At 59.1% G+C, this 57671-nt stretch carries 45 protein-coding genes and 16 pseudogenes (2 of these 61 running past the window's edge); 16 read left to right on the top strand and 45 right to left on the bottom strand.

Translation table 11 applies throughout. The features are described from left to right. Both ACVI1L_RS24130 and ACVI1L_RS24125 read left to right on the top strand, forming a co-directional pair. Nucleotides 1-237: the 3' portion of a 1-deoxy-D-xylulose-5-phosphate synthase N-terminal domain-containing protein gene (locus ACVI1L_RS24130; RefSeq protein WP_456783984.1), read on the top strand. 648 nt of this gene lie to the left of the window's left edge; the window shows 237 of its 885 coding nt (coding positions 649-885); the start codon falls outside the window, past its left edge; its stop codon occupies nucleotides 235-237. A gap of 22 nt (nucleotides 238-259) precedes the next feature. Then, entirely contained in the window at nucleotides 260-1198 is a 939-nt protein-coding gene (locus ACVI1L_RS24125; protein WP_456783983.1) for a transketolase family protein, read from the top strand. A gap of 965 nt (nucleotides 1199-2163) precedes the next feature. On the opposite strand, the gene ACVI1L_RS24120 is transcribed toward ACVI1L_RS24125, so the two are convergent. The 5 genes and pseudogenes from ACVI1L_RS24120 to ACVI1L_RS24100 form a co-directional block, all read right to left on the bottom strand. After that, a complete protein-coding gene (locus ACVI1L_RS24120; protein ID WP_456783982.1) occupies nucleotides 2164-2856 on the bottom strand; it encodes an IS66 family transposase in 693 nt (230 codons plus the stop codon). A gap of 49 nt (nucleotides 2857-2905) precedes the next feature. Continuing rightward, a pseudogene (locus tag ACVI1L_RS24115) lies at nucleotides 2906-2959 on the bottom strand (hypothetical protein); the annotation flags it as partial. Nucleotides 2960-3071: 112 nt separating this feature from the next. Continuing rightward, a pseudogene (locus ACVI1L_RS24110) lies at nucleotides 3072-3365 on the bottom strand (IS66 family transposase); the annotation flags it as partial. A 164-nt stretch (nucleotides 3366-3529) separates the two neighbouring features. Beyond that, entirely contained in the window at nucleotides 3530-3880 is a 351-nt protein-coding gene (gene tnpB / locus ACVI1L_RS24105) for an IS66 family insertion sequence element accessory protein TnpB (protein WP_456783981.1), read from the bottom strand. After that, nucleotides 3881-4339, bottom strand: coding sequence for a hypothetical protein (locus ACVI1L_RS24100; protein ID WP_456783980.1), 459 nt, complete (start codon nucleotides 4337-4339; stop codon nucleotides 3881-3883). It abuts the gene before it with no gap. Between the two features lie 309 nt (nucleotides 4340-4648). Here ACVI1L_RS24100 and ACVI1L_RS24095 point away from each other — a divergent pair. From ACVI1L_RS24095 to ACVI1L_RS24075, 5 genes and pseudogenes are all read left to right on the top strand, one after another. Further along, nucleotides 4649-5112: pseudogene (locus ACVI1L_RS24095) on the top strand (IS66 family transposase); the annotation flags it as partial. A 56-nt stretch (nucleotides 5113-5168) separates the two neighbouring features. Further along, a pseudogene (locus ACVI1L_RS24090) lies at nucleotides 5169-5392 on the top strand (transposase); the annotation flags it as partial. 15 nt (nucleotides 5393-5407) lie between these two features. Continuing rightward, nucleotides 5408-5680 (top strand): annotated as a pseudogene (locus ACVI1L_RS24085) (hypothetical protein); the annotation flags it as partial. A 479-nt stretch (nucleotides 5681-6159) separates the two neighbouring features. Further along, entirely contained in the window at nucleotides 6160-7389 is a 1230-nt protein-coding gene (locus ACVI1L_RS24080; protein WP_456783979.1) for an acyl-CoA dehydrogenase family protein, read from the top strand. A gap of 195 nt (nucleotides 7390-7584) precedes the next feature. Then, nucleotides 7585-8436: an aldo/keto reductase gene (locus tag ACVI1L_RS24075; RefSeq protein WP_456783978.1), complete on the top strand. Its 852-nt coding sequence runs from the start codon at nucleotides 7585-7587 to the stop codon at nucleotides 8434-8436. Nucleotides 8437-9239: 803 nt separating this feature from the next. Here the strand turns inward: ACVI1L_RS24075 and ACVI1L_RS24070 are convergent. The 8 genes and pseudogenes from ACVI1L_RS24070 to ACVI1L_RS24035 form a co-directional block, all read right to left on the bottom strand. Next, nucleotides 9240-10184, bottom strand: a complete 945-nt coding sequence (locus ACVI1L_RS24070) for a TauD/TfdA dioxygenase family protein (RefSeq protein ID WP_456783977.1) — start codon at nucleotides 10182-10184, stop codon at nucleotides 9240-9242. Nucleotides 10185-11475: 1291 nt separating this feature from the next. Further along, nucleotides 11476-12211, bottom strand: a pseudogene (locus ACVI1L_RS24065) (DEAD/DEAH box helicase family protein); the annotation flags it as partial. A gap of 129 nt (nucleotides 12212-12340) precedes the next feature. Continuing rightward, nucleotides 12341-12760 carry a hypothetical protein gene (locus ACVI1L_RS24060; RefSeq protein ID WP_456783976.1) on the bottom strand — a complete coding sequence of 140 codons (420 nt, stop codon included), beginning with the start codon at nucleotides 12758-12760 and terminating at the stop codon, nucleotides 12341-12343. A 303-nt stretch (nucleotides 12761-13063) separates the two neighbouring features. Continuing rightward, complete coding sequence (locus tag ACVI1L_RS24055) at nucleotides 13064-13459, bottom strand: hypothetical protein (RefSeq protein WP_456783975.1); 396 nt, start codon at nucleotides 13457-13459, stop codon at nucleotides 13064-13066. Continuing rightward, nucleotides 13456-14055 (bottom strand): annotated as a pseudogene (locus ACVI1L_RS24050) (AAA family ATPase). Before ACVI1L_RS24050 ends, ACVI1L_RS24055 begins: the two are co-directional and overlap by 4 nt. A gap of 48 nt (nucleotides 14056-14103) precedes the next feature. Beyond that, nucleotides 14104-14682 carry a WbuC family cupin fold metalloprotein gene (locus ACVI1L_RS24045; protein WP_456783974.1) on the bottom strand — a complete coding sequence of 193 codons (579 nt, stop codon included), beginning with the start codon at nucleotides 14680-14682 and terminating at the stop codon, nucleotides 14104-14106. A 154-nt stretch (nucleotides 14683-14836) separates the two neighbouring features. Beyond that, nucleotides 14837-16549, bottom strand: a complete 1713-nt coding sequence (locus ACVI1L_RS24040; RefSeq protein WP_456783973.1) for an FAD-dependent oxidoreductase — start codon at nucleotides 16547-16549, stop codon at nucleotides 14837-14839. Between the two features lie 42 nt (nucleotides 16550-16591). Beyond that, on the bottom strand, nucleotides 16592-17338 hold the full coding sequence (locus tag ACVI1L_RS24035; RefSeq protein ID WP_456783972.1) for an SDR family NAD(P)-dependent oxidoreductase: 747 nt from the start codon (nucleotides 17336-17338) through the stop codon (nucleotides 16592-16594). A gap of 794 nt (nucleotides 17339-18132) precedes the next feature. Between ACVI1L_RS24035 and ACVI1L_RS24030 the strand changes: the two are divergent. Both ACVI1L_RS24030 and ACVI1L_RS24025 read left to right on the top strand, forming a co-directional pair. Beyond that, a pseudogene (locus tag ACVI1L_RS24030) lies at nucleotides 18133-18486 on the top strand (integrase); the annotation flags it as partial. Between the two features lie 159 nt (nucleotides 18487-18645). Further along, nucleotides 18646-19179: pseudogene (locus tag ACVI1L_RS24025) on the top strand (IS66 family transposase zinc-finger binding domain-containing protein); the annotation flags it as partial. Nucleotides 19180-19253: 74 nt separating this feature from the next. Here the strand turns inward: ACVI1L_RS24025 and tnpC (ACVI1L_RS24020) are convergent. The 3 genes and pseudogenes from tnpC (ACVI1L_RS24020) to tnpA (ACVI1L_RS24010) form a co-directional block, all read right to left on the bottom strand. After that, nucleotides 19254-20806 (bottom strand): annotated as a pseudogene (gene tnpC, locus ACVI1L_RS24020) (IS66 family transposase). A gap of 52 nt (nucleotides 20807-20858) precedes the next feature. Next, nucleotides 20859-21212, bottom strand: coding sequence for an IS66 family insertion sequence element accessory protein TnpB (gene tnpB / locus ACVI1L_RS24015; protein WP_137483046.1), 354 nt, complete (start codon nucleotides 21210-21212; stop codon nucleotides 20859-20861). Beyond that, a complete protein-coding gene (tnpA, locus tag ACVI1L_RS24010) occupies nucleotides 21193-21666 on the bottom strand; it encodes an IS66-like element accessory protein TnpA (RefSeq protein ID WP_456783971.1) in 474 nt (157 codons plus the stop codon). Before tnpA (ACVI1L_RS24010) ends, tnpB (ACVI1L_RS24015) begins: the two co-directional genes overlap by 20 nt. Before the next feature lie 81 nt (nucleotides 21667-21747). On the opposite strand from tnpA (ACVI1L_RS24010), the pseudogene tnpC (ACVI1L_RS24005) reads away from it, so the two are divergent. After that, nucleotides 21748-22738 (top strand): annotated as a pseudogene (gene tnpC / locus ACVI1L_RS24005) (IS66 family transposase); the annotation flags it as partial. A gap of 32 nt (nucleotides 22739-22770) precedes the next feature. After that, complete coding sequence (locus ACVI1L_RS24000) at nucleotides 22771-22941, top strand: hypothetical protein (protein ID WP_456785688.1); 171 nt, start codon at nucleotides 22771-22773, stop codon at nucleotides 22939-22941. A 277-nt stretch (nucleotides 22942-23218) separates the two neighbouring features. Here the strand turns inward: ACVI1L_RS24000 and ACVI1L_RS23995 are convergent, their stop codons facing one another. The 5 genes from ACVI1L_RS23995 to tnpC (ACVI1L_RS23975) form a co-directional block, all read right to left on the bottom strand. Next, nucleotides 23219-24754 (bottom strand): porin, encoded by a 1536-nt coding sequence (locus tag ACVI1L_RS23995; protein WP_456783970.1) that lies wholly within the window; start codon nucleotides 24752-24754, stop codon nucleotides 23219-23221. 884 nt (nucleotides 24755-25638) lie between these two features. Beyond that, nucleotides 25639-26298 carry a Crp/Fnr family transcriptional regulator gene (locus tag ACVI1L_RS23990; protein ID WP_456783969.1) on the bottom strand — a complete coding sequence of 220 codons (660 nt, stop codon included), beginning with the start codon at nucleotides 26296-26298 and terminating at the stop codon, nucleotides 25639-25641. Between the two features lie 999 nt (nucleotides 26299-27297). After that, nucleotides 27298-27549 carry a hypothetical protein gene (locus tag ACVI1L_RS23985; protein ID WP_456783968.1) on the bottom strand — a complete coding sequence of 84 codons (252 nt, stop codon included), beginning with the start codon at nucleotides 27547-27549 and terminating at the stop codon, nucleotides 27298-27300. Between the two features lie 2 nt (nucleotides 27550-27551). Continuing rightward, nucleotides 27552-27812, bottom strand: coding sequence for a transposase domain-containing protein (locus ACVI1L_RS23980; protein ID WP_456783967.1), 261 nt, complete (start codon nucleotides 27810-27812; stop codon nucleotides 27552-27554). A gap of 1 nt (nucleotide 27813) precedes the next feature. After that, nucleotides 27814-28584 carry an IS66 family transposase gene (gene tnpC / locus ACVI1L_RS23975; protein ID WP_456783966.1) on the bottom strand — a complete coding sequence of 257 codons (771 nt, stop codon included), beginning with the start codon at nucleotides 28582-28584 and terminating at the stop codon, nucleotides 27814-27816. Between the two features lie 23 nt (nucleotides 28585-28607). On the opposite strand from tnpC (ACVI1L_RS23975), the pseudogene ACVI1L_RS23970 reads away from it, so the two are divergent. Beyond that, nucleotides 28608-28841: pseudogene (locus ACVI1L_RS23970) on the top strand (integrase core domain-containing protein); the annotation flags it as partial. Between the two features lie 544 nt (nucleotides 28842-29385). On the opposite strand, the gene ACVI1L_RS23965 reads toward ACVI1L_RS23970, so the two are convergent. The 9 genes and pseudogenes from ACVI1L_RS23965 to tnpA (ACVI1L_RS23925) form a co-directional block, all read right to left on the bottom strand. Beyond that, nucleotides 29386-29745, bottom strand: a complete 360-nt coding sequence (locus ACVI1L_RS23965; protein WP_456783965.1) for a DUF4387 domain-containing protein — start codon at nucleotides 29743-29745, stop codon at nucleotides 29386-29388. A gap of 1 nt (nucleotide 29746) precedes the next feature. Further along, nucleotides 29747-31057, bottom strand: a complete 1311-nt coding sequence (locus ACVI1L_RS23960) for an acyclic terpene utilization AtuA family protein (RefSeq protein WP_456783964.1) — start codon at nucleotides 31055-31057, stop codon at nucleotides 29747-29749. A 112-nt stretch (nucleotides 31058-31169) separates the two neighbouring features. After that, nucleotides 31170-32594, bottom strand: a complete 1425-nt coding sequence (locus tag ACVI1L_RS23955; protein ID WP_456785599.1) for an aldehyde dehydrogenase family protein — start codon at nucleotides 32592-32594, stop codon at nucleotides 31170-31172. A 544-nt stretch (nucleotides 32595-33138) separates the two neighbouring features. Continuing rightward, nucleotides 33139-33899: pseudogene (locus ACVI1L_RS23950) on the bottom strand (IS5 family transposase). A 231-nt stretch (nucleotides 33900-34130) separates the two neighbouring features. Next, the gene (locus ACVI1L_RS23945) at nucleotides 34131-34295 is read right to left on the bottom strand and encodes a transposase domain-containing protein (protein WP_456785598.1); all 165 of its coding nucleotides are present in this window, start codon (nucleotides 34293-34295) and stop codon (nucleotides 34131-34133) included. A gap of 81 nt (nucleotides 34296-34376) precedes the next feature. Further along, nucleotides 34377-35722: pseudogene (gene tnpC, locus ACVI1L_RS23940) on the bottom strand (IS66 family transposase); the annotation flags it as partial. Nucleotides 35723-36034: 312 nt separating this feature from the next. Next, nucleotides 36035-37312: a group II intron reverse transcriptase/maturase gene (ltrA, locus tag ACVI1L_RS23935; protein WP_310885560.1), complete on the bottom strand. Its 1278-nt coding sequence runs from the start codon at nucleotides 37310-37312 to the stop codon at nucleotides 36035-36037. Between the two features lie 460 nt (nucleotides 37313-37772). Further along, nucleotides 37773-38138, bottom strand: a complete 366-nt coding sequence (gene tnpB, locus ACVI1L_RS23930; RefSeq protein ID WP_310885559.1) for an IS66 family insertion sequence element accessory protein TnpB — start codon at nucleotides 38136-38138, stop codon at nucleotides 37773-37775. Continuing rightward, entirely contained in the window at nucleotides 38135-38533 is a 399-nt protein-coding gene (gene tnpA / locus ACVI1L_RS23925) for an IS66-like element accessory protein TnpA (RefSeq protein ID WP_057016786.1), read from the bottom strand. The genes tnpB (ACVI1L_RS23930) and tnpA (ACVI1L_RS23925) overlap by 4 nt, the downstream gene beginning before the upstream one ends. A gap of 351 nt (nucleotides 38534-38884) precedes the next feature. Between tnpA (ACVI1L_RS23925) and ACVI1L_RS23920 the strand changes: the two genes are divergently transcribed. After that, the gene (locus tag ACVI1L_RS23920; protein WP_456783963.1) at nucleotides 38885-39196 is read left to right on the top strand and encodes a hypothetical protein; all 312 of its coding nucleotides are present in this window, start codon (nucleotides 38885-38887) and stop codon (nucleotides 39194-39196) included. Continuing rightward, entirely contained in the window at nucleotides 39193-40224 is a 1032-nt protein-coding gene (locus ACVI1L_RS23915) for an ABC transporter substrate-binding protein (protein WP_456783962.1), read from the top strand. Before ACVI1L_RS23920 ends, ACVI1L_RS23915 begins: the two co-directional genes overlap by 4 nt. Nucleotides 40225-40881: 657 nt before the next feature. Here ACVI1L_RS23915 and tnpC (ACVI1L_RS23910) read toward each other — a convergent pair. From tnpC (ACVI1L_RS23910) to tnpC (ACVI1L_RS23885), 6 genes and pseudogenes are all read right to left on the bottom strand, one after another. Then, a complete protein-coding gene (gene tnpC, locus ACVI1L_RS23910) occupies nucleotides 40882-42474 on the bottom strand; it encodes an IS66 family transposase (protein WP_456783961.1) in 1593 nt (530 codons plus the stop codon). Nucleotides 42475-42549: 75 nt separating this feature from the next. Then, the gene (gene tnpB / locus ACVI1L_RS23905) at nucleotides 42550-42879 is read right to left on the bottom strand and encodes an IS66 family insertion sequence element accessory protein TnpB (protein WP_456783960.1); all 330 of its coding nucleotides are present in this window, start codon (nucleotides 42877-42879) and stop codon (nucleotides 42550-42552) included. Nucleotides 42880-42890: 11 nt separating this feature from the next. Then, nucleotides 42891-43154 carry a transposase gene (locus ACVI1L_RS23900; protein WP_456783959.1) on the bottom strand — a complete coding sequence of 88 codons (264 nt, stop codon included), beginning with the start codon at nucleotides 43152-43154 and terminating at the stop codon, nucleotides 42891-42893. Nucleotides 43155-43235: 81 nt separating this feature from the next. Continuing rightward, a complete protein-coding gene (locus ACVI1L_RS23895) occupies nucleotides 43236-43583 on the bottom strand; it encodes a hypothetical protein (protein ID WP_456783958.1) in 348 nt (115 codons plus the stop codon). Between the two features lie 189 nt (nucleotides 43584-43772). Further along, a pseudogene (gene tnpC / locus ACVI1L_RS23890) lies at nucleotides 43773-45332 on the bottom strand (IS66 family transposase); the annotation flags it as partial. 180 nt (nucleotides 45333-45512) lie between these two features. Further along, nucleotides 45513-47099 (bottom strand): IS66 family transposase, encoded by a 1587-nt coding sequence (gene tnpC / locus ACVI1L_RS23885; RefSeq protein ID WP_456783957.1) that lies wholly within the window; start codon nucleotides 47097-47099, stop codon nucleotides 45513-45515. Nucleotides 47100-47273: 174 nt separating this feature from the next. On the opposite strand from tnpC (ACVI1L_RS23885), the gene istA reads away from it, so the two are divergent. Both istA and istB read left to right on the top strand, forming a co-directional pair. Beyond that, nucleotides 47274-48797, top strand: coding sequence for an IS21 family transposase (gene istA / locus ACVI1L_RS23880; protein WP_456783956.1), 1524 nt, complete (start codon nucleotides 47274-47276; stop codon nucleotides 48795-48797). After that, on the top strand, nucleotides 48794-49606 hold the full coding sequence (istB, locus tag ACVI1L_RS23875) for an IS21-like element helper ATPase IstB (protein WP_456783955.1): 813 nt from the start codon (nucleotides 48794-48796) through the stop codon (nucleotides 49604-49606). The genes istA and istB overlap by 4 nt, the downstream gene beginning before the upstream one ends. Before the next feature lie 277 nt (nucleotides 49607-49883). Here istB and tnpB (ACVI1L_RS23870) read toward each other — a convergent pair whose 3' ends face one another. The 9 genes and pseudogenes from tnpB (ACVI1L_RS23870) to ACVI1L_RS23830 form a co-directional block, all read right to left on the bottom strand. After that, nucleotides 49884-50204, bottom strand: a complete 321-nt coding sequence (gene tnpB, locus ACVI1L_RS23870) for an IS66 family insertion sequence element accessory protein TnpB (protein ID WP_430641956.1) — start codon at nucleotides 50202-50204, stop codon at nucleotides 49884-49886. A gap of 23 nt (nucleotides 50205-50227) precedes the next feature. Continuing rightward, nucleotides 50228-50629, bottom strand: coding sequence for an IS66-like element accessory protein TnpA (gene tnpA, locus ACVI1L_RS23865; protein ID WP_139486052.1), 402 nt, complete (start codon nucleotides 50627-50629; stop codon nucleotides 50228-50230). A 94-nt stretch (nucleotides 50630-50723) separates the two neighbouring features. Beyond that, nucleotides 50724-51026, bottom strand: a pseudogene (gene tnpB / locus ACVI1L_RS23860) (IS66 family insertion sequence element accessory protein TnpB); the annotation flags it as partial. Then, nucleotides 50923-51423 carry a transposase gene (locus ACVI1L_RS23855; protein WP_456783954.1) on the bottom strand — a complete coding sequence of 167 codons (501 nt, stop codon included), beginning with the start codon at nucleotides 51421-51423 and terminating at the stop codon, nucleotides 50923-50925. The gene ACVI1L_RS23855 and the pseudogene tnpB (ACVI1L_RS23860), both read right to left, overlap by 104 nt. A gap of 340 nt (nucleotides 51424-51763) precedes the next feature. Then, complete coding sequence (locus ACVI1L_RS23850) at nucleotides 51764-52564, bottom strand: ABC transporter permease (protein WP_456785597.1); 801 nt, start codon at nucleotides 52562-52564, stop codon at nucleotides 51764-51766. A 16-nt stretch (nucleotides 52565-52580) separates the two neighbouring features. After that, nucleotides 52581-53393 (bottom strand): ABC transporter permease, encoded by an 813-nt coding sequence (locus tag ACVI1L_RS23845; protein ID WP_456783953.1) that lies wholly within the window; start codon nucleotides 53391-53393, stop codon nucleotides 52581-52583. 102 nt (nucleotides 53394-53495) lie between these two features. Further along, nucleotides 53496-54581, bottom strand: a complete 1086-nt coding sequence (locus ACVI1L_RS23840; protein WP_456783952.1) for an ABC transporter ATP-binding protein — start codon at nucleotides 54579-54581, stop codon at nucleotides 53496-53498. An 882-nt stretch (nucleotides 54582-55463) separates the two neighbouring features. Then, nucleotides 55464-57083, bottom strand: coding sequence for a GMC family oxidoreductase (locus tag ACVI1L_RS23835; RefSeq protein WP_456783951.1), 1620 nt, complete (start codon nucleotides 57081-57083; stop codon nucleotides 55464-55466). A 511-nt stretch (nucleotides 57084-57594) separates the two neighbouring features. Further along, nucleotides 57595-57671, bottom strand: partial view of an alpha/beta fold hydrolase gene (locus ACVI1L_RS23830; protein ID WP_456783950.1) — the final stretch only. 703 nt of this gene lie beyond the right edge of the window; only the last 77 of its 780 coding nucleotides appear in the window; its start codon lies off the right edge, out of view; its stop codon occupies nucleotides 57595-57597.

Genomic DNA, 57671 nt, shown 5'->3' with positions numbered 1-57671 from the left:
CTGCCGATGCCCTACATGCCGGCACTGTGGCGTGAAATTGGTTTCAGCGTTAGTCACGTGCCTGGACACGATGTACGCGCTATTAGGAAGTCGTTGTTACTTCCGTCCTCAGCTCCACATCCGAGAGTGATTATCTGCGAGACGACAAAGGGAAAAGGATTAGGAGAGTTCGAAGAAAACGGCGGATGGCATTATAGGCAAGTGCCATCGCTCAGCGCGATCCCGTCTCTATTTTGAACGCCGGAATTGGACTTGAACCATGCGTGCGACATTCAGTAAAGCACTCGAAAGCTTGGCGGCACATGATGACCGAATTGTGTTTGTTGGATGCGATCTGGGCTACAATCTCATGAACTCCTTGAGGGAATTCAAGGCTGCTTTTCCGCAACGTTTTTTTATGGAGGGCGTGGCAGAGCAATATGTGGCTGGTATGGTGGCTGGGCTGGCGAGCGGAGGCCTAATTCCATATGTCGAGTTCATTTCGACGTTCGTTACGAGGAGAGCGTTTGAGCAGGTGTTCATCGACATAGGTCTCCAGCAACTTCGGGTGCGCATTATCGGATCCGGCGGTGGCTTAGCCTATTCTGCGCTTGGTCCTACGCACATGGCCCTTGAAGATCTCGCTCTGCTACGGCAGGTCCCGAACATGGGGATATTCATTCCTAGAAATAATGATGAACTGGAGCACATCTTGTTGTCGACACGCGACTGGGACGGCCCGCTCTACATACGTTTAGGTACTGGTCCTTATGAGGGTGGCCGAGGTCCAGTTAGCCAGATGGGGCGTGCCTGTCGCCTGCGGAATGGTAATGGAGCTTTGATCGTATCCACGGGAGTTGTGAGTTCAGCCATATCTGACATTGTGGAATTGTTGGTCCATGGCGGTCTTAATCCAGAGGTGCTGCATTTTTCAACGCTCACGCCATTTGATTCTGAAACTCTCTGCGAGGCTGCTCGACGTGCTGCCGAGGTCATCGTCATTGAAGAACATCATCGAGATGGTGGACTAGGGAGCATGGTCATTGAGACACTCGCTGACGCGAAGATACTACGGCCTACTACTCGTCTCGGCACGAGCTTTGAGCCCGCCGTGAGTTACTGCGACCCTGTGGAGGCAAACCTTCACTTTGGCCTTCGCGGTCCGGCTTTAGCTAAAGCAATCTTAGCAGCTTGCGGACAGCGCCGGAAGCCGTTTTAGGATCTATGGCTAGTCAATCGAGGCATCGCTCAGAAACCTGCCCCCCGAGTAGGTACATCCGGGCGGCGGCAATGCCGGGTGACCATGCCCCCCGGGCTTAATCTAGTTGGAAGTTCGTTCCGGCCCATGACGGCGTCCGCTCTGTAGTTTGAGAGGCGGCCCGAGGATTTGACCTTTTGTATGGTCCGGCCGTGCGTTGCGAGAAGACTCGCCGAGCGTAAGCGCTAAGAGACGCCGTCTGGCGGAGTGGGTGAGCGATCGGCTATCGGCTGCTGAGTTTGAGCCGATGTCAGCTTCTATGTCTGCGCCTAGGTGTTCTGGAACTAGAACCTTCCATATGATCGAAGCCTTCGCCGATCGTCTTGAGGGAGCGTCGCGGCAGCTTCGCCGACGCTGGTCGGATGAGTTTAAGGCGCGTCGTGGCAGAGGCCCTGGAGCCTGGTGCGAGCGTCTCGGCGATCGCCCGCGGATCGGCATTCACCGTAACCGGTATGAGCTCCCACGTCTGCAGTGATCAGCGCGCGCGAGCGTAGCGGGTCGACGTCCAGTACTGGCGCATGGCCTCGACGACGTCCGGAATGTCGGTATGGGCGTTGCGCAGGAATTCCTCTGTCTCGCGGTCTGGCCTTGGCGGTCCAAGCAGTGGACCCTTGATTGTCGACGCAATGCAGCAGGATGGGCAGGAGCAAGCCGTGGTTTATGTTGCGGATGTCGGGCAGCGAGGCCCAGGCCGATAGTCTCGGCCGCATGGCGGCATAGAATCCCTGACACCACCGCCGCGCATCAACGTCGCCATTCGGCTTGCGGCGATGGATCGGTGCGAACCGATGTGGTGCGGTGGAAAGAACGTTACTGATGTCGTTGTGGCGCAGTGCGGCGGCCGAAAGCGCAGCAATTCCAGCGTGCCGCCGTGGTTGAATGCATTGGCGTCGATGGCGAGAGCGGACAGATCCAGTCGGGCGCACTCATTGACACCGAGCCTGCAGCCAAGGCTCCAGCTCGCCGAGCGGCATCGAAGCTGCGGCGTCGATGATGAAGATGATGATGAACGGCGGCGCCAGCTCATGCAGCCACCCGTGCGCTGAGCTCGCGGGCCGCCTTCCGGTTCCAGGGGAGAAGTTCGTGCAACTGGTGGCTCCTGTCTGACCGGAGACGATGCGCTCCAGCACATCGACCAGATAGGCCTGCGGATCAAGTTCATGGAGCTTTGCCGTATTGACCAGCGACCCAAGAATTGCCCAGCCCTCAGCGCAGCCCTCGCTGCCGCTGAACAATGAGTTCCGCCTTCCCATCGCAATCGGGCGCATTGAACGCTCGATGGTGTTGCTGTTGACCTCGACGCGGGCGTCGCGGAGAAACAGCGTCAGTCCGTCCCAGTGATTGAGCGTATAGTTGATGGCCTCCGCCAGCTTCGACTGGGAGAACAGTTGGTCGAGCATCGAGGTCAGTCGCGCCTTCAGCACCTCCAACAGCGGTGCGGTCCTGGCGCGGCGGGCGGCAAGCCGCTGTTCGGCGCTCAAACCCCGGATCTCGGCCTCGATGGCGTAGACCGCTTGCAGGCGTTCGATCACTTCGTGAGCGAACGGTGACTGCATCGTCTTGTACACCTCGACGAATTTGCGTCGGGCATGGGCGAGATAGGCGGCATAGCCATCCACCTGCAGTGCCCTGGCCAACCAGGATCTGCACTTGGCGGTACAGCGGCAGATACCAAGCGAACTTCGAGACCACCACGTGAGCCACGAGTGCCGTCGATACCATAATCGCCCTCAACCAAACGCGGCAGCATCTTTGCCTGGACCACACCGTCGGTGCAACCGCGGCAGGCGTATTTGGGATGGATCGTCCGCAGCACCCGCGGCATCGCCGGGATCACGTCCAACACCTCGCTGACGTCCTCGCCGATCTTGTGAAGCTGACCCTGACAGCACGGGCATGCGGTCGCCGCCGGCTCCAGCACCTGCTCGCAACGCGGCAGGTGCTTGGGCAGCGCACCGATGTTACGGTGCGCCTTCTTGCGCGGCTTGTCGGACGGCTTCGTCGCGGGCGCAGAGTCGTTGGTCGGCGCAGGTGGCGTGGTGGCGTCGGTCTCGAGATCGCCCAGCTCGAGCGCCAATTGGGCCGCGACAATCACCGCAAGCCGCTCCGAGCGCCTTCCGAAAATCATCTCTTTGAGCGTCTGCATCGCCACGCGCAGCTTCTCGTTCTCGGCGTCAAGCGCGAGCACCATCTAGGTTAGCGCTGCTGGATCGGTCGGGAGAGCGTCGGGGCGAATCGCCATGATCATACGATACACCCGCGCGGCACAGGCTCCAGCGAAATCCTCACCTCTCAGCCGACAACCGCCGGCTGCTTCACAGGCTTGGGTGAGACACGCGTCCACTCAGGTCCGTCGAGCAGCATCGCTAGCTGCGTCGCACTGGGATGCACCGCGCCATCGCGGATCGGAGGCCAGGTGAAGCGCCCCTGGTGCAGCCACTTCGTCACCAGCACCATGCCGCTGCCGTCCCACGCCAGAAGCTTCACTCGGTCCATGCGCTTGCTGCGGAACACGAAGACGTCGCCGCAATGCGGGTTCACACGCAGCGCTTTGCTCACCAGCGCCGATAGCGTGTGCACCGACTTGCGAAAGTCGACCGGCTGTGCCGGCAGCACCACCTTGAGGTTCGGATCGTAATGCAATCAACGGATGCCCCGAAGTGCCGATAGCACTGTCGAGAGCGTCGCCGGCTCCACTCGGGGCTCGAGCCGGATGTGTGCCCCGCTCACCTCGATCTCGATCGTCCCGCCAAGCTTGCCTGGAGGCGATGCCATCTGCGGCAGCACCTTATGCGCGGACGCTAACCGGTCCGGCTCGTCTGCCGTCGCCGGACCGCTCTCGGAAGCGATCCGGACCGGCACGAAGCCTGGCGCCTGAAAGCTTGCTGCCGTCGCGAACTTGCGCCACGCCGTCAGCAGCCCACGAACAACGCCGTGGCGCCGAGCGACCTCGGAAATATTGACCCTTCCTCGAAGCTCTCCGCCGCGATCCGGGCCTTCCAGTGCCGTCGCCGACCGCTGTCCCGTGATCACCTCGATCCGACGATAGGAGCCGCCTTCCTGCCTGGCATCAAGCATGGCTTCATGTATGGCATCTGCCATAGCCCACCTCCAAAAGACAATTCATACCCCGCTGTATCGCAGCTCATTCGCGCGATGCCCAGGTGGGGGCCTCATACCGGTTACCATTCACCGTCGCAGCTGTTCGCTTGGCGCCGTGATGCGCGAGCCGAGCGACATCGTCCCGCGCGGCACTCGAGTTGCGAGGGTGCAGTGGTGTCTGCGGCAGGCGTAGCGATCGAAATCGCCATTGGCGAGGTGATCGTGCGCGCCGGCGTGGACGTCGACGAGGCGCAGTTACAGCGGGTGATCCGGGCGGTGCGTTTGGCATGAGCCCCTCCCGCGTGAATGTATACCGGCATCCTGCAGGCCGACGCCTATGACGGGTACAACCAGCTCTATCTGGCGGGACGCCACCCTGGACCGATCCGGGAAGTGGCGCGCTGGGTCCACGTGTGGCACCCATTCTTCGCCATTGTCGATATCGAAGAGAATGCGCGTCACAAGACCTCCGGCAAGATGGAGATCCCGCTCTCGCCCATCGCGGTCGAGGTTGTGCGGCGGATCGATGCGCTGTTCGAGATCGACGCTCCATCAATGGCAGGAGTGCCCAGGAACGCGTTCAGGTTCGGCAGACGCTGAGCCGGCCTCTGGTCGGGGACCTCCAGGTCTACGTTAGCGACCAACTCGCTGTCCCGTTGGCACGACCTGGCCAAGGCGTTTCAGCTACATCCGAAGCGATGGCGAGCTTCACTCTCTTCCTGGAGGACGGACGAGTCTGTCTCTCGACGGATGATGTTGAGATGCCCTTACAGATGGCGCGTACGCCGGCGGCGACAATCGAACGGGCGAGTTGTTCAGCTAAGTCGACCTGGAGCGCGGGTACGGCTCGATCATCCGCTGCGAGCGATCCGGAGGATTGTGAACGAGGCGCTGTCGGAGCTGGAACGCAAGTTTGCCGCGCTCTAACCGCCGATTGGGAGGCCGTCAATCGCGCCGGAACAACTGCTGCCGGCGATGCTGTTGCAGGTGTTTTTATCGATCCGCTCGGGGCGGCTCCTGATGGATCCGCTGGAATACGACCTGCCGTTCCGCGGGGGTTCGTCGGAAGTCGAAGAGGCGCATCTCACCTTCCAGGGCAAGTCCGATGGCGAAATCGCCTTTGGGGCTCTCAAGGGCCTGGATGTGCGCTACGGGACTCGCAACGGATCGGCGTGCGCGGATTTCTCATGAGAAGGGTCTGACGAGAACGGTCCATCCTGCGGTCGCGGATGGGCTATGATCGGCACTGCAGACAGGCTCGTCGGCCATTTCCACATCCACAATGGCGACGATACAGCCTTCGTTTGCGAAACGCGGCTGAGCTCTTCAACAGCCTGCTAGCGACTTCGTATGAGAAAGAATTTGCGCAAACGTCGCCATCCCGGACCGGCTATTTCTCTACCGTGATCAGGGACAGCGCCGCGGTCGGGTGATACTAAGACAGCCGAGCAAGGTTGGGCAATCAAAGCGCGCAGAATATGCATAACATCGGCGATCCCACCGCGTCGCCTTCCGTCTCACGTGGTTCACGCCGCAGCTCCCAATCGAGTTTCGCCGCGCGATAAAACCGGTCTCCGCCACAATCGCCTGGGCCTCGCGGCCAAGCTAGGACCCGTGCAAACCTCATCGATCGTCACCAGAATAAAGACGAACCTGATCGATTGGCATGGATCACCTCCCCAAAGCTGGCAGTTGCATCATCCAGAGCTTATGCGAGAACCTATGGCTTGACGGCGTGGTTATCGCAAGAAGCGCCAATGGATTGTTATGATACAGCCGGGCAGCGGAAGCACTGCGGCCTAAGCCAAGAGGAGCCTCCCATGGATTTCACGTTGTCTGCGAAGCAGAAGGAATGGCTCAATCGGGTCAAGTCCTTCATGACTGAGCACGTCCGCCCGACAGTGCCAGTTTACAAACAGCAGGACCAAAGCGGCGACCGCTGGAAGGTGATCCCAATCCTCGATGACCTGAAAAAGAAGGCCAAGATCGAGGGCCTCTGGAATATGTTTTTGCCGCCGTCCAAAGAGCAGGATGACCACGAATTCCACGGCGCGGGATTGACGAATCTCGAGTACGCACTTTTGGCGGAAGAGATGGGCCGCATCTCCTGGGCTTCCGAAGTCTTCAACTGCTCGGCGCCCGACACCGGCAATATGGAGGTGCTGTTCCGCTATGGAAATAAGGAGCAGAAGCGCAAATGGCTGCGCCCGCTGATGGACGGCGAGATCCGCTCCGCCTTGATGATGGCCGAGCCAGCGGTGGCCTCGTCCGATGCCACCAACATCCAGACCCGCATCGAGCGCGACGGCGATCACTATGTCATCAATGGCCGCAAATGGTGGTCGTGCGGCGTTGGCAATCCTCGCTGCAAGCTCGCAATCTTGATGGGCAAGACCGATCCTTCCGGACCAATAGATCAGCAGCAGTCGCATATCTTAGTACCGCTGGATACGCCCGGCATTAAGATCGAGCGCATGCTCCCCGTCTTCGGCTATGACGAAGCGCCGAATGGCCACGCCCAGGTGTTGCTCGAGAATGTTCGCGTTCCTACCTCGAATCTTCTGTTAAGCGAGGGCCGCGGTTTCGAGATCGCGCAGACCCGGCGCGCGCCCGCCCGCATCCATCACTGCATGCGCGCCATCGGCCAGACCGAGGAAGCGCTGGAGAAGACGGTGAAGCGACTCACTTCGCGCACTGCTTTCGGCAAGAAGATCGTCGAGCATTCGGTGTGGGAACAGCGCATAGGCGAAGCCCGCACTAACATCGAGATGATGCGCCTATTATGCTTGAGAGCCGCCGATATGTTAGACAAGGTCGGCAATAAGGCGGCCCAGCTCGAGATTGCCATGATTTGGGTCGCCGCTCCCAACATCGCACTCAAAATCATCGACGAGGCCATTCAAGCGTTTGGCGGGGCCGGCGTCTCGGATGAGGAGGAACTCGCGCGTGACTACGCCTCAATCCGCGCGTTACGCCTCGCCCAAGAACCGGACAACCGCGCCATAGCCAGACTTGAACTTCGGAAGCACGCAAACTCTCTGATAAATTGAAAGAGCTGCGCCTTTGATGGCGTTTCATGCACGACGCGCCGCGAACGCTTCCCCTAAAACTCATTCCAACTAAAAACTCCTTGCCACGCTCCTGAGGGGCTCAGTTACCGGGTTCGATATGCACGAAAATAGAATGCAAAATGCGCAAAGCGCACAAGATGAGACTACATTCAGCGGCATCTTCGGAGCGGTTCCATGATTCACTCCACCATCACGATCGGTGACGATCTCACGGTCAACCGCCTCGGCTTTGGCGCGATGCGCGTCACGACCGGCACCAACATCTGGAGCTATCCGCCCGATCGCAAGAATGCGATCGCGTTCTTGCGCCATGTCGTCGAGCGTGGCGTCAACTTGATCGATACCGCAGATTCCTACGGACCGGAAAGCTGTGAGACATTGATCGCAGAAGCACTCCACCCTTACCCGGCCAACCTCGTCATCGCGACCAAGGGCGGGCTTGTCCACCCTGCCCCGGAAATTTGGGAGGCCGATTGCCGCCCGGACCGGCTGCGTGCCGCTTGCGAGGGTAGCCTCAAGCGGCTGCGCCTTGATCGCATCGATCTCTATCAGCTCCATGTCATCGACCCGAAAGTGCCGCTTTCCGACTCCCTTGGAGCGCTCGTCGATCTACAATGCGAGGGCAAGATTCGGCACATCGGCATCTCGAACTTCAACCCGACACAGCTCGCGGCGGCGCAGCGCCACGCCCGCATCGCTTCGGTGCAAAACTGCTACAACATTGCCGATCGTGAGCACGAACCCGTGATCGAGGCCTGCGCGCGCGCCGGCATCGCCTTCCTGCCCTATCGCCCCTTGCGCCGCGGCGCTCTCCCAAACCTGTCCGGCCAACTCGGCGCTATCGCGCAACGCCTCGGGGTCACTCCGGCGCAAGTGGCGCTCGCGTGGTTGCTGTGCAGGACACCTTGGATGCTGCCGATTCCCGCCACGACATCTCTCGGCCATTTCGACGAGAATATGGGCGCGGCGCGGATCACGTTAAGCGATGCGGAATTCACGGCGTTGGGGCAATACGCTAAAGCGTGATGAAGTTTGGTTCATGCATATCCTGAGTTCGTCAAGTAGCATGCGCATTCTTCGGGCGTAATGAGCTGAAGGGACTTACTGATAGCGAGGCAAACAGTTTCGAAGGTCTGGGCAACGGCTTTTCAAGAAAGGACCTGAGTATTCGACGGGTAGGGGAGCCTAGCCCCTGCGGAGCGGAGGAGCTGGCCTTGGGCTTTATGGCTGCCGATATTGATGGGGTGCCCCCTCACGGCATCGCTGTGCCGAGTGATGGCGTTGATCGTCGCTTGAACGGAGGCGTCCATGTCGGAAGTTAGCACAATCGGGTTGAACTTGGTGAAGATTGTGTTCCAGATGCACGGCGCGGATGCACTAGGAGCCGTGCTTTCCGCTGGTTGAGCTGCGCCGGCACTCGGCGCTCAAGTTTCTCGCCACGCAGCTGACTTGCGCGGTCGAATGGAGAGGCCTCCGCCAGGAGCCATAACTGGGCGCCCGAGGTCGAGAGGCTGGGGCATGGGATGCGCCCTCATTGCGCCAGACTAAGTAAAGCCTTTCGTGAAGTGGCAGAAGACTGATGCCGCCGATGCGCGGCGATCTGCGAGGTCTTCTAGCGGCCGACGATGCGTTTCGTGGCGATGAAGGTGGCGACCGTTGTGTTTCGTGCCCCTGATGTCAACATTCCTGAGCTGCCCCGGCCGATCCTGCGCCTGCTCATGGAGCAATTGCGACACTGGACGAGAGGGGGCGCTGCTCGACCGTGAGCTCGCTCGGCGCGCCAAGGAAGATGCCGAACGAGGCGGCTGATCACGATCCCAGAAATCGGGCTATGAGCCTGGACGCCGGACGACATTTGCGGGGGGCTCCTTAATGTCCTTGACACGCACTACACTCGACCGGCCGTCGACGCTAACGGGGACCTCACCATCGATGGCCGAGCGACGAACGACGCGGGGCTGCTCGCCGTAATCCTTGACCGCATAATGCATCGTGGCCCGATTGTCCCAGATAGCGACATCGCCCTGCTTCCAACTCCAGCGCACAGTGTTCTCCGGCGCGGTGACATGAGACTCGAATAGATCGAATAGCCTCTGACCGTCATATTTCGGGACATCAACAAAACGCCTCACAAAACAGCCGAGCACCAACGTGCGCTCGCCGGTCTCGGGGTGAACACGCACCAACGGATGCTCCGTCTCGAAACTCGCTCTGCTAGATATATCGTCATAAAACTTTTTATCGACTTCGGTAGGGCGGGCTACGACGGAGAAGTCGAATGCGTTGTTGTGAACAGCCCAGAGGTCGTCGGCAAGCCGTTGCAGCGGCGACGGCAAGTCAAGATATGCGGTCGCGGTGTTTGACCACACCGTGTCGCCGCCGACTGCCGGCATCACAACGGCTCGCAGCACCACCATCTTAGGATAGGCATGCAGGTAGGCCACATCTATATGCCAGATGTCAGCCCGGATACCTCCGCGTGCAGAATTAATTTCGAGGATCGACATTGTCCCCTTGGTAGTACCGAGCATTGGAGGCGCTTGCACAGGCTTGCCCAAACGAAGAGCAAAGCGTTCCTGTTCGAGGTCGTCGAGATGGCCCTGGTCGCGAAAGAAGATGACCTTGTGCTGAAGCAGCAAGCCATTAATGGCAGCGATGGTTAGGTCCGGCAAATCACCCGAAAGCTTTATATTCCTGATTTCAGCGCCAATCCGGGCTGCGCGTTTAACGACGTCGGTACTCGGAATGATATCGATTGGGGCCATTTTACTCATGGTGACGTTCTCCAACGTTACGGTCCTTCACCGGACACGCTATTCAGCTCCGACCTGAATGTCCCTTGGCATAGTACCCGATCGGTCCAACACACAATTTCCTATGGTGTGTCGCCAGCCTATTGAGCGTCTTACTGAATGTCGCACGATCGACCTCCGCGTCTGAACTCAGAATGGAATGCTCAGCAACTGAAACTGTTCTTGTCATCCGGGACGCGTGTCTCTGCTCGCAGAGGCCCTCGCGGGGGCGACCTTTTTCTCAACAAGCAGTGCCAACCCGGCGCTTTGCAAGCACTTCCAGAACCTTCCGTTGTACAGCCTTAGATCGAGCATCAAGATCATGCGCCTCTCGCTGGCTCGCGGTTGATCGTTACGGCTTCGTTCATATCGTTTCCTGTTCACTTGTGGCTAATGTTACATGTCTCCATTGCCACCGCACCTACCGTAATTGGTTGGCAGATCTCTCCGATCGAAGTCCGCGCCCGCGCCATGTCCCAGCCGGCGACAATCACGTCCGCGACAACATCGCGTTGAGATTTCCTCGATCTTTTCCATGAGTGTCAGCTCATTCTTCCCGTGCGCTACTATGTTTCAGGACCACGAGCGAGGCTTACATCCCGCGAGCGAATGAACCTGCGAACGAGCCAACACCGGTGGCAAGCTCTGCCGGAGTCACAAGCCCAACGTGACATGCCGAGGCGCGGCTTCCCGGGTCTGTTCCGCCACGACTAAGCGTTACCACCCGTTTTCGCGAGCTCTTTGCGAGTTACAAGCGCGGCATTTCCCGCGGCACGTGATGCTCCCTGGAAGCCTTCCCCTAGCTCGGCGCATCAACGGTTCCCGAATGCAGCGAGTTGAACCGAATGCCTTCCCACCGAGTGCATTCCAGCGCTATGGCTTGGCGAACAGCCGCACGCCGTTCTCGGTCGCCATGGTCGGCGGGTGATCGTACGTCATTCTTTGAGGATGGACGCCAAGCGATGCACCAGCGAGCCGTCGCCGACCCGATCTGGATGCGACGCCGGCGGGAGACCGTCGAGCACCCGTTTGGAACCACGAAGTGATCGATGGCTGCCCCCCGCTTCTTAGTGAAGGCGCCGAAAAAGGCGAAGACCGAACTTGCCTTGGGCGTCCTCTGCTACAACGTCAAGCGGGTGACCAACATCCTGGGAGTTTCCACCCTGCTAAAAGTACTGGCACTCTCTCACCAGCCTGACAGCAGATCTTTTGCCCACAGATGCAACCAATCGCCTTTCCACCCGCAAACTCCGCCACCCCTCGCACAGCCTGGCAAGCGAGTCCCCCGTCCGATGATCTGCTTGAACTCCGTCATCGACCCCACGACGCGGGTGAGAACGACATTCTTGCAGGTCGGCGCATCGACGCCCGTCGTCAGAAGCTGCGACGTCGTGAGGGTGACAGGAACTTTTGTCTCGACATCCCGAAAGGCATTCAGCTTGCCTTTCCCAATGTCGCCCTCGTCGGCGGTGATGCGACAGGCATAGTCCGGATAGGCGACGACGAGATCTGAATTGAGGTTGGCAAGCGCGCGGCGCATCTCACTCGCATGCTCCTGGTCGACAAAGAAGACGATCCTCTTCGCGAAGCGGTCCGTTTGGGCAAGGAAGTGCGTGAGATGTCGGGCGATCGCTTCGGGCGGACGCGCGACGACGCGCTCGAAATCCTTGTTGTGATACTCATCATCGGGAATCTCGCGCCCGAAGCGGTCGAGCTCGCCCTTAACCGGCCGCCAGCCCGCGGCGCCAAGTCCGTGACTACCCGGTGAACGCGATAGGGCGCAAGGAAGCCGTCCGCGATGCCTTGCGCCAGCGATATAGACCGGCGCGCCGAAGTACGCGTAAAGTATCGCGGTTGTCATCCCTGAGCGGGGTGGCGGTCATGCCGAGCTAGTAGGCCGGCTCGAAGTACTCCAGGATTTCCTGCCAACTGCTGTTGTCGCGCGCGCCGCCGCGGTGACATTCGTCGCCAGTGATCCGATCGAAGAAGTCGGTCGCGTATTCCCGATATCCGCGTCGGACGGATCGACGTCGCTCTTCCAATCGACGACCACCTCGGCGCGATCTCCGCCGTAGGCGATGGCGTCGATGCGTCCGGCGAGCGCCCCTGGATTCGAGCTATCCTCCAGCAGCGATCGGCTACTCGGGGGTCAACCGCTCGTGAAGCGCCGCGATGCCCGGCAGTTGCAACGTACGCCAGGCGGTAGCCGCAATCTCGTCGGCGTCCGGATGGCCGTCGCCGTCGTTGGGATCGAGGACCACTTCAGCCACCAACTCGCGCGCGCCGCTGGCAACGGCTCCGCCTCCTCGACGAGTTCGCTGGTCAGCACCTCTTCCATCAACTTGCGCAGGAGAACACTGCGCACGCGCCTGCACCGACAGGCAGGCTGACCTCGGGCGCATCGCCGGCAACGACGTGATGGCCTCGATCGCTTGCAAACGGTCCGGATCATGATCGCTCGGTCGCAGCCAGGTCAGCGGAACGGCCGCTTCCTCAATGACCGCGCGCTCGGCTGCGAAGAGCTCCGCGGTCTGGGTATTCGGCAGGTCGGCGCCCATCGGCGTGGGCTCCGGCGTCATGCGGGGAGCCGCCCAGCTCCGGAAATGCGTCCTGGCCCAGGTTGACGACACGAGACCAGGACTCTGCTCGGCCTGCGCCAATTCCGGCACGATCTGCAGCTCACGGGCTCGCGTACACGCCACGTACCAGAGCCGTTCCCGTTCGCGCATCAGGCTATCGTCATCGGTCTCGAGCGCAGCGCGCAGCTCGGGCGGCGCGACATCGCTAATTCACGATCGGCGAGATCGACCTCTGCGTCCGCCTGCAGCAGCCCGATCGCCCTTTTTGTAGACATGCCTCGATCATCGAGCGCCCCACCACATTGGGGGCGTCGCTCTGCCAAGAGAAGAAACGTGGTGAGTCATAACAGCCTTACCCACGGCTTTCGACCGGTCCCTGTCGATTTCGACAAGTCCAACAACTGCGCGTTCCATAGTTGCGCGCTGCATTACCTGAAACTGAGAAATCAAATTTGGCAGGCGCACTTTGATCTTGTCGCCACCACTGTAGAACAATGTTCGGTTCTTGTGACGATCTAGCCCGCCGTCAGTACGATCCGGCGTAAGCACGAACTTTTCGACTGCGCTCCCACCTTTCACAACCTTATAAACCTTTGGCATGTCATCGAGGAGCCCGTCACGAATGACGAGATTTTTCTTACCAACTCGATCTCTCGGGCGTTTCCTCTCTGGCATCATGGCTTGAAATCATCGCGGCGAAATGAGGTTTTGAACTCGGCCTGCAGCGCCTCCGGCGTGAGAGGAGAGAGAGCTTTGGCAACCGCCCTAACCAACGCACCCGTCCGATCTCGCAAACTGCGCTCTCAGCTTCCGCACTTCTTTCGCCAATAAAGGCAATTCCGAGAAGGTCGATCTGGCGCTTTCGGAGAGACTCAATCGACACAAAAGAGTGACTGATCGTTCGGAGTGCCGTGCTCGCGCAGAGCACGACTGGACGTCGCCATCGCTCGAAGATGTCGATGTAAAGTGTTGGTCCCACTCGGCGGCACCATCGGCCCCTGCCCCTCTCGATCACGAGCGGCCGCCCACCCTGCGTCGTCTAGGTACATTGAGCGCGTCTGCGTCGACGCGGACTTCGTCGATCTCCGCGGCATGATAGGGGTGAAGCGGGCGTTCGAAGGCGGTAAAGCTCCGGCACGATGCGATCGGATGAGAGACTGCCCAGCCGTGCGACGAGTTCGGTATCGGTTTCTCCTTGGAACCTGAATGGGCTTCCAATGCTCCGCGCTCAGAATATTAGCGAATCCGGCGCAAAAGACTGTCTTTGCGGTCACCGCGCCGTCCGCTGGTACCGCCGTCGGCCTATCCCACTACCGGCCTAGCTACCGCATCGACGGGGCAAAGTCAGGACTTCGTGGTATTTCGTCCAGCGGTTCCTGCAGCGCCGCCACACGCTGGAGCAGAGCAGCGTGGTAAGCTTGCGATTTTTCGGGTTCGCGATCCGCGTCAGGCGCGAACTCGGCCCACTCTGTAGCGCCAGGTCCGCGCGGACCTTCCACAATTTCGTGCATTAGCAAAATATCGCTACGGATGATCACCGTATGAAAGATGGGCGCCGTCAACCGGTAGTAGAAGGGATGCTTGTCGCCAAGCGGTCCGAGCCGCACAATCCGCTTGATTTCGCCGGCGTCTGAGAACAACACGGCATCCATCTCGCCCGCGATAATGTGGTAGGCTTCGCTCCTGCCCGGATGCTTATGAGGACGGATATAAGTGTTGCGGTCAAATGCGAAGATCGATTCAATGACTCCATCCTCAGCATTTGGTTGCGGGTTGATCCGGACGTGGCGCTTGGGACTTGCCGGTAGCGCGGCCTTGAGCATGTCGAGCTCGTCTTGACCGATAGAGCAGATCGGCCCCTCCGCCAGAAAAACCCCAGCCGACTTCTGAACTAGATTCATGACAGCTTCCTTTTACGCTGTTAGCTGCGTCGCACGTTCTGACGCCGTGTCATCCGATGGAGCGTCGTTGAGTAACCAGTCGAACGCGCAATCCTTTCGCGTTGACCCGCCGTGACCGACAGCCGTAAAGAGCTCCGCCGCTGCGCGTTGATGCTCAAACAGCCGCTACTCTAGACGCCGCTCTCATGGATGAGATTGATGTGGATTGCTTGACTGCATGATTCGCGGCAACCCACGCCCACACGAACGCGGACCCAATGCTAATTCCAGGACCGACGCAGTAGCGTCCAGATACCGGGGCTGCCGACACTCCAGTGGCGTATAAGCCCGCAATCACGGACCCGTCCTCGCGCAAAACACGCGCACACCCGTCGGTGATCACGCCACCGTACGTCGAGCAATCTCCCGGAACCACCTGAATGCTGTAATAGGGGGGCGTTTCGATCGCGCCCAAAGTCTGAGACGGCTTGTGATACGGATCACCATGCCAGCGATCATACAAACGATTGCCGCGTCCGAAATCCTCATCTCGATTTTGTGCGACAAAGCCATTGAACCGCCCAATGGTGGCCTTGAGCATCGCGGGATCTATTTGCAGCTGCGCGGCGAGTCCTTCGACCGTATCACTCTTCCGAAGGTAACTGCTATCGTACCAAATCTGCGGCTTTCGTTGATTCGGCAAACGACCTGCGACCATGTATGTTTTCATGGCTGTCTGGTCGAAGACGATCCAACTTGGGATTGCAGGCACTGTGCGGTTACGTTCCAGCATGCCTTTGCAATAGGCCATGTACGAGCCGCATTCATTCTGGTAACGAACTCCGCTCTGATCGACCATGATGCAGTGAGGTGATGAAGCCAATCCCTGCGCGCCAGGTTTGTCTGAGGAACCGTTGATTCCCGGCGGGACGGTGCGCGGAATCCCAATCATCTCCTCCATTTGACTAACGGCAGCGCCGTGGCGCATCATCTCTTGGATCATTTCACCCGTGTCGCCCGGGGCTACACAGGTCCATTCCACCGATGTTCCGGGCTGGTAGAGATCGCGCATCGCCTGATTGCGCGCGAAGCCGCCGGCGTTCACGAGCACCCCTAATCTGGCGCCGATTCGCCATGGCTTGCCGTCCTTCAATGTCACCACGCCCTTGATCCTGTCTTCCTCCACAATCAGTTCCGTGACCGGCGATTCAAGCCGCAGATCCACATCCTCTTTCAGACACGCCTGCACCATTCGACCCTGGAGAGCCGCACCACCAGTGACGAGGTCCTTTCCGAGGAGCTTGCTGATTACGCCGCGGACAACCATCTTTGCCGCTAAGAGCTTGGCCTGCCAGGAGTGACCGACATGGGGCAAGAGGAAGAGCTCGTTGTAATGGACAAGGTACTTTGCAAGCGGACCCCGGCGGATTTTATGCTTCCATTCTCCTAACTCGTTCGCATCGAACATCACTTGAACGACACAGCGGCCAAATGGAGCTCCCCCTGGAACCTCGTCGTAGTAGTCGGGCATAGACGAGCGATCAAACTTCAACCCGCGCCTCATTAGGAATTCAAGCATCGGGGGCCCTTCTCGGAGAAATATGTGGCGCCGCTCTCGCGAAGTGCCTAGCGCGTCGTGATCATCAACCAGAGTGTCGAGATAAGTGGCGGCGCTCTCGAAGGAATCCTCTATCCCGTCACGCCTCAAGAAAGGGTTGCACGGAATCCAAAGGCCACCGCCCGACCTTGCGGTTGTTCCACCGAGAAAGTCCGTTTTTTCTAGAACGACGACGCTCTTCCCACTTGCGCGCATCACGAGTGCAGCGCACATTGCACCGCCGCCGCTGCCTACCGCCACGAAGTCAAACACCTCGTCGAACTTCATCATACTCTCTCCAATGAATATGCGCTTGACGATCGCTCGCCACGCTTATTGCATCGTATGGCCGCCATCGACCACCATTCCAATGCCGGTGATGAAGGCAGCGTCCTCGGAGGCCAAATAGGCGATTGTGGCGGCGATCTCCTCGGGGGTCGCCATGCGTCCGATGGGCACGCTGGCATGGAATTGCTTCCGCCGTTCAATCGCGTTCTCCGCCTGAGCCACGAGACGGTCAACCATCGCGGTCTCCGTAGTGCCCAGGCAAATAGCATTGACGCGAACACCTTCGGCGACATGGTCAACGGCCATGGCACGGGTCAGGCCCATCACTGCCGCTTTGGCTGCGGCGTAGGCAACGCGATTGCGCACGCCAACAACAGCGCCAACCGTAGAGGCGACATTAACGATACAGCCGCGGCTCGCGCGCAAATGAGGCATAGAATACTTTGAGACAAGGAAAGGTCCGCGCGCGCAAACGGCAATGACCCTGTCGAAATTTTCGGCGGTCTCGTCCTCGGCGCGAGCATAAGACCCGATTCCCGCATTGTTGACCACGACATCGATACGACCGTAGCGCTTCACGACCTGCTCGACGCACGTGATCACGTCGGATTCTACCGCCACGTCACAAGCGATCCCAATGGCATCCTGAAGTTCTGCCGCAGTCTTGCGGGCAGTACTCTCATGGAGACCTACGCACGCGAGCGAATAGCCCTGCGAGGCTAGCTTATGTGCGGTGGAGCGACCGACTCCGGCCCCAGCACCCGTCACCAGGGCGACTCGTTTCACATTCATCTCGGATTCCCTCGTGTTGAGCTCGCTTGTCTGCGTTCATTTCATTGCCGCTGCGACTGATAATATTTCACCGTCATCCAGCGATCGCAGTGATCGGTGCACACATGCCTCCAAGGATCAGCCATGATCGCTCGATCGTCGACTCCATCACTCCATGCGCGGCAGCGCGTTGCGAGCAAATTCAGGCGTGACGCTTCAGCGTCGGCGGCAGCCCCGGCCTTGAACATACTCAGCTCGACTTGCCCGCAAGAGTTGATCTGACCATCGGCCAGCCTTCCCGACGATTTGTGAGCACGATTCATCGGAACGCTACAGAATACGTGCGAGCAGGACACGACTCACCGGAAGCCCTTTTCTAAGACAATTATTGTTGGGTTCCGAGCTAATCCAATACCAATTTCGGAGCGATCAATTCCAAACTGGAAATGATGCGAATGCTTCCGCCGTGAGCAGGTACCGAAGGACAGTAGGACAAGAGGGTTGGAACTGAGTGCTTGCCTCGGTGCCCGCCCCTGTCGAGCGCGTCTACACCGGCGCCGTCCAAGTCACGTTCGCGACGTCGATCGCGGACGTTTCCGAGTTAGTATTAGTGAATTTTAAGAGGTCAACGTGACCTCCCTTGTATTGGGGCGAGATGGGTCATGTCTCCCCATTGTTCAGGGAAGCAAAGCGTATAAGAGACGTCGTGATCTCCTAACAAGCGCGCTCAAGATGAGCACTTTATTGTCTCTCCGCACCCTAACTCGGTTGCTGTAGTGTACGCGTAGTCGAATTCCTCACCGATAACGCTCGGCGCCAGTGCGAAGACGCGTAACCTGCGTCTGACAGCGATCCGATCCTTCTTCAGGTTCGTGTCCTTCGAGGAGCCGACATACAGTGCACTGATCCAGCGCGTGCTCGCCATACCGAGCAAGCGTCACGACAAGCGACAGGTGCACTTCCTGAAGCGCCCCGAGATCGAGGCAGTTCTCGCCGCGCCCGATCGAACGACGTGGCTTGGCCGCCGCGATCACACCTTGCTGCTGGTCGCGGCCTAGACGGGCTTACACCTCTCAGAGCTGACTGGCCTTGACCGGGATGCCGTCCACCTTGGGTCTGGCGCACACGTACGATGCGTCGGTAAAGGGCGGAAGACCCCAGAAACGCCAAGACGATTCAGCCTTCGCCTTGACGTATAGCCTCCGCCTCATGTGCTGCAAATCGATGGACGCATTTGTCATCTCGTCCTTGCCTTCCTTACGTTGGAGACATCACAAATGGCCGGGTCCCTTCGCTCCACCCCGCTTCAGCGCTACTGCGGACCCGGCGCCCGCGCGAAGGCCTCGGAAGACGGCGCGCTGATCGCCCAGCAGAAGCTGCGGATTGCCAAGCTTGAGCGTCAGATCTACGGACAACGGTTAGAGCGGTCATCGCGACTGATCGACCAATTGGCGCTGACATTCGAAGAGCTGGAAGCTGACGCCACAGAGGACGAGCTGGCGGCGGAACGAGCCGTCGCGAGGACGACGACGGTACGCGGATTTATACGCATGCGCGCCGAGCGCCAGACGTTCCCCGAGCATCTCCCACGCGAGCGGGTGGTGATCGATCCGCCGACGGTTTGTGGCTGCTGTGGCGGCGCGCGGCTGCGCAAGCTGGGCGAAGACGTGACCCGGACCCTGGAGGCGATCCCGCGCCAATGGAAGGTGGTCGAAACGGAGCGCGAGAAGTTCACCTGCCGGGATTGCGAGAAAATCAGCCAAGCGCCGGCGCCGTTCCATGTGATTGCGCGGGGGTGGGCGGGACCGAGCTTGCTCGCGATGATTCTGTACGAGAAGTTCGGCCAGCATCAGCCGTTGAACGTAAGCGATTTTCCCCGCACGTTGACGCCGGCGGTTTTGATGGATTGCCCTAGTATCGGGCGATACCGGGCCGTTCAGGCAGTGGCGGCTTTGTGGGAGTTAAAGGGCAGCAGGTCGGTAATATCGGCGTCGTCGGCGCGCTGAGGCAATTCGGTGAAGACGTGGCGCAACCACGCTAACGGCTCGACACGTGAGGCGCGGCAGGTCAGCATCAGGCTGTATACGACGGCACTGGCCTTGGCTCCGTCCACGGTATCGCTGAACAACCAACTCTTCCTGCCAGTTGCAAAAACCCTGATGTCGCGCTCGATCGGGATGCTGCCGTCCCTGGTGTAGCGCGTCAGATATTCCCATTGGTTTCGGGTGTAGGATACGGCGTCGCCGAGCTTGCTGTCAGGCAAGACCTTCGGGGCCATGTCATCGAGCCATACCTTGAGAGCATTGAGGATGGGGACACTATGTTGCTGGCGGAAGCGGCGAATGCAGTCGGCCTGTGTTTCACCCTTCTCCGGTATTCCGTCCCGCGCCTGCCTTTCAACCCGGTAGAGCTGGTCGAAGAACCGCAGCGCCTGCTCGGGCGGACCGCCGCCCTTCTTCCTCGCCCTGAGGGCATCGACAAAGCGCCGCCGGGAGTGGGCCATGCAGCCGATGTGGGTGGCCCGTTCCAGCGTGCGCGATGCGGTATAGCCGTCACTCATCACGATGCCGCGGTAATCACCGAGGAAGGCCTGCGGGTGGATTTGGCCGCGGCCCGGCTGATAATCCAGAAGAACGATGGGCTCGTGACTGTCCTTGCCGCTGCGATAAGCCCACATATACGATGTGCTGGTGGCCTTTTTGTCCTTCTCCTTGAGGACCTGAACCGTCGTCTCGTCGCCATGGATGAGAGGCTGCGATCTGAGCCGCAGCTTCAGGGCGTCATAGATGCGGGAGAGATGTTCCTCGCTCGAGCGGATCACCCAGCGACCCAAAGCGCCGCGGCTGACCGGAACGCCGGCGCGTTCGAAGGCCTGCGCCAGGCGGTAGAGCGGCGTGCCATCGACATATTTATGAACCAGCGCGAACGCCAGCGTTGAGGCCGTGGCAACGCTGCCCGGCAGCGGCTGCGTCGGCATCGGCGCGGTCACGACAGGGGCGTTGATCTCGGTGCGATCGCAATGGCGGCACGCATATTTGACTACGTTCTGTAAAACCTTCGCCTTCACCTCGATATGAAGTTGCTCGGTGACAGCCTGGCCCATGCGATGCATTGGCCACGGCAGCAAGGACACGCCTTCTGATCGTCGGGCAGGTCATACTCGACGCGCTCACGCGGCAGGTTCGCCGGCAGCGGCCTGCGGCCGCGCTTCTTTCCCGTTGTGTTTTCGACGGGTGGCAAGCCCGTGTCCGGAAGTTCGGCGATATTGTTCGTTTCACTGCCGGCGTCATCCTCATCGGCGGCCTGCTCGGCTTCATTGAAGAGACGATCGACGTGCTTTTCGCTGCGTGGCGCAAAACGATGCAGGCGTGCCAGCGCCAGTTCTTCCTCGAGTTTGACGACGCGGTCGGCGAGTTGATGGTTCTCCGCCTGCAGCGCAGCAATGCGCGCCAACAGCACTTCAACACTCGGATCGCCGGTTCGATTCATCGGATTCTTGAATCTGAACCGTACCGACGCGTCAACCGCTCAACTCGAGAGCTCAGCCGGCAACCTGATATTGCCGCACCGGATGGCGGACCATCGCATCGATATCGATGCCGTCAAGGATCCAGTGCAATTGCTCGGTCGTCAGCGTGACGACCGCCTCCTGGCGGCGCGGCCATCGGAACTTGTCCTCGGTCAGCCGCTTCAGGACCAGCACAAAGCCGGACCGGTCGAAGAACAGCAATTTCATCCGGTCGCAACGGCGATTGCAGAACGCAAAAACCGCCGGAGTGAATGGATCGAGCGCCATCGTCTCCTGGACCAGGACCGCAAGGCTGTTGATGCCAGCCCGGAAGTCGATCGGCTCACGGTGCAGATAGACCTGCAGGTCACCGCCCAGTCTGAACATGGCCCAGTGCTCCGATGATCGCCGTCAATGCATCCACATCGCCGCATTCCAGCGCGAGCTTCACGCCGTTCGGCAGCGACACGCTCACTTTGGCCGGAGAACAAAAAGCTGGAGACCCTTTGGGTTCCGAACCACGCACTTCATCGCAAGTCGCCGGCAAATCCACCGTCGCCACGCTGTCTTGCCGCGACAGGGCTCGATCGGCGGACCCCTCAAGCTGAACCGGGATGAACGCCGGGCGTGAGGACGGCGGCGGCGACCTGGTCGCGGTGTGCTTCTTGATCCACTTCCGAAGCAGGTTCGCGTTGACCCCATGTTCGAGTGCAAGCCTCGATACCGAAACCCCAGGCTCAAGGCAGGCCGTGACAAGACGCTCTTTCGATGCCGCCTCGTAGCGCCGGCGACCGTTCCGGCCAACAAGCCTGACCCGCAGTTTCTGATCATCCGCTGCCATCACAAGGTGTCCACCTATTTTGGTGGACACCTCATGCATCAGAGAACTCAAAAGAAAAAGGTGCGGAGAAATTCGCGCTTACCGTTGAACCGTCAGGCCGAGCGCTATGCCCTTGAAGGCGTGCCGATCAGCCTCTCGACCATGGCCGACGCCGTAGGGCGTGCTGCACGGTGTTGGAGCCGCTGTCGCGGCTCTTGGAAGCCCACGTCATGGCAGCGAACGCCTCCATGGCGACGACACCACCGTGCCTGTGCTGGCCTTGGGCAAGTGCGATGTCGCTCGATGCTGGGTCTATGAGAAGGATGACCGCCCCTTCGGCGGCTCAGATCCGCCGGCGGCGATGTTTATTACTCGCGCGATCGAAGTGGTGAGCATCCGCAGGCGCATCTGGCCAACTACACCGGGATCCTCCAGGCCGACGCCTTCGGCGGATACATCAGGCTCTACGAGCTCGAGCGAAGTCCTGGGCTTATCAGGGAGGCGGCCTGTTGGGTCCATGCCCGGCGCCCGTTCTTCGCCATGGCGGATCTTGAGGAGAACGCGCGGCGCAAAGCGGCCGGAAAGAAGGAGATCGTCATCTCGCCCGTCGCCGTGGAAATCGTGCGCCGCATCGACGCTCTGTTCGAGATCGAGCGCTCTATCAATGGCCAAAACGCCGACCAACGAAAGGCTGTTCGCCAGGCGCAGAGCGCACCGCTCGTCGCCGATCTGGAAGCCTATATGCGCGAGCAGTGCGCCAAGCTCTCCCGCGGTCACGATCTGGCCAAGGCCATGAACTACATGTTCAAGCGCTGGGCCTCCTTCACACGCTTCCTCGACGATGGTCGCGTCTGCCTCTCGAACAATGCAGCCGAAAGAGCGCTGCGCGGCATCGCATTGGGCAGAAAGTCGTGGTTATTCTGTGGGGTCCGACCGCGGAGGGCGCCGAGCCGCCGCCATGTATAGCCTCATCGTCTCTGCCAAGATGAACGACGTCGACCCTCAAGCCTGGCTCGCCGATGTACTCGCTCGCATCGCCACCCACCCCGCCCACAGGCTCGATGAGCTGCTGCACTGGAACTGGAAGGCTGCGCAACACAAGGCCTTGCGGCGCAGGCGGCTTGAGTGGGGCACGTCAACAAAGTCAGCCACGTGTTCACTCTCAGTCATGTCGCTGAGATGCTCGGTGAAGACGAGGAATGGCTGTTCGAGGTCGCCGAAGAAATGGACACCGAGGATGGCCAGCTATGGGTCGTCGGCGTCAGTGAAGACGGCGTGATGGCGTTCACCCGATGACGGGATGGAGAACCTCAAAGAGCTGATCGCAATCCACAAGGACACCCCCAGCATCATCGAAAAACGACGCCAATCGCTCGCTGTGATGATGAAGCCAAAGACCGAGGAGTCCGACGAGATCTAACCGCTAACCGGACAGATCAGCGCGCCTGCGGCCTAAAGCGCACGGTTACGCCAAAGCGTATCTGAGAAGCCAAAAAAGGGGCTCCGGTGGGCACACCGGAGACCTTCTTTGGAGGAACTCTGGAGTAGAGATTATTCTGTTCGACAGTTCGAGCTAGAAGTTACGTTGAACAGCGAGGTTGAGTGCGAAGCCGCTTTGATCCCTCAACTCGTACACACCAGCGGGCTTCCCGATGCCGGATTGCGCTGGCAGCAGCACAGTGCTTCCGCCAGCGTATTTCTGGTCCAATATGCTATAAGTGAGTTCGGCCAAGAACGTCAGATTTTTGATCGGGGTCCATTGGGTTTTTGTACCGACAACTGAGTAGTTGAAGTCGGGGTTGCAACCGGCGGCTCCACTCGAGAGTGCAAGGCCAGTGACAAACGCGCCGCAGATGAAGCTCTTCGCCGTATTGCTATAGCGCACAGCGCCGAAACCACCGAAAATACTGCTGGTCCAATATTGGTTCCAATTGTGATTATATGCGCCATTAAAACCGTACGTCGTAGTCAACTCTTGGCCAGATCCTGCAACGAATACAGAGTCAGAGATCCCCCCAATTCCAATGCTTTGGTAAGCACCTGCCAGCCTCGCGCCCCCGAACCTCGCATAAGTCGACGACAAATAGTCATTGAAGACATAGCGGCTGGCACCGTTGGCATACACACCCGTGACGTTGATTGAGTCACCAGGCCCGGTGGGCAGGTTTTTAATGGAAAGTGCCAGCTGTCCGGCCCAACCCCACTTGTCGTCCGGATGGCCCGTGAGCTCCGTGGCGCCATAGTATGCAGCGTGGTTATCGTGAGCAGCCACCGACGCTTGGAATAGACCCCAAGCCTGGTCAACGCGTAGCATCGCGACGAAGTCTGGAGCGATTGTGCCGGCAATGTCGTTACCACCGTACGAACCACTCGCGAGGCCTGCGGCCGACGCCGCACTCACGTTCCATATATTGGTCGTATAATTCTGAACCTGATCCTGAGCCGAGAACGACGCTGTGATACCTTGCCCAAAATCAGCCGTGTAGGTGAACTGATTGACGGGGTCCCAACCGCCGCTGCCTGGTATGTCGGTCCAGTTCCCAGGGTAATCGCCCCAAGGCGTAGAAAACTGCGAGCCTGCCTTACCGATGGTGAATCCGGCAAACTGGACGAAGGCATATATGACGCTGAGGGTGCCACCGGCTACAGAGCCCGGGCCCGCGTTGTTCGGCGCCGGAGTTCCGCCAATCGACTGATATACAGTCGAGCCGTTGCCCGCCCCGCTATAGGGCCCCGAAGTCCACATGTAAAAAAGCTCGGCGTAGGTTCGAACCATGCCGTACTCGCTGGCGGTACGCGTATCAACGTTGAGGTCCGCACGAGAACGCCAAGTATAGCCGTTGCTGTAGCGATTTGCTGCCCCCCCCGCCCCGAAGTCTGTATTAAGACCCATAGAATTAGCACGGACTGCCATCCAGCCGCGCAAATAACCACCAAGCTTAATACAAGTATCGGTGCCGGGAATATAATAGAAGCCTGGGCCATAGAGCGAGCAAACCTTGACGTACTCGATCGCCTTAGCCTTCACCGGAAGATCTGCGGCTTGGGCTCCACCTAGGGCGGTCAGACCGGCCACCGAAGCGACCAAAAAGCTCTTCGCCATTCTCATGGAAAGTCCCCCAAATTTATTAGAAGGCAATCTCCGAACTAGGTTCGAGATCACCGACTTTCTTGACGCGCCCAATCATTTCGACCTGTAGGGCCTTTGTTAAACATCCGCCAGTCGAGCAAACCGAGCGACGTCGCGGTCCGGATCATTCCGCACTCGCAGACACAACGTTGACAGAAAACTTTCATCAATGGCCCGGAAAGTCAGTACGGAACGTACAAACCCAGCCATAGCTCCGGAAACCCGTGTTCGGAACGCGTCACATCGGTACGACTGGTACAATGAGTTCAGCGCCCTTCCATTGCTGAACGTAAACTCCTCAAAAGTGTCATTTGGAAATGCCCTAGCTCGCGAACCCGGGTGCAATCTCAGCCTCGCGTTCGCCATCGAGTGGGTCACACCATCAACCGCCGTATGTCTGTCGTCGGGCGATTGAAACATTGAAACGACTTCCTTGGCGCTTCGTCTTCACCCAATCGCCCCGCTTCGTTGGGAAGAGCGATGGCGCGCGACCACTGCGCATTCATGGCTGAGCGGGCAGATCAGGAGACGGAGGCCAGAACCGCCGGGCATCGCAGCGAACTTCATACGGTCAAATCGATTCGCGTTCCGCAGCACAGCGCATGTCGGTTGCCGAAACATTTACCTAACCTAAGAAGCGAATCCTCCAAGCCAGGTTCCACGATCGGCGATTCTCTGCTTGGCCACCATCATTCCAACAAACGATTTACCATAATCTGCCACAGCTCGCCCTCGTGTCATGAGGATCGGCTCGGCCTCCGTACGCAGAGTGACGAAGCACGTCAGTTGCACTGGTGGACATACGGCTTTACACATAGGCCGTCCGATGCATTGAGAAATTTCCGAACTCCTGCAGAATTATGCTACCGCAAAGGCTCCTTTATCGCAGTCACGGACTCCGACGAAACATAAGCCGCTGAAATAACTTTGTAACAACAGCATGCCCGTTGCTCCAGAGAGTTTCGCTCGTCTATCTGCAAAACGCCGCGCGTCTTACGAATCATTCCCTGCTCTTCAAATCGAATGAGTGTCTCCGTTACTCCAGCACGCCGCAATCCCAAGATGGAAGAAAGATAGTCGTGGGTGACTGGAAGCACATTGGCGTCGACGGCATCACTCGCCAAGCAAAGCCATGACGCGAGGCGCTTTTCGCGATCGTGCCGGACGCCACACAATCCTGCCTGAGCGCAATGAAGGCTCAGTGCTTGAACGTATCGAAAAAGACATTCCCGAACTTCGGGACGTTCGTCGATTATCCGGTGCAAATCATCGACGCGAATCCTCAGCGCTCTTCCAGGAAAAACTACAACGGACTGATGCGTTGGGAGGTGTCCTCCCAATAATAGCGGCGCCCCGACCACGCCGCGGTATCCGATCAACCCTGTCTCAAAGACGTTTCCCTCCGAAACAATCCTCAACGAAACGAGGCCTGATTCTATGAAATAGAGGTAATCAAGATTCCGTCTCGGCTCCTGTAGAACCAACCGATCCGCCAAAATGATCGGTTCAAAGAAGCCTCTCATTGCAGCGAGGTCTTGCAGAGAAATCCTCGTGAGGATCGCATTCTTGACAAAGGAGCGCGAACAAGGATGCCCGTGAACAGGTCGGTGAATCACTGGCTGCCTTTCGGCATCCGGTCGCTTGGGATACGCGCGCGCCCTGACCAAGGAATCCGACTCGATATTCGTCTCAAGATAACCTCCCAAATGATCTCTTGGCGTGATTTTCCCCTTGGACAAATTCGGACCCGCATCGAAGGATGCTCGCAAACTGATCGATTCTCGAGCGCGGTTCTCCCCCAAAAGAGCACCTGACGGTCATTGAGTTGGTACAGAAGCGACACAGCGCACAACTTCGGTAGATGGCTTAATCAACTTATCGGTGATCCACTTGAAATAAGCGCAGCATCGCAAACGTTGACTCTGCTTAAATGAGCCGACGGCTAGCCGTGGCCAGCACGTAAATCAGCTAGTCAGCGCGACTCTTGACCTGCAAACCATCGAACGCGGCGAGCACGAAGCGCTAGACCCTCTGCTCTTTTAACTCGGAGACATGATCGTAGCCGAGCCTGCGGCAACTTAGTTGTCTCCGGATTTAGCTCCGAACCATAAGTAGCGCGATTTCCGATTTGTCCAGGCGCCGCGACCGAATAGTGGACTACACGCATGCGATCTTCTCCTCCAACACATGGATTGTGAATGAACTACGTTTGTCAAAGCCAATACCAATTTTGGAAAAAACAATACCGGATCGGAATTGAAGCGCACTGCGGTCGCGCGAACCGTCGCGCTACCGTACGGCGCGACGTGCCGTGCTTCATCGTCCAAAACCCGGAACATCAAATCCTCACAGCAGGCTTCGCCTTGCGTGCTTCCTTGTCCAGCACGCGCTGTGAGCGAGAACTCTAATTTGGCGAAATCGATAACGGAAATGTCTAATGTCCATTCCATACTACAATAGTACACAAAAGCGTCATCAAGGCGATCAAATTGGCCATCAGTCTAACCGGCGTAAGCGCCCGGTCATGACCCGGGCTTTTGTTCGCCGCCCTTCTCGCCGCGGCCCCGATTAGTTTTGTGCTCGCGGATGAAGTCGGTCAGGCTTTCGAGTCCGAAGTCAGTGAAGGCGGGGATCTGCTGATCGTCGGGCCCGTAGACCCAGAGGCAACCGTCTTCCGGCTCCATGTCGACATAGACTTCCCACAGCAGTTCGGCGTCCTCGCCGAGCATTTCGGCAGCGAGCGGGAGGGTGTAAACCCGGGCGATCGCAGCCACGGTCAGGCCGCCAGTCTGGCGTCGGATGGGGCGCGCCAGTTCCAGGGAAGAAGCTCGTCGATGCGATTGGCGGGGTGGTCGCTGACGCGGCCGATCAGGTCGGCGAGATAGGCCTCCGGATTGATGCCGTTCAGCTTGCAGGTCTGGATCAGGGTGTAGAAGACCGCGGCACGCTCGCCGCCGGAGTCCGAGCCGAGGAAGGTCCAGTTGCGTCGTCCGAGCGTCAGCGGGCGGATCGCACGTTCGGCGGCATTGTTGGTCATCTCAAGACGGCCATCTTCGGTGAACCGGGAGAGAGAGCGCCTTCCAGCGATTGAGGCTGTAGCGGATGGCCTTGGCGAGGTCTCCCTTGCGACTGATCCTGCCGAGGCTGGTCTCCAGGTAATCCTTAAGGTCGGCCAGCAACGGCACGCTTTGAGCCTGGCGCATGGCCAGACGATCCGAGGCACTTCGGCCGTTGATCTCGCGCTCGACGGCGAAGACCGCGCCGATCTTGTCCAGCGCCTGACGCGCGATCGGCGATTTGGTCCTCGCGTGCTCGTCGAACAGTTCGCGTCTCGCATAGGCCCTGCACGCGACCGGCTCCAGGCGCGGGCGGCCGGTGATCGGATCCGGTTCGTAGAGTTTGTCAAACCCGGCATAGGCGTCGGCGTGCAGGAAGCCGGATGCCGGCGCCAAAATGGCTTGAGCGTGCTCACCTTTGCGGTCAGGCGAGTAGCGATAGTAGGCCGCCGGTGGATTGGGCGAGCCCCAGGTGCCTTCATCGCGCACAACGACCCATAGCCGGCCGCTTTTGGTGCGCCCGCGTCCGGGATCCTGAACCGGGATCGGCGTGTCGTCGGCATGGATGGTCGGGCCGGCGCGAGCGTAGTCGCCGATGCGCTCAGCTACCGGCGCCATCAGCCATGCGGCCCGTCCGACCCAATCGGCCAGGGTCGATCGATCCAGGTCGACGCCCTCGCGCGCGTAGATTCCCGACTGTCGGTTCAAAGGCAGGTGGTCGCAATATTTGGAGACCAGCACATGGGCGATCAACTTTTGGCCGGGCCTGCCGCGCTCGGCTGTTCTTCGGTCTCGACGATGCCAGGGCCAAACTCGCGGCATGGGTCGCCGACTACAATGGCGAACGCCCCCATTCCTCGCTGCAATACCTCACGCCCGCGGCCTACGCCGCCTCTCTCACCGCAACGGGCGCTCGGCTGCGCAACCCCGACCAGCTCCGCCGATCGCCCGTTGCTTCCACCGCGCCGCAAGGCGTACACCCCCCCGAGACTCTAACTGTCGCTGGATGAAATTCAGGGGAAGGTCAGATCCACCAACTCCGATGAAGATTGGAGGCACCATCTTTCTGCGTGGTGCCAGCGAAACAAACGATCGCACCACACTAGCCGTTCTGCGCGAATAGCATCGGCCTTCGGATGAACCCCGGTCGATTGCGTCTGAAAGATGCACCGCGCTCGATGCATCTCCGAGATCGCATCCAGAACGCCGCTTAACCCGACTTTAGGTCAAGGTCTGGTCACGATATGTCGACGTCATCTTAGGTGTACTTCTGCAATCTTCGTCTCGTCGACCACACGGTTCAAGATTCACACAAGGAGAGGGATACAGCCTTGTCGCTTAAGCATTGCTGCCGTCAACCAGCTGGTTAAACCGGTCGCGCTTATCCAAATTCTCTTTGAGAGCTGCTGACGCTCGCCCAGCAGAAAACCTTGATCGCCACCAATTAGTTACGTCTAGCATCCAAGCATTCGTGCTGGAAGCGACTCTGCCCGCTCGATCAGCACAACCTCACGTATTCCGCCGGCGTAGTCGGCGTATCGAAAAGGTCGGGATTCAAATGTCGCAATATTCCGAGATATTAATGGGAACCGGGATCAACATGTTCATTAGCGGCACGTGCTGCTGTGCCCCATATACATCGCCTTCCCCTAATGAGCATTGCGCGTGGGGTCGAACAAAAGTCACTTTAAAGGCGCGAGCAACCGGCACTTCGAAGAACGACGATATCATCGTAACATCCACTCGATAGGCGCGAGCTATGCTTTCAACATTGAGCGCGCCACTTTTTGAGACCGCGGTATACAGATCGTCTCGATCAAATAATGCATCAAGAGTCAATCGGTATGGTCCTGCATTCTTGCTCCGCACGATGGCAGCCAAGTTACCCAGTTTTACCAGACGGGTCTCCGACATACTACACCTCTTCCATTACAAGCGGGAAGCATTCAAGCGCGGAACTAACCTTCATGAGGTGATAGGTTCCGAACTCATATTGCAGACCGATATTCAGCGCTCGGGGTGAATATGGAAACGCCACGTTGCCGGAAATATTTTTTTGACCGGGATACTCCGCATGAGCTAGCTTCGCGCCAAGTGCATGACATGCGTCATACGCGACGCCTTGGCTGCTTGCAGTCGTCTCGATCAAAACTCCGACCTCATGGGGAACCGCCTTTTCAATTTCGAGCTTCCCCATGACGGCGTCGATGCCGTACTTTCGCGTGACGATCTGTAGCGACGGATCTTCTATCCTCTTGCGCGTCGCTCCGCATATCTCTTCCAGGACTTCGTCAAGGCAACGGATCATTGTTGGGCAGCGTACGCCCGCCATGCAGATTGTCCGATAGCCCGCGGGCTTCGCCCCTTCGAGCTTGATCCAGCAGTCGGAGCTCTTCTCCCCCCGAGTACCGGACACGCGCACGCGCCGTTCATCTAGCTGGTCGAACTTACAATCAGACAGATTAATTACCTGCCCCGGCCCGTATTGAACATAGGGATCCTCTCGCTCGTACAGCGAATGCGCCGCCACAGATTTAAGCGAGGCGCGACGCGCGAGGCTCCCGGGCTCCAAGGTAAAGCCTCCATCGTCGACCGTGCCCAGCATCACGTCCATCGCGAATGGCTCAGCACTCAAAGCGCCGCACTCAAGTATCTTGCCCATGTGCGTGGCCAAGGCGTCGTCCGCCCCCTTCCAGATTGCATAGGACGCAATCGTGCTGTCGTCGCATGCGCGCCCGGCAATAATCACGTCGGCACCTTGATCGAGTGCGCGGCGGAACGGCTCATCGCCCATTTGCCCTACCAAGCCAGATAAGGCTTCCACGTCTTGTTCGCGGAGCTCAAGCCCAGTCCCAAGATCACGCACTTCCCCAGCTCTTATAGCCGAAATCACACGCTCTTTTGGGATATCCGAATAGATCTTGGCCAATCGGAAATGGAGACCTTGCTCCCGAGCAACCTCCTTGGCGAGTTCGGCGACTTGGTCCACTTGGGCGTTAGTTCCCGCCCCCCCCGCACTACCAATAATGAAGGGAATTCGGGCTTTGCGAGCTGCCGGGATCAAAGCAGCGAGCTCTTTTTTGATAATCCGATCAGAATAGAGCGACGCTCCTGAACCGAGATGGTACGGTCCAGGATCTTGCGAGCCCGCATCAACGGCAATGACATCTGGACGAAGACTCATACCCCGTTCCAGCGCCTCAATGCCAAAGCCTGCGCCCAGCATTCCGGTCGGCGCGAGTGTTCGTACGCTTATCATTTGGTTTCCGGTTTCTCTAGGGTTAGAGTTCGCTTCGGTCGATGCGAGGGTCTGGACTCACATTTGTGCCCTTATGACGCTACGTGACCTCATAGCCAAGTATCGCCTTCACCTCGAGGTATTCCTCAAGTCCCCACCTGCCATTTTCTCGTCCATTGCCCGACTGCTTGTAGCCACCGACTGGCGCAGCCCTGTCGGACGTCGGATAGTTGAGATGAACGGTGCCCGCGCGCATCCGGGACGCCACGCGGCGCGCTCGCTCAAGGTCAGAGGATTGAACGTAGGCCGCCAAGCCATAGACCGTATCATTAGCGAGTTCGACTACCTCTTCTTCATTCTGATAAGGCAGAATCGACAGAACAGGGCCAAAGATTTCTTCGCGCGCGATGGTCATGGAATTCTGGACATCGGCGAATATGGTGGGGCGCACAAAGTAGCCTCGGCTTAAATGCTCCGGCCGGCCCAAACCGCCGGTGATAAGCTGCGCTCCCTCATCGATTCCAGCTTGGATTAATCGCTGAACTTTATTGAATTGCGCTTCGTTCGCGACCGGACCTAAACTTGTGTGGGCGTCGCGCACATCTCCAACGACAAGCTTCTCTGCCGTCGCCCTTGCGGTCGCTTTCACCTCATCCTGCCGGTCTGCCGGTACGAACATGCGGGTTGGAGCGCTGCACGACTGACCACTGTTAAACATTGCTCTGAGGACGCCTTTAGTGACAGCAGCCTTGAAGTCAACGTCATCCAACAGAATGTTAGCCGACTTTCCGCCGAGTTCTTGCGCCACGCGCTTCACTGTTTTCGCAGCACCTTCGGCTACTGAGATCCCGGCGCGCGTCGAACCAGTGAACGACATCAGGTCAATGCCCGGATGGGCCGACATGGCCGACCCTACGAGAGCGCCCTCGCCTTGCACCATATTGTAAACACCCTTGGGCACGCCAGCGGCATGCAACACTTCCGTCCAGATGATGGCGTTCAGAGGTGCCACCTCGGACGGCTTCAGCACCATACTGCAGCCGGCGGCCAGTGCCGAGGCGACCTTCATCATAATTTGACCAATTGGCCAATTCCAAGGGGTGATCAATCCGGCCACACCAATTGGCTCCCAAAGGATCTTGGTGGCCCCCTGCATTTCTTCGAAGCGATAGCGCTGAAGCACGCCGATCATACTGCTCAGATCGGTTGACGCGGCCTGGAAGTCGTGCGCAAACTGCAGGGGCGCGCCCATTTCGCGACAGAGAGCCTCAGCAACATCACTCCGCCGCTTCTCGTACTCCGCAAGAATGCTTCTTAGCAATTCCAGCCTTTCCTTCGGAGCGGTTTTAGAGAAGGAATGGAAAGCACTGCGAGCGGCGATTACGGCACGGTCAACGTCCTTTGGACCACCCACCGCAATGTGAGTGAAAACCTCCTCTGTGGAAGGATCGATCACGCCTAGGAGCAACGGCTCCAGAGGATCTACCCAAGCCCCATTCACATAGTGGTGACTTTCGTGCAAAATTCCGACTCCTGTGGATGGTCTAACGGAATATGGGTCATCAAGCTTTGGCAATGCCAATACCAATTCGGACGAGGTTGATACCGCATCGGAATTGGTTCAAAGCGCGTATTCAACATGAGTGGCGCCTCTCGAGCTGAGTTGCGATGACCGCCTGCTGTACATACAGCACGAGAATTGGACGGCCGCGATCGAATTCGCCGGGGACGATTTGCGCTCGCATTTCCATTGTCTTTGACTGCAAACTTGGGTTGCCCGCTATCCGAGACCTAATTTTCTCGCCCTTAAGCCGCAACCTGCTAGCTCAATCACCACTTGTACGAGGATTGATCGAACTTCTCTCAAGCGTTTCGCGACGCAGCCTGGTAATGGACTGTAGGCAAAAGATGCACTAATGGATCGCCTGCACGCGCACCGATATCCGCCACACTCGCAGAGGCTATCGTATGGATCCTCAATCTAGAGGCATGTTGCGCGCAAGGAAGGAATATTGCAGCCTCCAGCCGAGATCCGACCCCGGGGGTAACGACCTAGGACCGATCGACATTCATTGCATCCAGATCATTGCGGCAGCGAGATGGATGAAGCCGGTAAAGTTGTCAGATCGCCTGTCATAACGGGTTGCCAAGCGTCGGAAGTGTTTGAGCTGGCAAAAGCAGCGCTCGATGCGGTTGCGCTGTTTGTATGCGTCGGCGTCGTGCGGAATGATGATCCTGCGGGTGCGGTTTGACGGGATCACCGCCGTTGCGCCGATTTCCGCGATGATCGCACGCAGGGCGTTGCTGTCATAGGCCTTGTCGGCGAGCACGGCATCGCCGCTTTGGCCGTGGAGCAGTGCCGGCGCCTGGGTGATGTCATTAACTTGCCCAGCCGTGACGATGAAGCGGAGCGGACGGCCGAGCGCATCAGCCAGCATGTGGATCTTGGTGGTCAGTCCACCTCGGGAACGCCCCAGCGCCTGATCTTTGGCCCCCCTTTTCCGCTCGTCGCCTGCTGGTGGGCGCGAACGATGGTGCTGTCGATCATCAGATACTGGTTGTCGCGATCGGCGGTCAGAGCAGCGAACACGCGCTCCCAGACGCCGGCATGGCACCAGCGGCTGAAGCGCTGATGCACCGTTTTCCACTTGCCGTACCGTTCCGGCAGGTCGCTCCAGTGTGCGCCCGATCGCAAAACCCACAAACATCCGTTGACGAACAGTCGATTGTCCGCAGCCGTACGTCCCGGGTCGCCAGCTTTCCCCGGCAGCAGTGGCGCAATCCTCGCCCATTGCGCCTCCGTCAGCTCATATCGTTTCGCCGCCACCATCTGCTCCGTGTCTCGAATCACGGAACTCTATGAATCAGCGATCAAACCGCTTGGGAATCCTGAATGTCGATCGGTCCTAGTCGGGCCTCGGTGTCCGCTTCGCCAACATCTGCCAGCCGCCCGGAACTTGACATCAGTTGACGACGTTCGGAAAGTACGCACACGACGAGGGCCGCCCGATTGACGCATGCGCGCGGGTCTCGAGAGCGCTATGATGGCGTTGGGTGAAGATCAGGCGGCCCGCTGATCGGAGGGCTCTGCAGCCTGGCGCAGAAGCTTCCATTCCCAGGGCAGCAGTTCGTGCAGACGCGAAGTGGGAAGATCGGCGATACGGGTGAGGACGTCGGCAAGCCAGGCCTTTGGATCGACGTCATTGAGACGACACGTCGTGATCATCGTCAGCATGATGGCGGCACGGTTGGCCCCACGCTGGCTGCCGGCGAAGGTCCAGTTGCGCCGTCCCAAGGCGATGCCTCTCAATGCGCGTTCAGCGCAATTGTTGGTCAAGCAGATCCTGCCGTCGTCGAGGAAGCGGGCGAAGCCCTCCCAGCGCCTGAGCATGTAGTTGATCGGCTTCAGGACCTCGGCGAGCGCGAGAGGGTTTCGCGCTCGCGCAGCAGCCAGGCGTGCATGTCGTCGAGAAGCGGCTTGCTCTGTTCCTGGCGGACGGCGCGCCGGTCGTCAGCGTCACAGCCGTTGATGGCGCGCTCGATCTCGAACAACGCGTCCAGCCGCTTGACCGCCTCCAGTGCGATCGGGGAGACCGGTTTACCCTTCTTGCCCTCCCGAGCATTTTTCTCGATGTCAGCCAGCTCGAAGAAGCCTCGCCGGGCATGGGCAAAGCAATACGCCGGCGTAATTGGTAGTGTCTTCTTCTGCGGATCGAACAGCGGCTCGAAGCCGTTGTAGCAATCGGCTTGCAGGATGCCGGCGAAGGCGGCCAGATGCTTCTGGGGATGCTCGCCTCGTCGGTCACCCGAGGCGTAATAGACCGCCGCAGGCGGCGCAGGCCCGGCAAAGGGCCGATCATCCCGTACATACGTCCAGATCCGTCCGGTCGTGCACTTGCCCTTCGCCAGGATCCGGATGGTAGTGTCATCGCCATGAAGGCGCTCGGCAGCGAGCACATGGCGTTCGATCAGGTGGAAGAGCGGCATGACCGCGAAGGTCCCGTGGCCGACCTGGTCCGCCAGCGTCGACAACGACAGGTCGATCCTCTCGCTCTTGAAGCGCGCGCTTTGGCGGTTGAGCGGGATATGCATGCCGAACTTGTCGAACAGGATGGTCGCCAGCAATTGTGGACCGATGAAGCGGCGCGGCGTGGCATGGAACGGCGCAGGCGCCTGACTGATCGTCTCGCAATCGCGGCAGGTGAACTTCTCGCGTACCGTCTCTATGACCTTGAAGCGGCGCGGGATCTCCTCCAGCGTCTTGGTCACATCCTCGCCGACCTTCGCCAGCCGTGATCCACCGCAGCAGGCGCAGGTCGTTGGAGCTTCAACGACGACGCGCTCGTGTTCGATATCGTCTGGCCAAGGCTTGCGCACCGGCCGCTTACGCGTGAAGGGACGGACGTTCTGCGTCTTCGCCACCGCCGCCTGAGCGGTAAGCTCATCCTCGCTCGCCGTGGTTACGAGTTCCTCGAGCTCCAACTCCAACTGCTCGAGCAGCCGTGCCGAGCGCTCGGATCGCTGCCCGTGCAGTTCGCGCTTGAGCTTCTCGATCCGCAGCTCAAGATGTGCGATCAGCGCTTCGTTGTCCGACAGCTCCGCCCGCGCACTGGCGGCATCCGCGACGGCGACATCGCGCTCAGCCTGCAACATCTCTCGCTCGGCCAGCAGCGCAAGGTAGGCGCTCGCGAGGTCAGAAGGAAGATCGTCCGGCTTCGATGTCATGAAGCCATTGAATCAGATCGAGCAGCAGATTCAAATCGTAAAAGCGGCTATCCGACCCGCGTCGGCCGATGGGTTTCTTGAGGTAGGGTCGAGGACTGGCGCGCCGCACATCCAAGAGCCTTGGATGTGTACGTTTCCAGCCCCCGCCTCATCGCACGCAGCATGCGGATTTCCCGCACTACGCGCCCCCATTCGCTTCGCATCAAGGTTTATGGGACCTGTCACGCTGGGCAGCTTTCGTCAGCCGTGTTTTACCCGGTAGTCGTTGAACAGCTTCAGGGTATCGTACAGCCATGATTTACTCCACTGCTCCCAGCCGAAGCCCTTTCGTTGCCGTGCCCGCGCCAGATGGCGCCTGACCTTCTTCTCCACCCAATCTCTGATGTAGCTGAAACACCTGCCAGAGTGTCCAGCCGAAAAGTAGTTCACCCAGCCCCGGAGCTTCGGATTGATCAGGTTGATGACCCTGCCAATCGGTTGCGATCGGTGCCGACGAAATACTTCCTTCAGATCCCGCAGTAGCGCCGTTCGCTTCTTCAGCTTGGGCGTGTAGTGCGGCCGCATCGCTCCCCGCAAGCTGCGGATGTAGCGAAAGTCAAAACCCAGAAAGCCGAAGCTCTTGCCTCGCCCTAGATCGACTATGCGGCTCTTCTCATCATTGATTTCAACCTGCAGCTTGTCGAACTCCTCTCGAAGTCGCTTGGTCACAGCACCAATCAGCCAGTCATGACGTTTGTGGGCGTCGATCAAGACCACCAGATCGTCCGCGAAACGCGCGTATTCGACATTGATGTACTTGCCGCTCCGTGTGACTTCTCGCGCTCGCTCCAGCATCTTGTCAACCTCGTTGAGGTAAAGATTACTGAGCAAGGGCGAAAGCACACCGCCTTGCGGAACTCCCTTCTTGCCAGCGGCTTTCAGCATAACTTTTAGGAGATGCATGACGTCCGCGTCGTTGATCCGCTGCGCCACCTTCGCCAATAGCCGGTCATGCCGGACGTTGTCGAAATAGGCTCGCAAATCAAAATCGAGAACGCGTGTCTTCCTTTGAGCTATTGCATCTGTCACTCGCTTGATCGCATCATGCGCTGTCCGCTTAGGCCGATACCCAAACGATCCCGGTTGGAAATCCGCCTCGAAGACAGGTTCGAGTATGAGCTTGAGCGCACCTTGAACCACCCGATCACGGACCGCCGGAATCGAGAGGATGCGAACTTTATTCCCATCCTTCGGTATTTCCTGTTTCCGTGCCGGAAGTGGCCGATAGGTATGCCCGGTCAGTTCGTCCCGCAACTGCTCAAGCAGAGCGTCTACGCCTAGCGCTTCAATGGCCTCGAAGGTCACCCCGTCTATTCCCGGAGCGCCGTCGTTTTCTTTGGCCATCTCATACGCCGCGCGTAGCGTTTCCACTTTGCAGACGTGAACGTATAGACCCCAGAAACGCCAGGACGGTTCAGCCTTCGCCTTGACGTATAGTCTCCTCCTCAGGTCCTGCAAATCAATGGACGCCTTTGTCATCTCGTCCTTGCCTTCCTTACGTTAGAGACGTCACAAATGGCAGGGCCCCTTCGCTCCACGGGGGTTACTCCGCTTCACAGCTACTGCGGACCCGGCCGCCACCCTCTCGTCTTCGGCCGCTTTCCCGGTGTCGCCGGTTATACAGCCTACCTTGCTCCGACAATTTCTCGCCGGGGACGAGGAGGGCTTCTCCAGTTGCTCAGCATGTCCTTGTCATCGTGCTGTCGCTTCCACCCCGCCGAAGTGAACAGCCGCATCGGTCAGATTTCGGCTGTCTATGCTGCCTTCGCCTTGAAACCGCGGGCTCGGCCTTCGGGTTGCTGACTTTTTCGAGGCCACAACGCGTTCTCTCTCGATACGGCCCGATGACTCGTGATCTCCCTTTCCGGAGACCTTGTCGATAGGCTTCAAAAATTCGGTTTCCCTCCTCTCTGCTATCCAAACTACAGGGCTCTGACTTTTACCCTGGTGGGATTGCCTCCCACTGGACACGCCAGCCTTTGCTGGACACACGGTTACGCCAATCGATTCCGGACAACAGGTAGCTCATCTGAGCCGGCGAGATCGTCACAGCTTCACCCGCAACCGATGGCCAGACGAACTTTCCTCTCTCGAGTCTCTTGGTGAACAGGCATGCTCCCTGGCCATCGTGCCAGATCACCTTCACAAGATCGCTTCGGCGACCGCGGAAGACGAACAGATGACCGCTGAGCGGGTCCTTGCGCAGCACCTCCTGCACCTGGAGTGCCAACGACGGAAAGCCTCGGCGCATGTCCGTGTAGCCTGTCGCGAGCCACACTCGCGCGCCCGTGGGAACTGGGATCATCGGCGGACCAAAGCATCGAGAACACGACGTAGCGCGTCTCCATCAACGTCGCCATCGACCCGGATGCGGTGCCCGGTACCAAGATCAATCTCGATGATGCCGTGGCTCTTGCGTCGACGCGTCGTCGTCGTCAACGGCGCTTCGGCCACCTCCCGCGGTGGCGCGGACGACCCAATCTCGACCGGAACAAACGGCGCTATGCTCGCTTCGCCGTGCCTGCAAAGCTCCTTGCGCCACCTGAACAGCTGGCTCACATGAAGCCCCGCCACGCGAGCCACCTCGGAAACATTGGCGCCGGGCTCCAGCGACGCTGCAACAAGCCGTTCCTTCTCATCTTGCGACCAGCGGCGCCGCCGCTCGACCGACGTGATCACCTCCGCCCTCGAAATCGTCATAGCGCTTCTCCTAGGATTACCCCTAGGACCTGCAGCGATCGCGTTCGTCAAACAAGGCGGCCCTCAACGGAGGGATACTTCGGAAATACCCTGCGGCTGGATCGTATCAATCGTAGCACTGCCTCGAGTGGCTTCGTCCAGGGGACGGCTCTCTACGCCGGGACCAGAATTCCAGCGACGCCGCGACGCGCTCAAATCATTCAGCAGAAGCTCACGCTTAACCTTACGATATGACTTCCCAAGCGCTCGCACGCTCATTCCTCTCTGAACGTCAAATGGATCAAATATGGCTAAGCCGCTTCATATTTAATGCGTCGCTTTGAGAGAGCAGACAGATCGGATCAAAAAGACATGACAGACCGAAAGGACGTGCTCGGCCAAAAAGAGCAAGCGGTCCTCAAGAGTTGGCTCAAGCCATACAACCCGGCACTGACGCCGACACGCGTCCGGGCCGAATGCGCGTTGTTTTATCGCGGTGAACGGCACAGACATAAGACTCAAGTGCTTGCTCGCAGACAGATCCGGCGAAAAACTGGCTTCCATTACCGAATCGGTATCAAGCATTTCCAAGTTGGTAATGGTGATTTTGAGATACGGCGGCATAATTTCTGGGGCGCGATGCGCAAGACGCGCCTGCAGATTTGTAGGAGGACATTCTTATGAGACGTCGAGATGTTTTAACGGGCGCGTTGAAGATAGGCACGGTGTTATCTCTAAGCGCCGCTCCATTCATCGTGCCTCGCCGAACTCGCGCTGCCACAGCGATTACGTACGCTGGCACCGGCGGCACTAATGAGGAGATCGTGAGGAAATACTGGTTTGAGCCGTTCACCGCGGAAGCCGGTATTGCAGTGCAGTTTGACACTGGTCCAGACAAGGCGAGAGCAAAGGCACAGGTCGAAAGCAAACAATACTATTGGAACGTGTATGAATTCTCCGACTATGAGGGCGAAAAGCAAGGGCTTTGGGAGTCGATCGATACTAAGATAATCAATCCTGCGCGATTCATTCGAAAGCCGCCTTCTTGGGGCGTTCCCATAAATTCCGCTGCGGGGAGCATCGGCTATGATCCAAGCCGATCGAAGAATCCACCGCGAAACTTTGCTCAGTTTTGGGATGTGAAGAACTTCCCAGGACGCCGTGCTCTTCGTCGTCGCGTCATCGAGAACCTGGAGATGGCTTTGGTGGCAGACGGAGTTGCTCCTAGTAATCTGTACCCGCTTGACGTAGACCGCGCTTTCAAATCACTGGACAGGATCAAGCCACACGTTACGAGGTGGTACGCTACAAGCCCAGAAGGCGCGTCGCTCATCCAAACGAAGGAGGTCGACTACGCCTACACTTACACAAATCGCGTGAGAGTTGCGAACGAGTCTGGCGTCTCGATCAGCATTTCGATGGACCAGTGTATCATTATACCAACTTATAACTCCGTGCTCAGAGGCAGCCCAAACAAGGAGGCCTCGATGCAGCTGCTTGAATTCATCACTAGGCCAGAGCAGCAGATCTCATACTGCAACGCGTTTGGCTTGGCTCCGGCGGTAAAAGACGCGTATCAACGGCTCGATGAGAAGACGAGACGCTGGCTTCCCGATTCCGAGGACCCCAAGATGATATTCTTCGATTGGGTGTACTGGGGCGATCATATGGCTGCTCTCACCAAGCGCTTCGAGGAGTGGCTTTTGACGTAGATCTCTTACCTTTTGGCGGGCAATAGCTTTGCGTGGAGCGGCTCGCTCGCCGGGCTGAGCGGATAGGGAAGCTCAAAAAAACAATGCTATCATCTCCAGAGTGATGAGCCCTCTCACCCATTAGCCGGAAGAAAAGTCTCTGCCGCTGCGATCGGGTAAAGGCGGCGTCGCCGCGATACACTGCCCGACCGGGCCGTAGGTCTCACGACCGCTCGCATCGGAAGCCGTGGGACGTTTGTTGACTGTAATTCGGAAATCTCGCTCGACATGGCGCTCGCCAGCTACCTCCTCGACCTCCACCCAGCGCGTGCATGTTTCACGTTCTATCGTGGCTAAGCACGCGCCGCCTGAGCGGCGCACGTAGACGACTTCGATTCTGCCGACCTTTCCTGGACCATCTGCATTATTAATCACGCAGCTCGATCTCTGCCCAATATTCAATCTCAGGCGCAAAGACTGGCTCCTCGCAGACAAGCAAGCGATCCATACGAGTACCGCGCGCCTCACCGGGTAAGCGTCGCGTCTCTTCGTCGGTTGACCACCATCAATGGCGCCTGCCGTTGGCCTTGAGTTACCTCAGAAGTCTCGTCTCAGATCGAAGATCGAAGGAGCCGCTTCAGATCCATTTAGCTTCGCCTAAGCGGCAAGCTGAGGCCGTCAGGCGGCGTGGTTCCATGGCATAAGCGCGTCGAGTTCGCTGCTTGGCCAACCGTTGGCGATACGCTGAAGCGTTACGGCGAGCCAGGCGAACGGATCGACGTTGTTCATCTTCGCCGTCTGCAGCAGCGTTGCGATGGTCGCCCAGGTTCGTCCGCCGCCGTCGCTGCCAGCGAAGAGGCTATTCTTTCTCGTGATTGTTAGTGGCCTGATGGCGCGTTCGACGACGTTGGAGTCGAGCTCGATGCGACCATCGGTCAGGAAGCGTTCGAAGATGGCACGGCGCGAGACGGCATAGCGGATCGCCTCAGCCAGTTTGGATTTGCCGGAGATCCGCCGCAAGGTCTGCTGCCAGAGGTCGAAGAGATCTGCGACGATCGCCGCGGAGGCTTGCTGGCGCGCGGCGACGCGTGCGTCGGGGCTTTGACCGCGCACGGTTTTCTCGACCTGCCAGAGCTTCGCCATCCGCTCGACCGTCGCCGTTGCCACTTCTGAGCTCCCTGCAACATGTAACTCGTAGAACTTGCGCCGGCAGTGTGACCAGCAGCCAGCCAATGTGATGCCATCATTGCCGCGATCGGATCGCGCGAGCTTGTTATAGGCGGCATAGCCATCCACCTGCAGGATGCCGCGATAACCATTGAGGTGCCGGACCGCGCATTCGCCGGAGCGGCTGTCTTCGAAGCGATAAGCCACCATCGGCGGACCGTTGCGGCCAAAGGTTCGGTCATCTCGGGCATAGGCCCATAAGTAGGCCGTCTTGGTCGATCCGGAGCCCGGAGCGAGCGTCGGCAAAGTGGTTTCGTCGGCAAAGACCCGTTCGGCCTTCTTGACCTCGCTGAAGATGTAGTCGGCCAGGATCTCCAGCTCGAAGCCGAGCTTACCCATCCATTGCGCCATCAACTGGCGGTCTAGCTCGACCTTGTCGCGGGCGTAGATCGCTTCCTGCCGGTAGAGCGGCAGGCCGTCGGCATATTTGGCGACGGCGATGTGGGCCAAAAGCGCTTCCGTCGGAATGCCTCCTTCGATGATATGGGCCGGGGCCGGCGCCTGGATCACGCCGTCCGCGTTCTTGAAGGCATACTTGGGACGGCGCGTGACGATCACACGGAACTTTACCGGCACCACATCCAGGCGCTCCGACACGTCCTCGCCGATCAGCACTTTCTGCTTGCCGGCATGCTCAGCCAGCTCTTCCGGCTCAATGACGGTTTCGATCCGTTCCAAATGGGGTGCAAAGCCCTTGCGCCGACGCGGTGCACGCTTGCTATCCGCTTGCGCACGGCCCTTGCTGACCTGGGCCTTGATCGCAGCGATGCCGGTCTCGATCTCCTCGAAGACAAAGGCTTGCTGTTCGACGTCGCCATTCGCAGAGCCGAGCTTTTCCGATCGTCGGCCGAACCGGGCGCGGTCGAAGGCCTTCAGGATCTGTGTCAGTCGCTCGATGCGCGCATCGGCATCGGCGTTGCAGGCCTTGAGATCGGCGACCTCACTCTCCAGAGCATCGGCGCGGGCCGCCTTCTCGGCCATGGCAAGCACCATGGCCTTTAGCATCTCCACGTCATTTGGGAGGTTGAGATCGGGCGGCGTCATTGGGGCCTACCAGAGCACATTTTGCCCCTGTTCTCTTGCCCTTTCAGCTCACTGATTCACTTCGCCGCAGTGCTTTTACCCAACAATCTCCGGCGGCTTGACCGCCGCGGTCCGGACCCGCTTCCAGTCCATCCCATCGACCAGGGCCAGCAACTGCGCAGCATTCAGCTGCACCCGATGATGTCCGATCCGCGGCCAGCAGAACCTCGCCTTCTCAAGCCGTTTTAAATAGAGGCACACGCCAGAGCCATCCCACCATACGATCTTTATTCTGTCGGCTCTTCTGGCGCGGAACACATAAAGCGAACCATCGAACGGATCTGAGCCGGCATCGCGTACCAGCGCAACAAAGCCATCGATACCCTTACGGAAGTCGACTGGATGGCTCGCCAGGAACACCTTCACGCCAGAGGGGATCATGCCGAACGCACTGCCCGGATCACCCGCTGCAACTGCGCCTCGTCGACGTCCACGCCGGCGCGCACGATCACCTCGCCAATGGCAATTTCGATCACTGCGCCTGCCGCAGACACCACCACACCCTCGCAACTCGAGTGCCGCGCGGGACAATGTCGCTCTGCCCGAGCATCACGGCGCCAGGCGAACAGCTGCGACGGGTGAATGCCAATCCGGCGGGCGATCGCCGAGACACTCGCGCCAGGCTCCAGCGCCTCTGTCACAACTTGCGCCTTAAACTCGTTCCGACCAGCGTCGGCGAAGCTGCCGCGGCGCTCCCTCAAGACGCCCGGCAACCGCTTCGATCATATGGAAGGTTCTAGTTCCAGAACTAGGCGCAGACATAGAAGCTCAGTGAGCGTCACGAAGGGATCACCGGTGCCCGGGCTTGACTTGCGCGGAATGCTCTGGATAGCGCGGTTGGGATGATTGACGCTGCCGTTGCGCGGTGATGGGGTGATCTCGGTTCGGAGCGGGCAACGGGGATCAGAATGACCGGCGAGTCGCAGCTGCGCGAGAAGCTTCGGAAGATCGAGGCGTTGTTCGTGGGTGCCGGAACTGCTGGTGAGCGCCTTGCGGCGGAAGCGGCGCTGCGGCGGGTGCGGGCCCGAGTCGAGGAACTCGCCCGCCACGATCCACCGATCGAACAGCAATTCTCACTTCCCGACCAGTGGTCGCGGCATCTGTTTCTGCCGCTTTGCCGCCGGTATGGGCTGCGGCCGTTTCGTTATCGCCGCCAGCGACGCAACACGGTGATGGTCCGCGCGTCGCGGGGCTTCGTCGACAAGATCCTGTTGCCGGAGTTCACCGAGCTGGAGCGGGCGCTGCAAGTCTATCTGCACGAGGTGACGCTGCGCGTGATCCGCGAAGAGATTTTCGAGAACGTCGGTCAGATAGTGCCGTGGGTCGATATCTTGTAGCTTTGCCGAGTTGATGAGCGACGCGAGAATGGCCCATGTCTCGGCGCCGCCTTCGCTGCCCGCGAACAAATAGTTCTTCTTTCCAAGCCCTATCGGCTTGATGCTGCGCTCGACCGTATTGTTGTCTATTTCAATGCGTCCGTCATCGATAAAGCGCGTCAGGCCGTCCCAATGGTTGAGGGTGTAGCGGATGGCCTTGCCCAAACCGGACTTCTTCGAGACTTCCAACAGCCGCGCCTCGAGCCAGGGCTTGAAGTCCTCGATCAGCGGTCTGATGTCGGATTGTCGCACCGCAGCTCGCCGCGTCGCCGGCAAACCGCGAATGCGATCCTCAACGGCGTAAAACATCGCGATCCGCTGCAGCGCTTCCGCGGCAATCGGCGATTTCGTCCCGACGTGGACGTCCCAGAACTTCCGCCGCGCATGCGCGAAGCAGAACGCTAGTTGTACCAGACGGCCGCCGTTCTTGATCAGCCCCTTGTAAGCGGCGTAACCGTCAACCTGCAGGATGCCGTTATAATCTCTAAACAGCTGCTTGGCGCGGATCGCCTTGCGATCCTCGGCGAACACGTAGACCACCGCTGGCGGCGCAGGGCCGCCCCATGGGCGGTCATCGGTGGCGATCGCCCAGAGCTGGCAGACTTTGGTTCTGCCACGGCCGGGATCGAGAACTGGCAGCGGCGTCTCGTCGGCAAACAGCCGCGGGTAGGACATCACCGAGTGGCGCAACAGCGTGTGAAGCGGCTTCAGCCACCAGGCGACGCGGCCCATCCACGAGGCTAGCGTTTGCCGGTCGAGCGTGATGCCTTGGGCGGCAAACATCTGTTCCTGGCGATACCGCGGCAGCTGGTAGCCGTATTTCATGACCGCGACGTGGGCCAGCAAAGCTTCCGTCACCATTCCACCGTCGATCGCCTGGGCCGGCGCGGGTGCCTGTACCACACCCTGGCGGCAGCCCCGGCAGCCGTACCGCGGACGCACGGTGCGCTTGACCCGGTACTGCATCGGAATGATGTCGAACGCTTCCTTGACGGTCTCCCCGATCTTGTGCAGCTGCTCGCCGCAGCAGGGGCAGATGTGGCCCTCGATATCGATCACGACATCGATGCGCGGCAAATGCTCCGGAAGCTTCCCCCGGTTGCGTCGTGCCGGCCGCTTTCCACGGCCCTCCGCTCCGTCAGGCAGCCTGCCTCCGGTCACGTCGTCGTTGGCGGCGGCATGAGCCGCCTGTGCCCTGATGCTGAAGAGAGACAGCTGTCCGATATCCAGTGTCTCGGAGCGCGGACCGAAGATCGTGCGCTTGTACTGGGACAGGATCATCAGGAGCTTGTCGTTCTCCTGGATCGCAGCGTCGCGTTGGGCGATCGCTGCATCACGCGCGGTCGCCAGCGTGCTGCATTCCTCCGACAACGCCGCAAGCCGTGACGAAAGCGCCATCACGGTTTGTCGGAGCAATGCTGGATCGGAAGGCAAATCACTCATGCAGAGTGATTCTACAACAACTCTGCGTGAGTGACGAACGCCTCTTGATAATGATCAACCTGCTCGTACCGGCTGATCCACAGCTCGCATCGGCACATGCTTCGTACGCATACGACGAAGACCGCCTGATTGACGCATGCGCGCGGGCGCGGCGGGCTCTATGATGGCGTTGCGTGAAGGTCAGGCGGCCTGCTGACCGGCGGCTTGGCGCAGGAGTTTCCATTCCCAGGGCAGCAGTTCGTGCAGACGCGAAGCGGGAAGATCGGCGATACGGGCGAGGACGTCGGCAAGCCAGGCCTTGGGATCGACGTCGTTGAGGTGACAGGTCGTGATCATCGTCAGCATGATGGCGGCGCGGTCGGCGCCACGCTGGCTGCCGGCGAAGGTCCAGTTGCGCCTTCCCAATGCGATGCCTCTCAATGCGCGCTCGGCACAATTGTTGGTCAAGCAGATCCTGCCATCGTCGAGGAAGCGGGCGAAGTCGTCCCAGCGCCTGAGCATGTAGTTGATCGGCTTCAGGACCTCGGAGGAGCGCGAGAGGGTTTCGCGCTCACGCAGCAGCCAAGCGTGCATGTCCTCGAGAAGCGGCTTGCTGTTTTCCTGGCGCACGGCGCGCCGCTCGTCGGCGCCACGGCCGTTGATGGCGCGCTCGATCTCGAACAACGCATCGAGGCGCTTGACCGCCTCCAGCGCGATCGGAGAGACCGGCTTGCCCTTCTTGCCTTCCCGAGCATTTTTCTCGATGTCAGCCAGCTCGAAGAAGCCCCGCCGCGCATGGGCAAAGCAAAACGCCGGCGTAATCGGCAGCGCCTTCTTCTGCGGGTCGAACAGCGGCTCGAAGCCGTTGTAGCAATCGGCTTGCAGGATACCGGCGAAGGCCGCCAGATGCTTCTGGGGATGCTCGCCTCGTCGATCGCTCGAGGCGTAATAGACCGCCGCCGGCGGCGCAGGCCCGGCGAAGGGCCGGTCATCCCGCACATAAGTCCAGATCCGCCCGGTCGTGCACTTGCCCTTCGCCAGGATACGGATGGTGGTGTCATCGCCATGAAGACGCTCGGCCGCGAGCACATGGCGTTCGATCAAGTGGAAGAGCGGCATGACGGCGAAGGTCCCGTGGCCGACCTGGTCCGCCAGCGTCGACAACGGCAGGTCGATCCCCTCGGCCTTGAAGCGCGCACTCTGGCGGTTGAGCGGGATGTGCATGCCGAACTTGTCGAACAGCATCGTCGCCAGCAATTGTGGGCCGATGAAGCCACGCGGCGTGGCATGGAACGGCGCCGGCGGCTGGCTGATCTTCTCGCAATCGCGGCAGGTAAATTTCTCCCGTACCGTCTCGATCAGCTTGAAGCGCCGCGGGATCTCCTCCAGCGTCCCGGTCACATCCTCACCGATCTTCGCCAACCGCGATCCACCACAGCAGGCGCAGGTCGTTGGGGCCTCAATGACGACGCGCTCGCGTTCGATGTCGTCCGGCCACGGCTTGCGCACCGGCCGCTTGCGCATGAAGGGGCGGACGTTCTGCGTCTTCGCCGCTGCGGCCTGCGCGGCAAGCTCATCCTCGCTCGCTGTGGTGACGAGCTCTTCCAGCTCTAGCTCCAACTGCTCGAGCAGCCGTGCCGTGCGTTCGGAGCGTTGCCCGTACAGTTCGCGTTTCAGCTTCTCGATGCGCAACTCGAGATGCGCGATCAGCGCCTCGGTATCCGACAGTTGCGCCTGCGCATTCGCGGCTTGCGCCTGCCAATTGGCAGCCTGCGGCGCGGCGATCAAAGTGAGAGTGCAGCGTCAATCAAGATGAGAATGCCGCCGCTGGACGGGAACGTAGGGAGGGCGTAGCCCGACCGGAGTTTCCGTCCAGCGGCGGCGGCCTTTTCGAGGCCTTTCTCTGGTGGTCGCGGTCGGCCGGTATGCCGGTGGTTTTTCCGATTCGGAGGAATCACTTTTGTGCCCGGCCGCCACATAACCGACCATCAATTGAGGCTCTACATGAAGCTCAGGAAGACCCATCCGACGCCTGTCGCCGCGGCGAAGGCGTCGATCAGCGTGGCAACGGCCTACCGGATCGAGAAGGATCCGATACTACCTTCGCAGAAGAAGGAGCCGCGCGGACGACGGCGTCCCGATCCGCTCGCCGACATTTTCGACGCTGAAGTTGTGCCACTGCTGCGGGCAGCGCCCGGCATCCGGCCCGTGGCCATTTTCGAGGAGATGATACGGCGCCATCCCAAGTTGGGCGAGGGCGTGCGCCGGACGCTGGAGCGGCGCATCCGAGGCTGGCGTGCCATCCACGGTGAGGAGCAGGAGGTCATCTTCCGCCAGGCGCACGAACCCGGCAGGCTCGGTCTGTCGGACTTCACCGACGTGGCCTCGTTCGGCGTCGCCATCGCCGGCCAGCCGCTCGACCACCGGCTCTATCATTTCCGGCTCGCCTATTCGGGCTTCGAGCACGCCCATGTCGTGCTCGGCGGCGAGAGCTTCGTGGCGCTGGCGGAAGGCCTACAGAACGCACTCTGGTCCCTCGGTGGGGTGCCGCGCGAGCACCGCTCGGACAGCCTGTCCGCCGCCTTCCGCAACCTGGACAAGGACGCGCGCGAGGACCTGACCCGCCGCTATGACGAGCTGTGCAGCCATTACGGCATGACGCCGTCACGCAACAATGCCGGCATCGCCCACGAGAACGGCTCGATCGAGGGCCCGCACGGCCATCTCAAGCGGGCGATCGAGGATGCACTGTTGCTGCGTGGCACCGTCGACTTCGATGATCTCGCCTCCTATCGCCGCTTCGTCGACGAGATCGTCGGCCGCCGCAATGCCCGCAACGCCAAGCGCATCGATGCCGAGCGCGCCCAGCTTCGGGAGCTACCTGAGCGGCGCACCACCGACTATGAGGAACTCAGCGTGCGCGTCACCTCCTCAGGCGGCTTCACGCTGCGCAAGGTCTTCTACACGGTGCCCTCGCGTCTGATCGGCCATCGCTTGCGCGTGCGCCTCTACGACGATCGGCTCGATGTCTTCATCGGTGGCACGCATCTCATGACGCTGCCGCGCGGGCGTGCTTCCCCGTCCGGCAAGCATGACCAGGTCGTCAACTACCGGCACGTCATCCATTCGCTCAGAAGGAAGCCGATGGCGTTGCTCAATCTGGTCTATCGCGATCGGCTCTTCCCGCGCGAGGCCTACCGGCGGACCTTCGATCTCCTCGTCGAGCATCTGCCCGAGCGCCAGGCCTGCCGCATCATGGTCGAGCTTCTTGGCCTCGCCCACGAGCGCGGCTGCGAGAGCGAACTAGCCGAGGAGCTGTCCATCTGCCTCGACAATCACCGGCTCCCCGACATGGCCGCCCTGCGTGCCCGCTTCGCGCCCGATCCCGCACGCCTGCCTAACGTGGTCGTCCGCCTGGCGCCGCTCCAGGCCTACGAAGCGCTCATCGGCATCAGCCACAAGCCCGTGACGGGAGACGCAGCATGAAGAGCACATCGATTGATCCCGCCAGGCTCAGCCTGCTCCTTAACGAGCTGCGACTGCCCGCCAGCAAGGTGATCTGGCCACAGTTCGCCGAGCAGGCCGACAAGGAGGGCTGGCCCGCCGCGCGCTTCCTCACTGCGCTCGCCGAGCACGAACTGGCCGAACGCGATCGCCGCCGCATCGAGCGGCACCTCACAGAGGGCCGCCTCCTGCCCGGAAAGACCCTCGACAGCTTCGAGTTCGACGCCGTGCCGACGGTCTCCAAGGCCCAGGTCATGGCCATCGTCGCCGGCGACACCTGGCTGGAGAAAGGCGCAAACCTGCTCCTGTTCGGCCCGCCTGGCACCGGCAAGAGCCATCTCGCCTCAGCAATCGGTCTCGCTCTCATCGAGAACGGCTACAGGGTGCTGTTCACCCGCACCACAGATCTCGTCCAGAAGCTGCAGCAGGCCCGCCGCGACCTCGTCCTCGAGAGCGTGCTGGCCAAGCTCGACAAGTTCGACCTGCTCATCCTCGATGATCTCGCATACGTCACCAAGGACCAGGCCGAGACCAGTGTGCTCTTCGAGCTCATCAGCGCCCGTTATGAGCGGCGCTCCATGCTGATCACCGCCAACCAACCCTTTGGCGAGTGGGGGAAGATCTTCCCGGACCCCGCCATGACGCTCGCCGCGGTCGACCGGCTCGTTCATCACGCCACCATCTTCGAGATGAATGTCGAAAGCTACCGACGCCGCGAGGCCGCTGAGCGCAAAAAGGGACCTGGGCGCCCAGCGTCATACGCCACACCCGCCAATATCGCCCCTGATTGACGCGCCGCGACAATCAACCTGACAAAGCACTTGCGCGCGTCAATCAAAGCCGCGATCATCACTCCCGCTGCGACACCAGATTCTCATCCAGATTGTCGCGCACCTCTCTCCCAGATCGTCGCGCTACAGGCAGCCACCGCCTCAGCTCGCAGCCGTGCCTCACGCTCGGCCTGCAGCGCCGCCAGGGCACTGACGAGGTCCGATGGAAGATCGTCCGGCTTCGATATCATGAAGCCATTGAATCAGATCAAGCAGCAGATTCAAACCGTAAAAGCGGCTATCCGACCCGCGTCGGCCGATGGGTTTCTTGAGGGTTACGCCAATCGATTCCAGACAGCAGATAGCTCAACTGCGCCGGCGAGATCGTTACCGATTCTCCGGTAACCGATGGCCAGATGAACTTTCCTCTCTCGAGTCTTTTTGTGAACAAGCAGGCTCCCTGGCCATCGTGCCAGATCGCCTTCACAAGATCGCTGCGGCGACCGCGGAAGACGAACAGATGACCGCTGAGCGGGTCTTTGTGCAGCACCTCCTGCACTTGGAGTGCCAGCGACGGAAAGCCTCTGCGCATATCCGTGTAGCCTGTCGCGAGCCACACTCGCACATTCCCCGGTATCGCAATCATCGGCGTCCAAGCACATCGAGGACCCGCGCTAACGCCTCCGGATCGACGTGCGCATCCACCCGGATGCACCGTCGGTTGCCGAGATCGATCTCTATCAATCCAGTACGCGCGGCTGTCACGGAGCGAACTCGGCCATCAACCGTAGGCAAAAGCTTCGGAGCTTCCTCAGCCGAGGCCGCTACGGCGGCGATCTGCACCGGCGTAAAAGATGGCACAACTTGTTCCGATGTCCGTGCTTGTCGACGCCAGGTAAACACCAGGCTGGCCGCTACTCCATTGCGACGCGCAACCTCAGTCACCTTCGCGCCCGGTGCCAATGTCTCCTCGACAATCCGTGCCTTGTCGTCCTGCGACCAGCGCCGCCGCCGCTCCAACCCGCCCAAAACCTCGACCCGCATCGCCTGATGACCTTAAAGCTAGACTTAAGGCCACACGCTTCGCGAATTGCCACCCATCACGCAAGACGGCCCCCGTCGGATGCGTACCATGCTTCCAGTCCGAGCCATCGAGCAGGACCGAGAGCTGAGCATGGGATAGCGACATGACGCCTTCCTTGATCGGCGGCCAGGTGAACTGCCCCTCGATTCTTTTGTAGTAAAGGACAAGGCCGCTTCCATCCCAGGTCAGGATCTTCACGCGATCTCGGCGCTTGGAGCGGAAGACATAAAGTCCGCCGTCGAACGGATTGGCTTCAAAGGCCTCGCTCACCAGCATCGCCAGCGAGTCCATGCCGCGGCGGAAATCGACCGGCTGCGTCGCAATCCAGATCGACAACCCAGCTCGAAGCCCGATCATCGACCAACCGTCCCGACCGCCGCCAACACCTCGCACAGTACCTGCCGGTCGACTGTCCCTCTGACACGGATACGAACCGCGCCGACCTCAATCTCGATCGTCGCCGGCTCCTCCCTCTGGCCGCCACAGCTGGTGATCGCGACCGGGATAAAGCCAGTGGCATGCCTCTGTCCCCGTGCTCCGCGACCTGCGCCGGCGTGCTCTGGCGACGCCAGAGAAACAACAGGCTTGGACTGATGTCGTGTCGCCGCGCCACCACCGACACGCTTGCACCCGGCGCAAAACTCTCCGCGACAATCGTCGCCTTTGCATCGGTCGACCAGCGCCGACGCCGGCCCGTCCCGGTGATGATCTCGACACGCTGCAGCGTGTCGGCGCCGTGTTCGAGGATAGGCATATGCCTATCCTTATCGCTATCCTTACGACTATCCTTGGACATTGTGACCTCGCGACAAACCATTCCGCGAGATCTTCCTAGCCGACCAGATCAACCCTCAGCGTATGGTCTCTGCATGACGCTCACGAAGCTCACATCGGCTCACAAACTCAGCAGCCGATAGCCGATCGCTTACCCACTCCGCCAGACGGGGTCTCTTTGCCGCTTACGCCTTACCTGAGCATACGACGACTCCTCGATCCTTCGAGAACTGGCGTGACGTCGGCTCTGCTTCACAAGTCAAATTTCTGTCTCAGCGATTCGCTAGCACTAGCTTTGCTAGCCCACCAATCCCGACGGCTTACTTCACGCCCGGTCTCCTTAGTGCGGCAGTGACAAGACAAATGAAGGTCGAGAGAGCGGTCAGAAGCGTTGCGATCACCGCTAGAATAGGCGAAATTTCCCACTTAATGCTCGAATACATCTTCACCGGCAACGTCATTGTACCTGGCCCAGTGATGAAATAAGCAGTTACCACCTCGTCGAATGATAGCAAAAAGGCAAACAAAGTCGCGGAGACAAGCGACGGAATGAGCTGCGGCAATACCACCTGCCAAAACGTGCGCCATCGCGTCGCACCCATGATGATTGCCATCTTTTCGAGTCGTTCATCCAGGGTCTCAATTCCAGCGGATACTGTCAGGACGACGTATGGGGTGACGATCATTGTAAATGCAAACACCACCCCGATGACAGTATTGTTTAAAGAAACACGGAGATAGTAGACATAAAGCCCGAGGGCAATCACAACGCTCGGCACCATCATTGGACTTAGGATGAAAACAACGAGGAGTCGCTTGCCGCGGAAGTTCGTGCGCGCAAGTGCGTAAGCACCAGGCACGCCGATTGTCATTGCAAGAAGCGTAGCGAACAGCGCGTAGATTGCGCTTCGATATGTTACGGTCAACCAGCTCATTGAGCCGAAGTACGCGCGATACAAGTCGAGCGAATAGGTGTCCGGCGGAAAGACAAGCTCGACCCGGTTGCCAAACGACATCGGCACGATGATAAGGCTCGGAAACAGCAAGAATACGTATAGAAGCGCGGCGATCGCAGTGACGATTCGCCCCTTCTCAAGACTCCACTTCACGGTTGCATGCATCAAGGCGATCTCTCCCTCAGATCAAAGCACTGTCGCGTCGCAGCCTACCGAGTAGCAGCATGAAGGTGCCACTTATTGCAAAAAGCAAAACGGCAATTGCCGATGCCGTGGCCCAATCAAGCGACTCATGCGTATAGAAGTCGATCAAGTTCGCAACCATCGTATCCTTCCGTCCACCGAGCAGAGATGGGGTAATGAATGTACCGATCGAAATAACGAAACAAATGACCCCCGCGGCAACGATACCAGACGCACTCAACGGAAACGTGATCTGCCAAAAGATGCGAAAGTCCGAAGCCCCCATTACGGCGGCAGCTTTTCGCAAATCTGCATTCTGCCCGATCAAATTGGAGAGCAGAGGAAACACAGCAAAGGGAATGAGCACACTGGTCATTCCAGCAAGAACGCCCACACGATTGAACATCAATGGCAGCCGCGGCAGTCCGACACTGGCAAGCGCATTGTTCACAAGACCATGGTCCCCGAGGACGACAATGAAGGCATAGCTCTTGACCAAAATGCTTGTCCAAAAGGGCAATAAAACGAAGATAAGGAAGAACGGACGCCACCAATCGGAAACTCGAGAAAGATGCAAGGCGACGGGATAAGCAAGGACAAGACCGATCGCAGTCGACTCGACGGCCATCTCGACCGTCGTCAATACGACACGACCAAATAGTGAACTGTGGAATAGCCCAATGTATGCGTCCAGAGATAGGTGCGCGTTGCCGAGGCTATTGTAAATGATGAATACGAGCGGGACAATCAAACCGAGCGTCATGACAGCCGACACTGGGGCTAAAAAGCCGACCAATTCCCATTTTCTCATCTAAGCGCCTTTTTCCATTTTTGAAAGCACCCATCAACCGGCGAGATTGCTGTGCACGCTTACGTTGCATCTCATTTTAAAGCTTACAACCGACTGGGACGATCACGAACTGATCGAAATCGCATCGGTTGGTGACCAGGTAACCCAGACCCTATCAAAGGCCTCGAACATCGGCTTTCCGGCACCGCTGTTCTGCATGACTGTCAGACGCTGATTTCCAACCGCAATCGTATATCGAATCGAATGCCCCACGAAGGCGCGGCCTTGAATGACGCCTTCCATTCCGACTTCGGTGGACTGATCAATTCTCGATAACTGCACGGATTCTGGCCTGACCAGCACCTTAAGCTGGTTGCCGGATGTAAACTTGCCCTGCAGTCTGCAGCAAACCACTGCTCCATCATTGGTCCGAACTCGAGCAACATCATTGATGCACTGAACTAAGGTACCCGATATTAGATTGGAATCTCCCAAGAATTCGGCCACGAACTCGTTTGCCGGTCGAAAATATAGGTCATTAGGCGTGCCCACTTGCTCGATACGAGCATGGTTCATGAGGCAGATCCGATCGGAAAGAACGAGGGCCTCTTCCTGGTCGTGAGTGACGTAAACAACCGTACCGCCGAGCTCTTCGTGTATCTTCTTGATTTCTGATTGCAGTTGTAACCTTAGCTTTTTATCCAAAGCCCCAAGCGGCTCATCCATTAGAATAAGCTTTGGTTTGTAAACTAAACAGCGCGCGATAGAGACACGCTGTTGCTGCCCGCCAGAGAGCTCCTTTGGTTTGCGTTTAGCGAAATCTCGCAGGCGTACCATTTCCAGCACATTCATTACTGCAAGCTCGATCTCGCACTTAGAGAACTTGCGGATGCGGAGCGGAAAAGCGACGTTATCAAAAACCGTCATGTGAGGCAGAAGAGCGTAATTCTGGAACACCATTCCAAGGTCGCGCTCACGCGGAGGAACGCTAGTCACATCGCGACCACCAATCATCACGGTACCACTGGTTGGCACCACCATTCCCGAGACGATGTTGAGCAGCGTCGTCTTGCCGGATCCGCTTGGGCCCAGCAGGGTCACGAACTCCCCTGGACGAATCGACAGGTTGATGTTGTCGAGCGCTAGGCCATGACCGTAGCTCTTTGTGATATTGCAAAACTGTAGCGCGGCTTGCAGGGGCTCGTTCATAACTTGTCCGGCTGGCTTGGTTCCGTGCATTTCTGGAAGTCTCCGTCGCCGAGAAGGCAATCATCAGATGGTCCTGCAGTGCGACTCGGGGTCTCATGCGCAGTGGATACACCCAACTCCGGACCACATTCCTCGTTGATTTTTTATCGTCGGTCTTACCGGCAGCGTTAACCATCAATTCCCGCGTCAGACGCTGGAAGTCGGAGCCGCGCCGTCGCTCTGCGAAGCCGACATACGAAGTTAGAGATAGCGCGAGCGCGACAGGGCGAGGGGTCACATGCTCAAAGACTAAGGTTGACCGTCAACGTCAACACGCCGATCAAAAGACCTCGCTTCACATGGACCTTGTCCCCTCCTGCAAATCCTATTGAATTTCAGTGTCTACGCTGTAGTCTTAAAGACCACCATTACCAATTTGATCATGTATAATACCAATCCGGTAAGGCTGAAAGTCAGATTTTCCAGTTTGCTTTGGAAGGTCACAATCCGAGTATACGTTTGCAGGACGGATCTTAAGTCCGGTGCGCTAGAGCGGGCGAATGCAGTTTCTCTACTAGCGCGGTTGCCTGAACATCACGCACCCGGAGGGTCGCGCATCCTCGAAAGGCTTAGCTTAGACCTCCGCTTCGCGGCAGCCCAGTCCCCATACGAAGCTGCACGCGACAGCAATAACGTTCCCGCAACTCCACGCCCGAAGTACTGGAGATCCGATGCAGGGCTCGCACGGGGAGGATCGTGTCAGTCGCCACTGTACGAAAAGTGCGGGCGCAATGCGCCCGAAACAAGCATGTATTTCGTCCCGTCATAAGGCTTGATGTGAAGGGTGGTGTTTCGCACCGACATCGGTCCGATTGATTGCGGCAATGCGCACTTCAAAAATGCCTAAGCATGTCGTGCTCGGCGGATCAAATCAGCTGCCTTTTCCGCGATCATGATAATCGGGGCATTCAAGCAACCGCTCACCACACGCGGCATGATCGATCCATCGATGATCCTCAATCCCTCTACACCTCGAACGCGCAGCTCAGGATCGACCACAGCAGCATCGTCACCGCCCATACGGCACGAGCCGGCCCAGTGATAGCCACTGCCGATCGTGGCGCGTATCCAGTCGGCAGTCTCGTCTTCGTTCTTCACATGGGAGCCCGGTGCAATTACTTCGTTGATGAATGGCGCGAGGGCAGGTTGAGCGGCGACGTTGAGAACTTGAGAGACTGCCGCGATCATCGTCGCAAGGTCATTCGGCATCGACAGGAACCCATGATCAACCTTGGGAGGAGCAAGCGGATCAGGCGAGGCGAGTGACACACTACCGCGGCTTTCTGGCCTCTGCAGGGACACCGCGATCGTGAATCCTTCCCGCTCGACCGGCCCGCGGCGAGCTCCTGGCCACCTGACCCGTCCACCTGCTTCGAGAGCAGTTCTAAATACCCATTGGATGTCCGGCACAGCAAGCTCATGCCGCGTCCGCGTGAACGCGCCCGCCTCGCACGGAACAGTTGCGCCGAGCCCCGTGCGGAGCACGAGGGCTCGGATCATCATCAAGGCCGCTCGATCCATACGCAAATGGCTATACATTGTAGTTGGCTGGCTACAGCCAAACTGGATCGGAAGGGACGCATGATCTTGAAGATTGCGTCCTACTTCCGGCCGATGCGCAATCACAGGAATGTCCAATTCAGCAAGGGCCCGCGAGTCACCGATGCCAGACTGGAGCAACAGAGCGGGAGAGCGGATCGCTCCCGCGCTCAGGATGACCTCTGCATCCGCCATAGCACGAACAATCGTTCCAAAGCGGCGATATTCAACTCCAATTGCCCGCTGTTGCTCGAATAGAACACGTGTGACATGTGCACGAGTAATCACATGAAGATTGGAGCGCTTACGCGCTCTATCCAGGTATGCGCGGACCACCGACCAGCGTCGTCCGTTGTGTATATTAAAATCGTAGCGGCCGAATCCTTCTTGGAACTCGTTGAAATCATCGGTTTCTCTGAATCCTGCCTCGACGCCGGCGCGTACGAAGGCTGAATATAGCGGGTTTGCCGAACCCGCTTCGCGAACACGCAGCGGACCTACCTTGCTGTGTAGTCCGTTTTTCCGGGATGAATGCCCTTCTGCTTTTAGGAAATACGGCAACACGTCAGCATAGCCCCAGCCCGGATTGCCCAGCTGCCGCCAGTGATCGTAGTCACTTGCGTGGCCCCGCGTATATACTAATCCGTTGATCGACGAGGATCCGCCGATAACACGTCCGGCTTTCCAAGTGATGCGTCGCCCGGCCAACCCTTCGCTAGGTTCAGCGGAGTGGATCCAACTATGGAAACCGCTCTGCAGCACCTTGCCAACGCCGATGGGTATCCTGATCAGAGGACTCCAGTCGCTACCGCCTGATTCAAGAAGCAATACGCGATTGGAAGGCTCTTCCGAGAGTCGTGCGGCGAAGACGCATCCCGCCGACCCACCGCCGGCGATGATGTAGGTGTACTGTTCTGCTCCCATCGCGCCCCTCCTGCGTATTGATCCGATGCTCAAGTCACCACTGCGCCGGCGTGGATGTCGCTGACAGTTCTGGCCACGGAATGGTCAACTACGAACTCGATGCATGTGACGTCACCTTCGATCGCTGGCCAGGTATCGGTGACTGCGTAGGTATCCTCGGAAGTCAGCCAGGCGATCCCGGCGGGACGGCCGCGCAAGCAATTGAGAGGCGTGCTTCCGGGTAGTGGAACGTTTAATGCCTCTTCCGGCGCTGCACACTACCCGTCTGCTGCTCATCCTAAATCCTCGTGAGGACGCGAAATAGATCAACCGCTTTTTTCATCGACCGCGATTGGAGACGCGTTCATGTCGCCGCACACGGCATGCAGCATCAATGCATGAGTTCAAGCCTACGACCCATCTAACGCGGCGCTCAGGGTCCACTACAATCGCATCGTTAGGCTATTAGCAATTTCCGGGTCGGCAGTGTGCGGTCACCCAATCGCTTTTTTGCGATCAACTCCTCTGCTACTTAGACCATTGTTTCATGCAAAGAAGACTTCAGGAAATTGACAAGATGCCCGTTGACTGCCTTACTCGCTTCGATGT

The sequence above is a fragment of the Bradyrhizobium sp. USDA 4516 genome, from assembly GCF_054055915.1.
The sequence above is the reverse complement of the archived record's forward strand: the minus strand, read 5'-3'. Positions and strand labels throughout refer to the sequence as shown.

Coding starts and splice junctions, on each gene's coding strand:
- ACVI1L_RS24125 (WP_456783983.1), top strand. CDS start 260: ATGCGTGCGACATTCAGTAAAGCACTCGAAAGCTTGGCGGCACATGAT.
- ACVI1L_RS24100 (WP_456783980.1), bottom strand. CDS start 4,339: ATGGCAGATGCCATACATGAAGCCATGCTTGATGCCAGGCAGGAAGGC.
- ACVI1L_RS24080 (WP_456783979.1), top strand. CDS start 6,160: ATGGATTTCACGTTGTCTGCGAAGCAGAAGGAATGGCTCAATCGGGTC.
- ACVI1L_RS24075 (WP_456783978.1), top strand. CDS start 7,585: ATGATTCACTCCACCATCACGATCGGTGACGATCTCACGGTCAACCGC.
- ACVI1L_RS24070 (WP_456783977.1), bottom strand. CDS start 10,184: ATGAGTAAAATGGCCCCAATCGATATCATTCCGAGTACCGACGTCGTT.
- ACVI1L_RS24060 (WP_456783976.1), bottom strand. CDS start 12,760: ATGGGCGCCGACCTGCCGAATACCCAGACCGCGGAGCTCTTCGCAGCC.
- ACVI1L_RS24055 (WP_456783975.1), bottom strand. CDS start 13,459: ATGATGCCAGAGAGGAAACGCCCGAGAGATCGAGTTGGTAAGAAAAAT.
- ACVI1L_RS24045 (WP_456783974.1), bottom strand. CDS start 14,682: ATGAATCTAGTTCAGAAGTCGGCTGGGGTTTTTCTGGCGGAGGGGCCG.
- ACVI1L_RS24040 (WP_456783973.1), bottom strand. CDS start 16,549: ATGATGAAGTTCGACGAGGTGTTTGACTTCGTGGCGGTAGGCAGCGGC.
- ACVI1L_RS24035 (WP_456783972.1), bottom strand. CDS start 17,338: ATGAATGTGAAACGAGTCGCCCTGGTGACGGGTGCTGGGGCCGGAGTC.
- tnpB (WP_137483046.1), bottom strand. CDS start 21,212: ATGTTCAGACTGGGCGGTGACCTGCAGGTCTATCTGCACCGTGAGCCG.
- tnpA (WP_456783971.1), bottom strand. CDS start 21,666: ATGGCAGCGGATGATCAGAAACTGCGGGTCAGGCTTGTTGGCCGGAAC.
- ACVI1L_RS23995 (WP_456783970.1), bottom strand. CDS start 24,754: ATGAGAATGGCGAAGAGCTTTTTGGTCGCTTCGGTGGCCGGTCTGACC.
- ACVI1L_RS23990 (WP_456783969.1), bottom strand. CDS start 26,298: ATGAGAGGCTTCTTTGAACCGATCATTTTGGCGGATCGGTTGGTTCTA.
- ACVI1L_RS23980 (WP_456783967.1), bottom strand. CDS start 27,812: ATGACCAACAATGCCGCCGAACGTGCGATCCGCCCGCTGACGCTCGGA.
- ACVI1L_RS23965 (WP_456783965.1), bottom strand. CDS start 29,745: ATGTCGGAGACCCGTCTGGTAAAACTGGGTAACTTGGCTGCCATCGTG.
- ACVI1L_RS23960 (WP_456783964.1), bottom strand. CDS start 31,057: ATGCTGGGCGCAGGCTTTGGCATTGAGGCGCTGGAACGGGGTATGAGT.
- ACVI1L_RS23945 (WP_456785598.1), bottom strand. CDS start 34,295: ATGATCACGACGTGTCGTCTCAATGACGTCGATCCAAAGGCCTGGCTT.
- ltrA (WP_310885560.1), bottom strand. CDS start 37,312: ATGACAAAGGCGTCCATTGATTTGCAGGACCTGAGGAGGAGACTATAC.
- tnpB (WP_310885559.1), bottom strand. CDS start 38,138: ATGATCCCAGTTCCCACGGGCGCGCGAGTGTGGCTCGCGACAGGCTAC.
- tnpA (WP_057016786.1), bottom strand. CDS start 38,533: ATGACGATTTCGAGGGCGGAGGTGATCACGTCGGTCGAGCGGCGGCGC.
- ACVI1L_RS23920 (WP_456783963.1), top strand. CDS start 38,885: ATGACAGACCGAAAGGACGTGCTCGGCCAAAAAGAGCAAGCGGTCCTC.
- ACVI1L_RS23915 (WP_456783962.1), top strand. CDS start 39,193: ATGAGACGTCGAGATGTTTTAACGGGCGCGTTGAAGATAGGCACGGTG.
- tnpC (WP_456783961.1), bottom strand. CDS start 42,474: ATGACGCCGCCCGATCTCAACCTCCCAAATGACGTGGAGATGCTAAAG.
- istB (WP_456783955.1), top strand. CDS start 48,794: ATGAAGAGCACATCGATTGATCCCGCCAGGCTCAGCCTGCTCCTTAAC.
- tnpA (WP_139486052.1), bottom strand. CDS start 50,629: ATGCGGGTCGAGGTTTTGGGCGGGTTGGAGCGGCGGCGGCGCTGGTCG.
- ACVI1L_RS23855 (WP_456783954.1), bottom strand. CDS start 51,423: ATGCCTATCCTCGAACACGGCGCCGACACGCTGCAGCGTGTCGAGATC.
- ACVI1L_RS23850 (WP_456785597.1), bottom strand. CDS start 52,564: ATGCATGCAACCGTGAAGTGGAGTCTTGAGAAGGGGCGAATCGTCACT.
- ACVI1L_RS23845 (WP_456783953.1), bottom strand. CDS start 53,393: ATGAGAAAATGGGAATTGGTCGGCTTTTTAGCCCCAGTGTCGGCTGTC.
- ACVI1L_RS23840 (WP_456783952.1), bottom strand. CDS start 54,581: ATGAACGAGCCCCTGCAAGCCGCGCTACAGTTTTGCAATATCACAAAG.
- ACVI1L_RS23835 (WP_456783951.1), bottom strand. CDS start 57,083: ATGGGAGCAGAACAGTACACCTACATCATCGCCGGCGGTGGGTCGGCG.